We start from the raw sequence: 57,671 nt of genomic DNA, 5'->3' as shown, positions 1-57,671 counted from the left end.
AAGATGCGATTCTTTATTCTTTTTTTCATTGAGAGAGTGACGTTTTGTTTCGATTAAACAACGCGTTGCATTTCCCGTCTCAGCTTTTCATTGTGTATTAGGACAAATAAATGACCCGCTTACCTAGCGACTATTTACACCAAGTTACCCAGTTATTGCCTTCAACCGCTATTATTCAAGACATCAGTCGCCGCCGTGCCTTGGCGGTTGACGCCAGCTTTTATCAACTTATTCCTCAACTGGTGCTCAAGCTAAGTTGTGTCGAACAACTTCAATCCATTCTTGCTCTTAGCCAAGCGCATCAAGTCGCGGTCACGTTTCGTGCAGCAGGTACTAGCCTTTCGGGGCAAGGTGTAACGGATTCGGTGTTAATCGTATTGACCGACGATTGGCGTCAATATGACGTGCTAAATGATGGCCAACAAGTCAAATTACAGCCAGGGATTATAGGTGCCCAGGCCAATCAAATTCTTGCGCCTTATGGGCGCAAGATAGGCCCAGATCCAGCATCTATCAACAGCTGTAAAATTGGTGGCATCGCAGCAAATAATGCCTCTGGCATGTGCTGTGGTGTTGCGCATAACAGCTATTACACCGTGCAACATATGACCATAGTGTTAGCCGATGGCTGTGTGGTCGATACCAGTGACGAGCGCAGTGTGGCAGCGTTTCGCAACACGCATCAGGCACTGTTAAGTGAATTACAAACGTTGGCATTGTCGTGTCAACGTAATCAAGCATTGCGCGAACGAATTGAGCACAAATATCGACTGAAAAATACCTGTGGTTATGCACTTAATGCCCTGATTGATTACCAAGAGCCCTTGCAAATTCTAATGCATTTAATGATTGGCTCAGAAGGCACGTTAGGTTTTATAGCCGATATTACCTATAACACAGTGGTAGAAAACGCGCATAAAGCCAGTGGCTTGTACCTATTCGCCACTGCAGAGCAAGCATGTGGTTTGGTAACGGCCTTAAGTTTACAAAACGTTGATGCAGTTGAGTTAATGGATCAGCGAGCGCTCAATTCGGTCAAAGGTCAGCCAGGGTTACCTGATTCATTTTGTACTGATAACGATAACTATACCGCGCTACTGATTGAAACCAGCGCTGACAGTGCTGCAGCGCTTCAACAAAATATACGCAGCATCGAGACCTGCATTGGTCACGACAGCGCGCTGCACGCCGTACCTTTAAGCGACAATAAAATACTGAATCAGCAATTGTGGGCTATCCGTAAGGGCACGTTCCCCGCCGTTGGCGCTGTTCGTGAAACGGGCACCACAGTGATCATTGAAGATGTATGTTTTCCCATTGCTAATATGGCTGAGGGTATTCAAGGCTTACACACGTTATTTGACGAATACGGGTACAGCGAAGGCATTATCTTCGGACATGCGCTGGCAGGGAACTTACATTTTGTGTTTACACAGGCATTTGATGAGCAGAGTGAAATAGAGCGTTACGACCGATTCATGCAAGCGGTAGCGCACTTAGTCGCGGTGGAGTTTAATGGCTCATTAAAAGCAGAGCACGGGACGGGCAGAAATATGGCACCGTTTGTACAGTTAGAGTGGGGAAGCGATGCCTATGAGGTTATGCGCAGCGTTAAACACATTATCGATCCTAAGGGTATTCTAAACCCTGGCGTTATTTTGAATGACGACCCGCAAAGTCATATTAAAAACTTAAAACTACTGCCTAAAGCCAATGAGATTGTGGATAAATGTATTGAGTGCGGCTTTTGTGAAGCGGTTTGCCCATCTCAGGATTTAAGTTACACCCCAAGGCAACGCATAGCGATATGGCGGCGTATCAAACAACTGCGTGAAGCTGAATCGCTTAATGCACAAAGCAAGGCTTGGGCACTTCAGCACCCAGATCAACAACAAGAACAGCAAAAAGAACAGCAACAAGATCTGCAAAATGAGCTTAAGCAATTAGAACATGATTTTCAGTACATGGGGGTAGATACCTGTGCCGCTACCGGCTTATGCGCTCAGCGATGCCCAGTGGGGATCAATACCGGGGATCTTATTCGGCAATTACGCAGCGAAAACCAGTCTAGATTCGGCAAAACGATAGCAAAGTTCAGTGCTGAGCATTTTTCGCTGGTGAGTAAAGGAGCGGGTATTGGATTGGCGGTATCGAGTACCGCTACAAAACTACTTGGCGCACCTAGAACGGATAAAATAGGTGTTAAAATGCACCAAATGTCGGCGAAAAAGCTGCCTTTATGGCAAAGTAAGTGGCCAGGCAGAGGCAAAGCTATCAAGATTGATGGCTCGATTAACCCCAAAAAAGTCGTTTATTTTGCCAGTTGTGCCAGTCGAAATATGGGGCCAACGCCTTTTGACGAGGAAAAGCGTTCTACCTACGAAGCGGCACGTTCAATTTTTAATAAGGCGGGTTATCAAGTCATATTGCCAGAAGGGCTGGACGAGCTGTGTTGCGGTATGCCTTTTAGTAGTAAAGGCTTTTCAGACTTAGCGATGCAAAAAGGTCATGAGTTAGTCGAGCACCTGCAGGATATTAGCCAAGGGGGGGTAATTCCTATCGTGTTTGACACCAGTCCGTGTAAGCAGCAAATAAATGCACTTAAAAGTACTGAAGGCTTACATATTTATGAAACCAGCGAGTTTATGGTTAGGCATGTGATCGAACAGCTCGAGATAACACGACAAGCTGAGCCTGTTGCACTGCACATTACCTGCAGCAGCCGCAAAATGGGCCTTGCGCCGTATTTACAAGCGTTAGCAAATGCCTGTAGCGAATCTGTGATAGAGCCCCAAGGCATTGAATGTTGCGGCTTTGCGGGTGACAAGGGGATGTTTGTACCTGAACTAAATGCCAGTGCGCTGCGCCATTTAAAAGCGCAAATACCGGATGGGTGTACTGCGGGATACAGTAATAGTCGCACGTGTGAAATCGGTCTAAGTCAACACAGTGGTATACCTTATCACTCGCTACTACTGTTACTTGATGATGTGAGTCAGCAAAAGAATCCACAAGCCATTGCATAAGCTTCTGTTATAAAGGAGAACGTCACATGGATATTAGTCAGAGCCAGCTAGCACAAGCGGTGCAAGAGGGGATCCTAAGCCGTGAACAAGCGGAGCGATTAACTCTGTTCGTTGACGGTTTACCGAGTAGTACTGCAAAGTTTGATTTTACCCATCTGCTTTACTACTTCGGTGGTTTAGTCGCCATAGGAGCAATGACACTTTTTATGACGTTAGGCTGTGAGTCTTTTGGTGGTTGGGGCATTGTTACGCTTTGTGCGGTATACGCCACAGCAGGAATAATGCTAGCCAACCGTTTAGCAAAGAAAGGATTACCTGTTGTTGCAGGCATATCTGCCACCTTTGTTGTATGCCTAACACCGTTAGCCACTTTTGGATTGCAACATGCATTGGGGATATGGCCGAGTGACGACAACTACCGTGATTATCATCGCTATGTTCAGTGGCACTGGCTTTACATGGAGTTGGCTACATTAGCCGTAGGAGCAGCGTTAGCAAGAAGTTATCGCTATCCCTTCTTGCTAATGCCCGTTGCTCTCACGCTGTGGTACTTATCGATGGATCTCGCCGTTATGCTGACAGGAGATTATCCCGAGTTCGAATTACGTGCATTGGTTTCTATGTATATGGGCTTACTCATTTTAGGCCTAGCATTTTGGGTAGATATTCGTTCTCGTCATTCACTCGATTATGCGTTTTGGTTGTACCTATTTGGCGCAACTTCTTTTTGGTGTGGTCTTTCTATGCAGCACTCTGATAGCGAATTATCTAAGTTAGCCTACTGCTGTATCAATCTGATTATGATGGGGTTTGGCATTGTGTTGGTACGCAGAGTCTTGGTTATATTTGGTGCATTGGGCGTCTGTGGTTATGTGGGATACCTGGCTTATGACGTGTTTAAAGACAGCTGGCTTTTTCCTATTATGCTCACGTTATTGGGCGCGTTTATTGTTTATTTGGGGATCCTTTGGCAAAAGCACGAACAAAAACTGACTTATCAGCTACGCAGTCGGTTACCCAAACCATTACAAGAACTGCTGGAAAATAAATAACGTTAAGGTAAGCGTTGCAGATATAGCAAAACCATTGCTCTTTGCGCAGGAGTCTGCGTATATGTATTAATCTCAATATCTGTAACAGGATCAGAAAATGTGAGCCAGGCATTGGCTCTTTAAAGGGCTAGAGCTCAAATCGTGTTCGCGTAGGTGAGTATTGTGCAATCAGCTTTACTCGCAACCCCCTACGGTAGCTTGATGCCTAGGGATATCTTGTAACGCTCAGCATTGTCTATCAATCCTCTGCAAAGGCTTTCAATGCTTGGAGAAATCGAGGCCGAATCGAAACGCCACACCACTGAATAGATGAGGGAAGTGGGGTTGTAGTTTTCTGTTCTGGCGCGTTTATTAATTATATTGATTCTTTGCAAACCACTCATTCACTCGTGTGTCATTAAGCACCCACTGCAACCATACCCTTGCTGTTTGTGTGCTCAAATGCAGAACATATGGCTTTTTATCACTACCTGAGGAAGGGCCATCACTCCTGACACTCTGAATACAACTCAATATCATTACTTTATAAATCCCTGCTTTTTTCGAATTTAACAATGGTTATCTCTGCGTATATCGCTTGCTTATAATATTTATGCTGCACTCACGTATTTTGTTATAACCAAAATTGGCAGAAATGACATTTATCGTCAGTTTTAGTTCAATAAACAGTTGTCACAAACCTTATTACGATGTAAATTGATAATCGTTCTCATTTAGATTGTTGTTAGGGTGTTACTGTGATTGATTTGCTCGTAAATGGTGGGGTAGTGGTGTGGCTTTTGATCAGCCTATCCGTAGTTGCTCTTAGTGTAGGTGCGTTTAAAGCTTGGCAGTTTTATAGCACGCGCCCAACACCTGCTGATGCAATTGAACAAGCATTTGGTTTCTTACAACAAGGTAAACACGCTCAAGCATTGTTGCTAGTGAATGGCCAGCGTAACTATCGCGCAGCACTCATTAGCAGTACGGTTCAGTTAATAGATAAATCTTCTCTGGCATTAGACGACATCAAAGATGAAATCTATCGCCAAGCTCAACTCGCCATAGCACAGCTCAACAGTTACTTACGTGTCTTGGAAGTGATCGCTACATTAGCGCCATTGATGGGGCTTTTTGGTACGGTGATCGGCATGATAGAAGCATTTAAGGCAATGGAATCAGCTGGTGCTCAAGTAAACCCAGCGGTACTTTCAGGGGGTATTTGGCAAGCACTACTGACCACCGCTGTGGGTTTGGCCGTGGCTATTCCTGTTTCCATGTTGAATAGTTATTTTGAACGCAAAGCAGAAGTAGAAGCACAGGCCATTCAAAATGACTTGCAACGTGTTTTTACCATTTACGCCAGTGCTAGTAACAGTCGCCAAGGAGCGAATAGTAAACCCACAAGTGTTACTAAGACATCCACCACGACAAATCAAGGCGCTGAGTAGTCGTTATGTCTACCTTGTTATTGCCGCAACGTCGCAAACAAAGTATTAGCCTCACGGCATTAATCGATGTGGTGTTCATTCTTCTAATGTTCTTTATGTTGACCTCATCATTCACCAAATTTAGTGCGCTAGAGATGCAGTCAAGCTTGGCAGCAAGTACGGCCTCTGACAGCAAGCCTCAGCTGCTTCGTTTAGCACTTGATGGGCAATTATCCAGTGAGCAAACTACAGCATTAACAGACAGTGCTTTGACAAGCGATTTTGATATAAGCATGCCAACTGTGTTGCAGCCAACGCCTGATACCCAAGTGCAGGTGATAGTTGATGCTTTGTCGCGCTTGAAGACGTTGGGTTTTACGCAAGTGACGTTAGGGAAGTCTCGCCCTCAAGCAAATTTGGCTGCGGGGCAACAATGAGTATTTTCAATCAAGCACAGACCCAAAGACGTAAAACAAATAGCGACGATAATTTAATTCCATTGATTAACATTGTTTTCTTGCTGCTGATCTTCTTCATGATTGCAGGAAAAATAGAGCAAATTCAAGACGCTGGTTTAACGTTGCCAGAAAACAGTCAAACAAAGCCCGCGGTAGCTCAGCCAATCACCTTGCAGCTTTCAAAAGATAATGAAATTCATCTGAATAATGAAGTGGTTAATTTTGAGGAATTACCTAACGCGCTAACTCAGTTATTGCAGGAGCACCCAGCCAATATTGCCGTGCGTGCTGATAAGCAAGTGACCTATCAAGACTTAGACAAAGTGCTTGATACACTACGTGCTGCAGGGTTTAGCACCATCAACTTATTCACCCTAACGACAGAGGCAAGTTGATGCGTGCTGCTACACAACAAAACAGTGAACAACAGCGCATAGCCACTCAACCATATGGCAGCACTGGCTTACTTTCTCCGAGTTTTCATAGCGGTGGCTATAAACGCCAGTGGTTGATCGCAATAGCCGTTGCTACTGCCTTACACGCAGGTTTGTTTGCAGCACTTTCGATTAAATCTGAAGAAGTGAGAGGCACTGCCATCGGCGAAGGTCAAGACGGTATCGAAGTGGGCCTTGGTATGCTAGGTGCCTATCAAGATCAAGAATTGGTTGAGTCACAGCAGATGGAAGAAACGGTCGAACCCGTTGTGAAACCTAAGCCTGAACCTAAGCCAGAGTCAAAACCTGAACCTGAGCCAAAGCTCCAACCAGAACCTGAGCCGAAAGTAGAGCCAGTCGTTGAAGAGGTGGCACCTGTTGCAGAATCAATAGCTGTACCCGTTGTTGAACAAGCATCAGCGCAAAACGCGATACAAAAAGTGGAAGAACTGAAAGAGCCGAAAGAACAGTTACCCGAGCCTGAAGTAAAGGAGCCAACACCCACGCAGCCCCCGCCTGAGCAACAGGACGTAGCGGTTAGCAATGATGCGGCAGAAAAGGCGCAGTCTGACGACAGCGCCCCCGCACCTGCTGCGCAAAAGGCCACAACACGGGGTACCGGCAGTGCAAGTTCAAATCGTTCTGGAGGCCGCGCGGGCAACGCAAAAGACTTCTTCGCAGAGCTACAGGCGCATTTGCGCAAATATAAGACCTACCCAAGAGAATTGAAAAAGCAAAAAATTGAAGGCGTGGTGCAGTTGCAATTCACCATCGATCACGATGGCTATGTATTGGCCTCTAGCATCAAAGAAAGCTCAGGCTCAGCTGAACTGGACAAGGCTGCGCTTGATATGTTGCAAAAGGCCAACCCTTTGCCACTTGTACCCGATTCAATCAAACGAGAAAAGATCACGCTAGTGATCCCCATCGAATATTCGTTAATCACCAACTCAGCATTTAAGGATTAGTTACCAATGAGTAGAACAAAAACGTGTCAAATAGCGCCATTGAGCCTTCGCTCACCCAAGGTTAACACTAATAAAACCTTGTTAGCATTAAGCGTACCCGGCATGTTAATGAGCCCATTTGCTATGGCTCAGGAAGACGAGCCAATTGTATTAGATACGATGCAAATTGAAGAGCGGACGGTTGACACCAACCCTTATGCTCAAGCAGGAGCGCCTTATAAAGCGCAAGTTTCTGGTGATTCTCGTCACGTCAAAGAGTTAGCTGATACCCCACAAACTATTAGTGTTCTTACTCAAACTCAAATTCAAGAATCTGGTAAAACAGATCTAAAAGATATCTTGGCAGCTCAGCCAGGTATTACTCTAGGCACAGGTGAAAACGGCAACGCATTTGGAGACCGTTACATTATTCGTGGCCACGAAGCACGTAGTGACGTGTTTGTTGATGGTTTGCGTGATCCAGGCATGACTACCCGCGAAAGCTTTGCAACTGAACAAGTTGAGATCACTAAAGGTCCAAGCTCTACCTTTGCTGGGCGTGGTTCAACAGGTGGTGCGGTTAACAGCATTACGAAGCAAGCGAGCACAGAATATGACTTCTCTAAGCTTGAAGCTGGTTTAGGAACTGACGATTATCGCCGTATTGCGCTTGATAGCAACAAACGTATCAATGATGACCTAGCAGTGCGCGCCAACATCTTGCATTCGTACAAAGAAATTCCAGACCGAGGCCCTGCAGATCAGGAGCGTAATGGTCTTGCCCTTTCTGTTGATTACAAAGCAACAGACAAGTTAAAACTAACCGCTGACTATTACTATTTAAAAGCGGAAGATACCCCTGACTTGGGAACCTATATTGTGGCAGGCGGTGGTAAGCCAGTCGCAGATTTACCTGTGTACAGCCAAGACGGTCAAGACTTTCTAGAGTCTGAAATTAATACCTTCACCTTGCGTGCTCAATATGAAATTGACAGCAACACTCGCGTTGAGAACCTAATGCGTTACGGCACGACCGACAACGGTTATGTAACCACCGGCGCACGCGGTACCAACCGTGATGCCACTGACCCTGACGCACCAGGCGCAGCAACGGTTAGCCTAAGTACGCACCAAGGTTGGCAAGAAGTAGACTACTTTGCAGATCAGCTAAACGTGTATTTAACCCGCGACCTAGGCGGTTTAAAGCACAACTTTGTAGTCAGTGCTGAGTACAGTGCCCTTGACGTAGACAATGGTGTTTATAATGTGACTAATACCGGCGAAACCAACTGTATTACAGCTGGGCGCAGGGGTGCATCTGAAGGTTTCTGCATAGTTGACACAAGTGGAAACTACATTGACAACATTTCAAATGTAATGGGCCGCAGCATTGAAAAAGGTGCTCAGGATTCAGATTATTCAATTGATACTGTGTCTGTATCATTGATGGATACAGTTGATATCAATGAGTTTTGGTCTGTATTCGCCGGTGTACGTGCCGATAGCTTCGATTACGAGAACGTCGTGACCAGTGGTGGCGTTGATACCGCTTATGATTATTCAGATACCCTTTGGAATGGCCACGTTGGCGTGGTGTATAACATCAATGAAGATGCCAATGTTTATCTTACCTACAGCACCTCAAGCAACATCAATGGTGGTGAGTCTGACTTAGGCGGTAACTGTGGTTACGGCGGTATCTGTGGCGACCCTCAGCAGGTGACTGACAGCAAACCTGAAGACACTGAAAACTTCGAACTAGGAACGAAATGGAATGTATTCAACGACAAGCTGTTGCTAACCGCTGCTATCTTCCAAATCACCAAAGATGACGTAATGGAAAGTATCGGTGACGATGACTACGCCAGTTTAGGTACGCTTAATACGGGTAAAAACCGCGTTAAAGGTGCTGAGTTCTCAGTGGTAGGTAACATTACCGAAGATTTAAGCACCCAGTTCGGTGTGACGTTTATGGACGCTGAAGTGCTTGAATCATTCGATACAGATAGCGTCGGTCGTACCTTGAGTAACTTTGCGGATAACAGTGCGTTTTGGCAACTACGTTATCAAGCAAGCGATGCATTCTCATTTGGTGGCACCATGACGTACTCAAGTGAAATGTACGCAGGGCAACCTGATTCAGGTGCTGGCTTTAACACTGAGATCAATGATTATTCGTACAAGGTGCCTAGCTACACGTCATTTGATGTTTTCGCGACTTATGCCTTCAGCGAGCAGCTTAACTTGCGCTTAAACGTTGCTAACGTCACGGATAAAGATTACTACTTAGCGGCTTACCGTAGTGGTGCATTTACCTACATTGGTGCAGCGCGTAACGCTAAGCTAACGTTAACCTACGAGTTTTAATTTTCGTTAAAAACGTTTTATTACAATTTACGTAATGTAATCAAGGGAGCAGGTTGGTTTTCAACGTGCTCCCTTTTTTCTTTTACGTTAAGATTTGCTCATGAAAACAGATCATTATGTGTTACCCAAATTAAGTCAAATTCCCGCCGATGTGATTGCTATTTGTGATTACGAGCGCCTTGCAAAAGAGTATATGCCCCACGGTATTTATGAATATATTGCGGGCGGAGCAGGGGACGACATTACACTCAATCGCAACCGTGCTGCATTTGATGCCATAGGTATGAACAAGCGTGTTTTACGTAAATTTACCAAAGGCACAACAGAAATTACCCTAAGCTCAGACCGTTTCAACTGGCCTATGTTGATTGCTCCCCTTGCTTATCAAAGTTTATTACACCCAGAAGGTGAGCTTGCCACTGCACAAGCCGCCAACGCGGTAAATATGGGCATGATGAGCAGTACCTTGTCCACTGTGAGACTTGAAGAAATTGCGGCTAAGCAGCAAACGCCGAAATGGTTTCAGTTGTACATGCAGCCTGATCCCGAGCATACCCTGGATTTGGTCAGACGCGCCGAAAATGCGGGTTACACTGCCATAGTGGTAACGGTAGACGCGCCGGTGAGCGGCCTAAGAAATCGCCAGCAAAGAGCTGGGTTTAGTTTACCCCCAAGTGTCATGGCAGCCAATTTAGTAAATTACCCTACGTCAAAGACGCAATCGTTATCACCAGGTCAAAGTGTATTGTTAAACGGGCTAATGGCCGATGCACCAGATTGGGACGATATTCAATGGTTACGTGAAAACACGCGTTTACCGGTTTGGATAAAAGGCATCAGTCACCCGCAAGATGCGATATTAGCGGCCGAAAGTGGTTGTGCTGGCATTGTGGTATCGAATCACGGGGGGCGCACATTAGACGGCTTAGCGGCGAGCATTGATTTGTTGCCACCGATTAGAAACGCGGTAGGCGATGATTTCAGTATCTTGCTGGATAGTGGTATACGCCGTGGGACCGATATTTTTAAAGCTATTGCCCTTGGTGCAAATGGCGTATTGATTGGTCGACCTGTTCTAAATGGCCTAGCAGTTGCAGGGGCGTTGGGTGTGGCCCATAGTTTAACCTTGTTACAGCAAGAGTTAGAATTAGCCATGGCACTCACAGGCTGTGAGACGATTGACGACATTACCTTAGATTGTATTTATTGATTTTCATAAAACGCACGAGTGGGCAAGGTTGTTATACTCAATAAACAGCAAGAAAATTCACTCATCTAGGCCTTAAAGAGAGACGCATGTTAACCGTTATTGAAGATTTATTATCCAAACAAGAAGTCGCTAAATTTACCCAGTCACTAGACAAAGGCCAGTGGATAGATGGTAAGCATACGGCTGGCAGTCAGGCGTCAAAAGTGAAATACAATCAACAGCTTGACGATTCAAGTGCATTAGCTACAGAGCTAAGAAACGTGGTGATCCGAAAGTTGTCAGCCAACGCGCTCTTTATGTCGTCTGCCTTGCCAAATAAGATATATCCCCCTAAGTTTAACCGCTATCAAGGCGGCGAACACTACGGGCTGCACGTAGACAGCTCCGTTATGCCAATTCCGAACAGCCATCAAATGTTACGTACCGATCTTTCCGCGACTTTGTTTTTATCAGAGCCAAGTACTTATGACGGCGGGGAGCTTAGCATTGAGACCCAATTTGGTTTACAGCAAATCAAACTTAATGCGGGCAGCGTTATTTTGTATCCAGCTAACAGTTTGCATCAAGTCAACCCCGTTACAAAAGGGCATAGAACAGCCTCATTTTTCTGGGTAGAAAGCTTAGTACGCAGTAACGACCAACGCAGTATGCTGTTCGATTTAGACCAATCAATTCAAGCGCTTACTGTAGAGCTGGGCAGCAATGATGCAGAAGTAAAACGCTTAACTGGGGTGTATCATAACCTTATGCGTAGTTGGGCTAGCTGTTAGTCGTTTGCTGTGGTTAAAACTGCTATTGATAAGAGCGCCGTTAATTCGCTGTAATCAATTGGTTTAACAAGGTGTCGGTCAAATCCCGCGCCTTGGGCCAGTGCCTTATCTTTATCTTGTCCCCAGCCTGTAGCCGCGATAAGAAATATGTCTTTCCCCCAACTTGTTTCTCGTATCTTACCAGCCACTTGGTAGCCGTTTAAATCCGGCAAGCCGATATCTAGTAGCACTACATTCGGGCGAAATTCCTCTGCAGCCGACAAACCTGAGGCACCGTCGTATGCCACACGCGTAGTGTGGCCATTAAACTCGAGTAAAAACGATAAACTTTCGGCCGCATCAACATTATCTTCAATAATTAATATCCGCAGGTGGTTTGCAATATTTGGGTCTTTTTGTCCGTCCTCGGCGCGTTCACCTTTAGGGAGGGCTTCTTGGGGATTCGTTACTATGGGTAAACTTACGATAAATTCGCTGCCTTGGTTTTCCCCATCACTAAGTGCGACTATGTTTCCTCCATGTAACTTGACTAAACCATGCACCAGTGACAGACCAATACCTAAGCCTCCCTGAGCCTTGTCGAGAGCCGGTGTCAGCTGGGAAAACATATTAAATACGTTTGTTAGCTGCTCCGCAGGTATGCCAATCCCAGTGTCTTTTACTGACACGATGGCTTGGTTTTCTTGTTTGAAAACGTTTAATAAAATGTCACCCCCTTTAGGGGTATATTTACCTGCATTGGTTAGCAAGTTAACAATAATCTGGGTGATGCGCGTGGCATCTGCGTCAATGATGATTGGATGTTGCGGTTTATTTACCGTTAGATTGTGCTCGGAGGATTTCATTAGGTCCTGCACAGATTCGACGGCGTTTTGCACCGCATCATCAATATTAATCGGTTCTGTGCGCAGAGATAACCGACCTTGGGATATTCTTGAGGCCTCCAATAAGTCGTCAACCAAATGAGTTAACTGAGAAACATGCCGTTCGATCATGTCTCGAGACCAATGCATAAAGGTATCATCCGTTTCTTTTGCGCGCATTATCTCAAGCACATTGCAAATGGGAGCAAGCGGGTTTCGTAATTCATGCCCTAATGTGGCTAAGAACTCGTCCTTTCGACGATCAGCGATTGATAACTGTTGATTTAGTGCATTGAGTTGTTCTTCTGCGGCTTTGCGGTCAGATATATCCATGATGATGCCGACAATTGACAGTGCTTGGTCTTCATCAGTGTAGGTGGCATGCCCGCGGGTTTCCATGGTTAACCAGCTGTCGTTCTTATGCCGAATTCGAAACTGAACGTTGTAGTCGGACTTGCTCTCTATTGCCTTTTCTATTTCGGCTATGAATTGACTTCGATCATCTGGATGAATGATTTGGTAAAACGCTTGGGATGATTCCCAGTACTCATTGTCGCTATGTCCAATTAACTGCTGTAGTTCTGGGCTCCACCAAATTTGGTCGGCTATTAGATTTTGCGACCACACGCCCATACGCGCACTGCGAAGAGCAATACCCAGCATGTCACGACTTTCTTGCAATTTCTCTTGGGTGGTGCGTAGTGACGCCAGAGATTCTTCCACTGATTTTCTGGCAGTGATCAATTCACGTTCGTAGTTTTTGCGTTCAGTGGCTAAGAAAAAAGCTAATTGGTCAAAACGTATTTCACCCTGCTGGTGGCGACTACCGTTGATTAACATAGGTAAAACGCTGCCGTTTTTGGCTTTGATGTCGATTTGCACCTCAGACACAGAGCCTTGTAGTTGGAGCAAAGGCGCCCAATGTGTGTGATGAAAGAATCGGCCACCTATGGTGAACAGTTCTTGGATTTTGCGTTTATCGACAATCTCATCAAGGCTATAACCCAACCAACCGCAAAACGTCGCATTTGCACGTAAAATGGTGCCATCTGTTTGAGCCGTGACTAGGCCACAAGGGGCATGTTCAAATAAGTATGCTAAATCCAAAGTGCTATTCATTTAGGCTAATAGTTTTTAAGATAATTTTCGATGGCTTGGGTACTAGCATCTGGCGCGCTTAAGTGAGGACAGTGACCCACGTTATCGATGATGCAAATTTCTGCCTTTGGCATGGCGCGTTTCATATACTGACCCACAGTGCACGGCGCGATAAAATCGTCACTGCATTGAAGAATTAAGGTCGGAGTGTGTGACAACACCAATGCATCTCGATGGTCTGAGAGAAATGTAACTCGGGCGAAATGTTTGGCTATTTCAGGGTCTGTCCTGCAAAAACTGTTGGTTAGCTCTTCGCCCAACTCAGGTTTCTCAGGCGACCCCATAATCGCGGGTGCCATCGTACTGGACCATCCTAAATAATTGCTGTCGATTGTATCGCAAAGCTCTTCTATATCGTCTCTTGTAAAGCCGCCAATATATTCACCGTCGTTAATATAACAAGGAGAAGGACCGATCATGATTTGGCACCTAAATTTGTCAGGTGCTGTAACTGATGCAAGAAGGCCAATGGTCGCGCTAACAGAATGACCAATGAAGATAACTGGTTGATCCGATACTGCATCAATGATTTCTATCAAATCTTCAGCGTACCCTTGCAAGGATGCATACTTTTTAAAGTCATAGGCAGACAAATCAGATCTACCGCTGCCGACTAAATCAAACAACACGACTTTAAACCTTTGTTTGAAAGAAGGCGTTAAATAGCGCCACATGTTCTGATCACATCCAAAGCCATGGGCGAAAACAATAGTGACGGGGCCATCACCAATAATTTGAATATTGTTGCGAGTGTAAATGCTGATAAAGTTTCTCTTTTGCGCTCTCCGCTACTCATTGCTTAATGGTTTATTTAAAGCAAATAATGAGTGGAGATGGTTCGTATAGTTTTACAGATGATTAATTTATATTTATACAGGTCTAGAAACACCAGAGCAACGAATTCTGCTGTACCAAATGTAAATCTTATATTTAGAAACTCAGGGCTACTGACCAATAGCCCTTCAAAGAATAAATAGTAGAGGAGTTAAAACGTACGGCGAGAAAATAGCTTTAACGCCTATTGCCGCGACTCTTTAGCGGGTCCTTGGTTAACTATGGTGCTTCCTTTTAAAAATATGGAACTTCCAGTTCCAGTGTAGGGCCCCCATTCTTATAAACACTGTGGTGAAAAGTGAACCTAGTATGCACCACACATAGGGCACGCCCAGTGTAAAGAGCAAAGCGTAAGCTAAACCGCCCGCAATACAGGCTGATGCGTATAGTTCACCGCGCATAACAGAAGGTATTTCACGACAAATCACATCGCGGATTAGGCCACCAAATATGCCCGTAGTGGTACCCATGGTAATGGCGATCACCATACCGGTGCCGCCGATAAGTGATTTTTCTATGCCGATAATATTAAAAATGGCCATACCCACGGCATCAAGCAGTAACAAATAATAGTTTGAGACGTTAGGCAGGTAACGAATAAACAAAATGGTAATTACTATTGCACCGTAGGTTGAATACAAATAATCCGGATCCGCTACCCAAAAAACGGGTTCGTTTAGCAGTAAATCGCGCAAAGAGCCGCCCCCTAAAGCGGTGGCACACGCAACGACAACTACACCAAAACCACCGACTTTTTTTTCATAACCAAGCAAAGTGCCGGACACCGCAAAGAAAGCGACACCGATTATATTTAATAAGTGAAAATAGTCGTCAGACATAGGGCTTATCTACTCAATGTAATAAGGTGTAACTAGGGCGAAATTAGAGTGTAGCTAATGCTTCTCATCGTGCAGTTTCATTATAAGGTGATCGTGTATTTCACTTTTAGGCACAATGCTTAGCTCTCCGTCTGCTTCAAACACGACTGCCATAACGCGACTTGAGTCACCAAAACCTGCTTTTCTAACGCCAGCTTCTACCTCAGTGCAGGTTAGGCGTGCCTCCTTCATGGCCTTATCGATGTAGTGACCATCAAAAAATACCAATTGGGGGGAAACCTTGATGACGTTGTCGAAACGAGAGAAGTGTGCACTGGCCAGCGTGACCAGATACTGTAAAAAGAACAAGAAAGAAGCGGCAATTAGCACCTCTGAAAGTAAGACATCTTTGAGCAATATGGCTAATCCAAAAATTGTGCCCGTGGTCACTGTGATAACCCAATCAAAGTTGTTCATTTTCGCAAACGAGCGCTTACCCACTAAGTGTGTCGCGATCAATAAAAACAAGTAAACAATTAATGTACTAATAACTATCCGTAGGATTTCATCCCAAGATTCAAAAAACATCTGTACCTCCTGTTATGCGAAATGTTGCTTTTTGATCAAAGTAGATACTCGTCTCTGTGCACAATTCATTGATAAAACGACTTTATATTTACCGATTTTTTATCAAGTGATTATCAAGTAATGTGCCAAGCCTCTTTCGATGTGCTGATTAGTATTACGCTAGTTACAACGCTAGGGTTTTAAAGGTGCTTAGGTCTACTTGCTGGTAACGACGCAAATAGTATTTTGATTATGGTCTAGTTGAATTGGGTAAAAATGTGACGCGATCATGTAGGTTTTTCATGGCACGCAAAATACCGTCGCTTGCGGGGCGTGTTGCTTTTACAAGCGTAGTGCTCACTTTATAAACGTTTTAGATAATATTTGGGGTGATAAAGTAAGGAAATAGCGCTTTTCTTAGATTAAATCTCTTATTAAACCGAGTGTAATAAGCGCTAATTCTGGCCTTCATAAAGATTTGCAGCAGTTTTTATGGTAATGTAATTCAACTAACTCGATCACTGCATGTCTATAAATCAAAGACGTTGCGCTTGGGAGAAGCGATCTTACTAAGTCGATCTAAGAGGTCGAGATAAACCGATTTCTGTTCAAGATTTGTTGATAAACATTCATTGTTAATGTTCACCCTTTCACCGAGGGAAAGTCAGCATCGTGACAGTGGTATAAGTAAAAATATAATAATAACGGAGGTAAGGATATGGAACCCGATTATGAACAGGCTCAAGATAAAAAGCTGGAAGTAAATCAAGTATTGCGTAGTTCGTTGATCGAAGTTGGCCTAGAGCCTGATGCAACAGATGAGCTAATAACCACTACGCTTAATCCTGCTATTGCTGTTCGAGCCCCTAAAAAACCTGTTTCCAATGAACAGTTGGAAGCAGAGCCTGAACAGTCAGTAAAACCGGGAAATATCAAACTCAGTATTAACACCTTGATTGAGCACATTGAAAAAAGTCAACCACCTGGTGTTAACCCAAAGCACGAGCCCTGGCTTGGCATATATGCCTTTATTGAACTGTTACGTTTAATCAGTGATATACAGAGCGTTACGATCAGCGAAAATGACGCGATGGTGATTTGGTGCATGTGGTTTGTCAGAGCGAGGCGAACCAATACCATTAGTGGGAAGGATCTGCTAACCAAAATTAATTCTCATTTAATTCGTTATGAGCGTACCGCGTTGTCAGAAAGTGAACTGGAGACAAGTTTGCAAAATCTTGAAGAAATCAGCGCGATCCGTAAATCAAAAAATGCCGCAGACAGTTGGTACTTAGTGGGTTGGGTAAAAAGAACGTACTAATCAATGGTTAACGCGAGCATCACTTAAAAGCGCTTATTCAGGAGAATGACCGTTTTTTAAGTGATGCGGGCGGATTTCATTGTTCTTCATGCTTAATACCGCTTTTCGCTTCTTTTTCGGCGCTTTTAACAGTAAACCAGTAAACATTTTTAAATTAAAAACCATCTACAAGTAGGTTCCTTTGCGTTCGAAAGTTTCACCGTCGTTGACGGATACCCCACCTGAAATTAACTCAATTCATCATAATAAACACACAACACAAACAACATCATTCGTTATTCAACTCAGTTGGTTTGGGCGGATTTTTTCCTATTTGCAGTCTGGATTAATAGTGGATGAGCATAGCCTTGTTTTTCCAGAAGGCTTTGTGCCACCAAAAGCGCTAAAAACGCTTGTGGTTAATGGCCGTTCGAAAGCCCAAGTTAAGCGAAAGAGATACAGTTTGTTATGGCAGCACTTTGATATTCCTCCGGTCTTTGAATGGCGATGGCTGGGGGCAACATTGATCTATCAGGTGAATGGGATGGTGTATGAGTTGCACTTTATCGGTTACCGCGATAGCAGGGCCTTTGCTGGTCAAATCAAAAGTCAGTGGGCACATTATCATCAAAAGCGATTACTGAAATTAGTGAGCAATGTGGAAAACACAACACAGGCGCGATATTTAAGGCACTCTCGCTTAAAGGCGATACAACAACGAGTAGCCCAAGAATACCCACGTTGGCTCCCTTGGGCTCAAAGTACTCATTTAAGTAACTCGATAGGAGATGCAGTCGCAAAGCTTAAGGTGATGCACAATTGGAGCGAAACGGATATCAATGAACTTCGAGAACGCTTTATTCAAAAGCAACTGCGCCTTTACCGCAATTATTTCGATACCGTTGAGTCTAACCCGTTGACAGAAAAGCAGCGCCGAGCGGCTGTTATTGATGATGACAGTAACTTATTACTGGCGGGCGCTGGCACGGGAAAAACCAGTGTAATGGTGGCAAGGGCCGGTTATTTACTAACAAGTGAGCAGGCTCGTCCAGAAGAGATCTTATTGCTTGCCTACGGTAAAAAAGCCGCTACAGAAATGGATGAACGGATAAAAGATAAGCTGGGTATTGATAGCATCAAAACCAGTACTTTTCATAGTTTAGGTTTAACCATTATTAGTCAAGTGGAAGGCAAGCAACCGAGTTTATCTGCTTGGGTAAATGATGAGGAAGCAAAAACGCAATGGGTACAGGCTACGATGGAAAGCCAGTTACTTAACGCGCGCTACCGGCAACAACTGATAAAATACATGAGCGACTTTTACTATCAGCCAAAAAACACATTTGAGTTTACTGCACAAAGTGATGTAGACCGGTACATAACAAGTAACGATATTCGCACCTTAAAAGGTGAGCGTGTCAATGATGTTGCTCATCTGCATATTGCGAACTGGCTGCTCTTACACGGCATTGAATATCACTACAATGCAACGTATGAGTTCGCAGCGCTAGGCAAAGGCAAATGCGCCAGCAGTAATAGCAATCACAAAAGTGGCGCTGATGCCGCTAGCAGTGCGGTTGGCGTGATTAAAGCTGACTTTTATTTGCCGCTATCTAAAGTGTATATCGAGTATTACGCCCTCGATGAAAATGGTAATACACCGGCATATAAAGATAAAAATCACTATCAAAACATGATGCAGCGTAAGCGCGAACTGCATAGCCAACAGGGGAGTCGCTGCATTGAATTGTTTTATCACCAGTATGCCAACGGGAAATTAAACAACGCGCTAAAACGAGGGGTGAATAAAATGCAGCTAAACATTGTCCCCATAGACGATGAAACCGTATTGGACAGGGTGCGAGAGTCTGGGAGGTTGACCAAGTTAGCGGGCTTACTGAGCCAACTCATCACAGTATACAAATCGACTTGTCAAGGTAAGCTAACTCTAGAAAAAATACTACATAGGGTTGCTGGAAACACCACAAACACTGACATTCAACAAATTCGCCTCGTTTTTAGCTTGCTAAGGCCTATCTATCAACAATATCAAAAGTACCTAAGACAACAGGCGCAAATAGACTTTGAAGACATGGTTGGCAAAGCGATTAATTATGTAGAGCAGAAGAAGTTTATTGCTCCGTGGCGATATATCATGGTGGACGAATTTCAGGATATTTCCGAGCCGCGTGCGCGTTTAGTGCGAGCGCTACGTGACAGTACTTGGCCCAAGATCGCTCGGCCAGAAAGTGCCCAGCCAGAAAGAGCCCAGCCGGAAAGTGCAAAGCCAGAAAATGCAAAGCCAGAAAATGCAAAGCGAGAAAATGCAAAGCGAGAAAAAGCACAGCCCGCCTCTTTATTTTGTGTAGGGGATGATTGGCAAGCCATATATCGTTTTAGTGGTGCAGATGTCAGCTTGACGACAGGCTTTAGGCAGTATTTCGGCCCTAGTTCACAAAATGTACTAGACCAAACATTTCGTTTTAATGATCGTATCGGTAATACAGCAACCCAGTTTGTTAGCCAAAACCCTGAGCAGATAAGCAAAGAAATACGCTCTTTGTCCAAGGCGGATAAGCCCAGCGTATCCATTCTACAGTGTGAGGTGAACAGAAAATCGAATGACTTTTTATTACATCAGGCGCTTGCTGATATCGACAGCCAAGTGCACGTTAAGGGCAGGGCCCTGCACACTAAGCGAGTCTCAACTGTGTATATCTTAGGGCGGTTTTGGTTTCAATTGCCCGATAAAGAGACGTTAAAAAAACTCAACCAACAGTACCCGGATCTGCAGATTAGGAGTTTGTCGATACATGCAGCCAAAGGTAAAGAAGCTGACTACGCCATTCTCACTGGGATGACTCAAGGCCAACACGGCTTTCCAGCGAGCAAGGTAACCTCACCTTTATTGGAAGCGCTGTTGCCAGTTGAAGAGACTTATCCAAATGCGGAAGAACGGCGTTTGTTTTATGTGGCGTTAACCCGCGCGAAGCACAAGGTGTATATACTCGCTGATAAAAATCAGCCAAGCCCTTTTGTATCAGAACTTATGGGGCCAGCGTTCGACGTTGAGATCGTAAAATGTGCCTGAAGTAGTACTTATTCTATGATGCATCAGATATCCAGAGCTCAGCCGCGCGCACTCGGCATTTATTCAATTTGGGACGATGCCATGTTAATACGCCATGTAGATATGTCATGTTGAGGTTCAATTATTAAAAGGCTGTTATTAAAAACATTCTGCTTAGAGGCGGTATTTACAGATAAAAAATCACCGCACCTAGACCTAAATTGCTATTATCCGCCACTTCAATTTAACTGAATATTTAGAGGGTACAGTGGCAACAATCGAACGTAAAGAAACCAAACAACGTATGAGCCGAGTGGTTATACACCAAGGCACCGTTTATCTATGCGGGCAAGTAGCAGCGGATGCAAGCAAGGGAATTGAGGAACAAACTCAGACCATGTTAGATAAAGTCGACGCGCTATTGTTAAGTGCCAATAGTGATCGTGAACATATGTTGTCAGCGACTATTTATATCAAAGATATGGCTGATTTCGCTGCAATGAACGCAGTCTGGGATGCATGGGTACCACAAGGGCATGCACCGGCAAGAGCATGTGTGCAAGCCGCCATGGCAAGACCTGAATTACTCGTCGAAATATCAGTGGTTGCCGCGCAAAAATAGTATCTCTTATGATGGTACGGGAGACACTGATACCATCATAGTGCGGTTCATTAACACACATTGTGTTTCATGCTTATCCAGTATTTAGGTTACTTAGCCCAGTAAGAGCCTAAAATGAGAGGGTCAACAGCCATGTCGACCCTTATAGTCTTTTTGTAATTAATGCACAATAATGGATGAATCTCCCTTTGGTTGATGTTAAATTGTTGTTAATTAACAACAAATGAAGCCTAAGCATGCAAAATCAGCCCTTTATTCATGAACCTTGGTATTTATTAACCGTCGCGTTAGGTGCTGTGCTCGCCTTATTGTTTCTGATTGTACGCGTTCGTCTTCACGCCTTTATTGCTCTTTCTTTAGTCAGTTTAGTGACAGCCTTAGTTGCAGGCATTAGCGTGACAGAAGTGGTGCCTACGCTAATGGGCAGCTTTGGCGGTACCTTGGCGTCAGTGGCGTTGCTGGTCGGGCTAGGTGCAATGATAGGCAAGTTGCTGGAAGTGTCGGGCGGGGCGCAGGTTCTGGCGGATAATTTGGTCAATCGTTTTGGTCAAGACAAAGCGCCCCTAGCATTAGGGATCGCGTCATTATGCTTTGGTTTTCCTATCTTTTTTGACGCTGGCTTAATTGTGATGATGCCGATTATCTTTAGCGTTGCCCATCGATTTAACGGCTCGGTATTAACCTATGCCTTGCCTGCTGCGGGAGCTTTCGCAGTGATGCACGCCTTCGTACCACCGCACCCTGGCCCTGTTGCGGCTGCGGAATTTTTAGGGGCTGACATAAGCTTACTACTGCTAATAGGGCTCGTGATCGCCGCCCCAACTTGGTACTTAGGTGCCTATATTTTTGGTCAGTATGCGGGTAAGCGCTTCGATATCCCTTTGCATTCACTGTTCAGTCAGAACGGTTCACAAGCAGAAGGAGATAAACCAAGCAACCTGCCCAGTTTTTCCAGTGTGATGCTTATCTTACTTTTACCCGTGTTCCTGATTTTCATGGACACAGGCCTTAATACACTCATTGCCGCCAATGTTATACAAGGAGACAGTGGGCTGGTGCACACATTGCGCTTATTGGGCAAAACGCCCGTCGCGTTGCTGATTACCCTATTAGTCACTATTACTATATTTAGTCGACGTTTTGGCATGAGTAAAATGGAGCAGTGGTGCGGTGATTCTTTGGCACCTATTTGTGCCGTGATCTTGGTAACTGGCGCTGGTGGAATGTTTGGTGGAGTACTTAGGGCCAGCGGTATAGGTGACGCATTAGCAGGGCTGTTAGCCGATACAGGTATGCCGATTATTGTGGCTGGGTTTATTATTTCCGCTAGTTTGCGTGTGGCGCAGGGTTCAGCAACTGTAGCGCTAACAACAACGGCTGCTTTGTTAACCCCTATGGTGGCTATGAATACTGGATTGTCGGCGGTTGATTTATGCTGTTTGGTTATTGCTATTGCAGGTGGAGCGACCGTATTGTCGCACTTTAATGACTCAGGATTTTGGTTGGTTAGTCGTTTATTAAATATGGATGAAAAAACCACCTTAAATACGTGGACGGTAATGGAAACCTTACTTGGTAGTTTGGCGTTTATTTTTGCCTTGTGTATCAGCCTGATTTTCTAATTCAAGGCTATCTAATTCGGTGCTTAGTCGTTCTACAAAATGCAGGCTAAGTGCACGCTATCGGGTATAGCGTTCGCTTAGGCTGCAGCTAAATTGGCAACCAGTTTTATGACACGGCCATATAATTCAATACACTCTTAATTCAATACACTCTTAATTCATGACGTTCAGGTTATTTCTCATATGATGACCTCGCAATGTGTGTTCAAAACGACATCTACTAACGCACATGCTGACGCCGAGACTAGCGTCTAATCCTAGACATGAATCCTAGAAACCAAACCCGAGACAAGCCCCCGAGACAATTCCCCGAAACAAGTCCCCCGAGACAGAACCTCTAGAGTTACCAGAGAAACAGAATCAGTCGCGTATCTGCTTGTGCTATCAAGCGAGTCTTAGAGGCACTTTAATGTGTTGACAGCATGTCGCAAGGAACGTACATTAAATTAACATGCGGTTCACATGTATCGTATGGTGGTCATTTTGATTACGGTCGCAGCCGCCAGTGCAAGTGGACCAACCGAAATACATGTCAGCTTAACATTGCAGGAGTTAGCGAATGGCAATCAATGAAACAAGCAACCCCACAATTAAATCGTTGCAAGGAGTACACCTCTATCACTTCGGTATGTCGAGCTGTTCTCAGCGCGTACGGTTTGCGTTAGAAGAAAAAGGCATCGAATGGCAGAGCCATCCGGTCAACTTGCATTTAATGGAAAACGCGACGTCAGAATATCAACAAATTCACCCGAAAGGGTACGTACCTGCGTTTATACATGATGGAACACTACTGCTAGAGTCGGTAGATATCATTGCTTATGTTGACGATGTATTCGACGGGCCTGAACTGCACCCTAATAACGAAAAACAAAAGTGTGAGATGCAAAAATGGATAGACCTTTCTAATGCTAATCAGTGGTGCTTAAAGCACCTAACTTATGAATTAATATTTAAAAAGTTAGGCCATTATTCTGATCCTAAGGAGGTTGACTATTACTTGGCCCATCAAAAAAATCCTGAGCTTTTACAGTTTGTAAAAGACTTTGTTGCTGGTTTTTCAGACGAGCTTGTACAAAGCAAAATTAACGAAGCGTATGAATTCTTAAGTGCACTAAATGAAAGACTTTGCGCAGCAGATTATCTTGCAGGGAACGGATTTTCATTGGCCGATATTGCCGCAATCGTTAATGTTCACCGATATAAATTGTGCGGTTTACATGTAGAGCAATACGCAAATTTGGTGCAATGGTATACCAAAGTAGCCGCCCGAGACGGGTTTCAGCGAGCCGTAGTAGCGTGGGAGCCACGCTAGCAGCATAAAGTAAAATGCCTGTAGCAAAATTAAGGGAAACGCATGAGAGATTTAACCCAGGACACAATAACGGACTATATTGCAGCGTCATTTGCCAGCTCTCAGAGTCCTCGACATGTAGAGCTTATGACAGGGCTAGTGAAATGCCTTCATGGGTTCATTCGCGAAGTGGATTTATCCCATAGCGAATGGGCCAAGTTGTTAGCCTTTTTCTACCGTGTGGGTAATAAAACCACAGAGACGCGAGATGAATTTATGTTGTTGTCTGACGTGATGGGGATCACCAGCCTAGTGGACTTACTCGCATCGACTAAAAACCCTGAAGCCACCCCGGCCAGCCCTTTGGGGCCGTTTTATCTTGAAAATGCACCTATCATTCAACAGGGCGGGACTCTGTGTCGAGCTGGTGAGCCCGGTATTCCATTGGTTTTTAAAGGTACGGTGACTAACGAGCACGGTGTCAAAATAGAAAATGCTCTTCTTGATATTTGGCATAACGCGGATTCAGGTTTGTATTCAAATGAAGATGAAACACAAGACGATATGAATAACCGAGGGCGTATATACACTGACGAACAAGGAAGATTTACATTGAATACTATACGACCTAAACCTTATTCAGTGCCTATGGATGGTCCCGTGGGTGATTTACTCAACGCATTTGAGCGCAGCCCATGGCGCAGTGCGCACCTGCACGTGGTGGTGTCAGCTCAAGGGTATGAATCGGTCATCACTGAGCTGTTTTTTTCGGATTGTGAATATATTGATATCGACGCGGTAGGTGGGGTCAGACCAAGTCTTACTCACGAACCCAGCTATATAAACACTGACAGAGGCGAAACATTATTCATTGATCATCACTTTCGCTTACGTCCCCTTAGTCAGGAACCTGCATCATTATGAAATTTCTTCAATATAACGAAAATGGACACATTAAATTAGCAGTAAAACGAGACGATTGTGTCATTCCTTTACAGGCTATAGATGAAAATTTACCTCAAAATATGAAAGGTTTGATACTAAAGGGAAGGGCAGTACTAGATGAATTACGCCAGAAAATATCAGCTTATGACGGCTCAACGCTCGCACTGGATGAAATTGAATTTGCGTTGCCTGTTGGTGACCCCGAACGATTTCTGTGCTTAGGGTTAAACTATGTAGATCATGCGAAAGAAGGTAACAACGCCTTACCTGAGCATCCTGCTATTTTCATGCGTACCCCTACCAGCTTAGCTGCCCATCAACAGCCTTTGCTACTTCCCAAAGTTAACAAAAAACTAGATTACGAAGCCGAGTTACTCGTGGTGATTGGTAAGCAAGCCAAATTCTTAACCAAGGATAATGCACTTGATGCTGTTTGGGGTTATTCCTTGTTTAATGATGGTTCAGTGCGACCCTACCAGCGCTGGAGCACCCAATGGACAATGGGCAAAAACTTTGATCAAACCGGCGGTTTTGGGCCATGGATAGTCACCCCTGACGAACTGCCACCGGGAGCACAGGGCCTAAAAATAGAGATGCGGTTGAATGGTCAGGTTATGCAACACGCCAATACCAATGACATGGTATTTGATGTGGTGACGACCTTAGTACAAATTAGTGAGTGCATGACATTACAGCCTGGCGACTGCATTGCAATGGGAACACCTTCAGGAGTAGGTTACCCTAGAAATCCCCCAGTTTTTTTACAGGCTGATGATATTGCTGAGGTAGAAGTGGAAGGGATTGGTATATTGAAAAACGCTATAGCTTTAGAAGCATAAACACGTAATGAGCGCAGCATAGGGTGCGCTCATTTCACTCAACATGCCCTACAATTTAAAACTTTTCTACTTCGGCTAACATTTGGCTAAAATCAGCTAGTTCTACTTCTAGATACTCACCTCCGTCTCGCCACTCGATGCCAATCACCACGTTATCTTGTGCTAGATCTTCAACCCAAAACTCTAGCCAATCCGAGACCGAGATGGCTTTTGGAACGTAATCTTGCCATTCATCAATGCAATGTTCTTTTGCCAGCTGCGCGTTTGACCATAGGGGCATGACGTCAGTGTTTTCGAAGTTGATAGAATCTAATATTACCCAGCCATCGCTGGTTTTATCTTGCAACGCCCATAATTCTTGAGTGTGTTTAATTTGGGCCATAAAATCCGCTGAATCGATATTTGTATCTGTCATGGTAAGCTCTAGTAGGCTGATTTGTGGCGCCATGATACGGCCTATCGAAACGTCTCACAATATATGATTGCATATAAGCATCAATGGCCGCCTATTTGACGATAAGTGAAAATGTAAGTGACGGATTAAACTGAATTTAATCCGTATTTTACGCTATATGTCTAAAGCACCACTGAACTTTTAAGTGTGATATCAGCGTATTGCCAGGCGTTTAAAAAACGCTCTTTAACCTTGGCGGCTTGCGCTGAATTACCTTGCGCCAAATGCGCTTGATACAACCCGTAAAGTGACCAACCATTTTCCGGAAATACCTGTAGATCTTGTTGGTAAATCTGTTGCGCTTGAGCAAAATCACCTGATGCGAGTAGCACTGCACCAAGAGACTGACGAACAGGGGCATGCCAATCAGATGGCTCGTTATAATTAAGCTCGTCTTCTAGGGCCACCGCTTTTTTCAATGCACGAATAGCATCAATGTCGTTTTTGGATTTGGCTGCCAATTCGCCTTCAAGGACTAAGGCGGCAATATTGATAACACTGTATGCGTCATTTATTTGCCATACGGTGATATCAGCAAGTTTTTGGTTCGTCGCTAGTTGCTGCAACTGCTGTAAATGGATCTTGGCTTGTGCGAGGCTCCCGTTAGCGGCTAACGCACTGCCTCTGGCGTAATGCCACACTGCTAAAGGGTACAAGAGTTCAGCTTTAGGTGCTGGGATACTCATTATTTTGTCCCACTTACCAAAGCGTACATAAGCGTACCAAGGAGTGACCCAGTAGTGTTGAAGCGTTCCTAGTCCTTCTTCGGTCATTAGGTTGGTGTCTATGTGCTTGGCCATGTGCTCTGCGGCGTTGATGGCTTTTTGACTGTTGCCTTGCATACTTGCCATTGCCCACAGAAAGTGACGGTTGTGGGGCACATAAGCTAAGGGATAAACGCCTTGCTGACGACACTGGGCGATATAGTTATTGTCGACCAATATCGCATTTTCGTTACTAATAACACCTTGTTGATAGCGACCGGTGCGAATATAAATATGTGAGGGCATGTGCACAAGATGGCCTGCGCCTGGTACCGCATCTTCTAGCACTTTTGCACTAGCTAGCCCACGCTCAGGCTGCTTCGATGCTTCTACTGCATGAATGTAATAATGATTCAGACCGGCATGTGATGGAGTATTTTGAAGCCCTTGTTCTAATACTGATAATATTTCATGGGTCCATTCTTTTGGCCGCCCATCACTATTCCAATAATCCCAGGCGTGGATCACCATGAGTGACTCTGCTAATAGAGTGCGTAGATTAGGGTCGTCAGGATACTGCACGACTAATGCTCGCATGGCGTTGGCATATTGGGCATCTAAGTTAGCTCTGTCAGACAAAGACTCATCTTGTGAGTAACGCATTTTTAGAGCCTGAATGAGCGCGACCTCTTTTGGCGAAGCATATTGACTCAACGCTTGTGCTTTGGATATCGCCTTGAATGCGGGCTGCACCGCACTTGACTCCATTGGCCCATTGATATTGGGGCCTAGCACTAATGCCTGACCCCAGTAAGCAAGCGCACTTTGAGGTGCGAGTAAAGCGACTTGCTCGAAGGAACGCCTAGCTTCTAGATGATTAAAACCATAAGTCAAAGCAATAGCTTGATTGAAAAACGCTTGCGCTCGTTCATTACCGTTTGAAAGATAGAAACCGTGTTCCCCCATGCCAGACAAACGCGGTGCAATCTGCCCATCAAAAAGGTTTTTTTCAAGGCGTGGTTGGGGCGCATTGGTTTCGCTATTATCGGAAGATGCAGCAGAAATAGAGTGTTCTTGAGTGGATGTGTCACTAGCTAGTGGGCTCGAGCCCGGCGTACTTGATGTACAACTGACCAGACAAAACATGCTGAATAGTAGTGCCATTTGTATCACCGAGATAACAGAGGGCAGGGAGCTGCTGCTCGTACGCAGTGTCGCATTACTGTCTACTTCGACTGATGTGAGAGCTTTATTAGAAGGTGTAATAGTAAGGCACTGGGTAGATAGGTGTTTGAAAGTATTCATGTTTACGTCCTTGTTGGTTGCTATTGAAACGCCAGTACTCCTTGTTAGGCGTGCTTGAGTGGTATTCAGTCTTTTATCGCTTTGCGTTTCACATTCAATGACGCGAACGATTCAGGCGATGCGATGTACCAAATTATAGTGGGGTTATGAGAATTTTCTTATCTGTGGTCGTAGATTTTTTACCTAGCACTGTATTCAAATAGACATATGAGGAGGTGCGGTATATTCTACTTATTACATAAATCGCAATAAATGACGCTTATAGTTCTTTTTTGTTATAAGTTTGTTAGTGCGATGTAGCGCTGGGCTGAATTTAAAGTTTGGATAAGTATAGATGGACTCTGTTTTACTGATAATTTTTATCTCTTTGGCAATAGCAACAGTGCTGAACATAGTGCTGAAGAAGCTTTCTGTGTCACACATTATTGGCTATATCATTACCGGTACTATCATCAGCAATATATTCCATTTTGGCGACAGCGAAAAGTTACATTCGCTAGATCTTATAGGTGAGTTTGGCATCGTATTCCTGATGTTTACCATAGGCTTAGAGCTGTCATTTAATAAGCTTAAAAAAATGAAAGAGCTGGTGTTTCTCAACGGCTTTGTGCAAGTTGTTGGCAGTGCATTGCTAATCTTTGCTATAGCACACTATGTATTTACTCAAACAATTACCGCGTCCGTCATCATTGCCCTTGCGTTTAGCTTGTCTTCAACGGCCATTGTGCTCAGTTACCTGAAAAAATCAAAAGATGTTGTCACGCCTTACGGTGAGAAGTCGGTGGCTATCTTAATTTTTCAAGATCTTGCAGTTATTCCTATCCTATTATTGATCAGCTTCTTAGCTAACAGCGAGCTATCTGTTGGTGACGTACTGTTAAATACTCTGTTATCAGCAACGCTGGTGATTTTGTTTATGTTTACCCTCGGGAAGAAAATCATCGAGTGGTTGTTACACTTTTCAACCAATGCGAAATTAGAAGAGCTGTTTTTGGGCTCGGTACTGACCATCGTCATTGGGGCGTCGATCCTGGCTCACGAAATGGGGTTTACTTATTCCCTTGGTGCGTTCATCGCAGGCATGATTATCGCAGAAACAAACTTTCATGTGAAAGTCGAATCAGATATCGCCTCTTACAAAGATATTTTACTCGGTGCATTTTTCTTTTCTATCGGTACTAAAATCGACATTGGGTATTTCTATCAAGAATTCTTCTGGGTTCTAGGCGTTCTGGCATTGGCCATGTTAGTCAAAGCCCTGTTTCTTTTTGCCCTTATACGGCGCAAATCGAATAAAAGTGACTCAGTTAAAACGGCTATTGCTTTGTGTCAGATAGGTGAATTTTCGTTTGCGATATTTTCGTTAGCGCTAAGTGAAAATATTATTTCCAATGAACTCGGCAGTTTCCTCATTTTAGTGACCGTACTTTCTATGATTGTGACCCCGTTTATGGTCAACAATATCTATAAGTTGGCGTCGCTTTTTGTGGTTGAATTTTTTGAGTCAGACAAAATTACCCCTATTAATGAGCAGCAACATACAGTCATCTGTGGCTTCGCTATCGTGGGGCGAATTGTAGCCAAAGAACTCAGCGCAAAAGGAATACGTTTTGTGATTATCTCTGATAACTTACAACATGTTTTATTAGCGCGCGAACGTGGCTACATGGCTTATTTTGGGCACCTAGATAAACGCCCTGTGCTTGAGTCTTTAAAAGTGGATGAGTCAGCAAGTGTTATTCTGACAGTGACTAATTTACTGAAGAAAAAAATTATTTGCCAAGCAGTATTAGATTTCTCACCTCAGGCGAAAGTGATCGTCAAAATCAATAGTCAGGCAGAGAAAAAAGCACTGGATGGCATGGGCATATGCGCTTTTGTTCACGCTGAACATGAAACAGCGCGCTTATTGGTTAAGAAAAGCTTGGCACATAGGGAGTGTGCAGAGCCTAGCTAAAGCGTTGACCAGCCTAATTTAAGCAATTAAGCGAGTCACATTAGACGTTTTGTCGATTAAAATATAAACAGATGGAATAACACAAAGGTAAGTGCTGAAATTTTGTTCTAGCTTATAAAGGGATTTATCTTTACTTGACTGTCGTAAAATAGTTACCATTGAATGTCGAATTTATTAACCGCTTTCTTTTTTACCTATTGGGCTTCAGGAATATGGATTTACACAGTAGTGAACTGCCTGTTATTTTAAGGAACCTCAGAAAAGAGGCGGGCTATACACAAGGTGAACTTGCACTTAGAGTGGGGTTGAGCCGAGAAACTGTTTCTGCGATTGAAAACAACAAACCCGAATCATTACGTACTTTACAAATTGAAGTCGTTAAAAAATGGTGGTCAGTTTGTCGTACTAAAGCGAAAGAAGAAACCCGAAACAACTTCGTTAATCAAATTGTAGGCTACTTTAAATTTATCACCGATAGACTCTAGTCCGCGTGTTTATTAGCTCTACACGCATTCCAAAATTCGTTGGTTCTGTTCTTTTTGTTTGTGCCGGGTTCTTAACATACGGCGACAGCTTACTGTTTGAAAAAATCTACCTTGCCCTGTTGGGGTTTGTTGCAGTGTTATTTATTCGCGACATCAACTTAGTGAGTATTATTGTTATTTCAGCAGGAGCGAATTTATCCTCTGAACTGCTGTATCCGCTTGTTATTAGTGAGCAATTTCAATTTCCGTTAAAAATACTAACATACCTAGTGGCATGCTGGACCCTACTGAAGGTAAGCGAAGACAGTATGCGCTTGCCGACGGTCTTCGTGGTCGTACTTTGTTTAGTGACAGAGGGCTATTGGTATATCAGTGAGCAGGATGCACCGATGATATTCTGGTATGTATTGCTCCTGACGATAAATCTATGGGTACGGCACTTTTTATTCGCCCGAGTATTTATTATGGCGAAGTACTTCCCCAGCCAATATCGCTCATTAAACTTAGATCACTCTTTGTATCAATTAGTCTTTTTCTATATTTTGCTGCATCAATTTATTTTGCTGGAGTACATATTGCGTCGCGTTTTTGATGTTTCTAGCACATACGTCTACTACGCTGCACCCTACATCTTTCATGGATTGACCACCTATTCTGCACTCTTGGTCTTATTCCAAGGCTACACCCTCATTTCTAAAAACTGGTTTAAAGCATAAGAAACTGTTCAATTAAACATACTATTTGTATGCTCATAATTTAACCTTATATGTGACATTGCCGATAAATATCCTTGATAATCACTTTGGTGGAAATTCGTCCACTTAAGATCATCTATAGGATATTAATCATGAAAAAATTGACACTTACTGCCACTGTTGTTTTATCTGTTCTTGCTTCTAGCTCTGCATTTGCCATAGGCACGGGTGGTAAAATGGTTCCTCCAAGCTTAATTGGTACGGGCGGAAAGATGGTTCCTCCGGCTATTATTGGCACAGGTGGTAAGATGGTTCCTCCTAGTTTGATTGGAACCGGTGGCAAAATGGTACCGCCAGCTATTATCGGCACGGGCGGTAAAATGGTTCCACCTAGTTTGATTGGCACGGGCGGAAAAATGGTGCCTCCAGCTCAACTCTAATATTTATTAGCATGACGGTTATTCAAACCCATGCTCACAAAAACACGCAATGTAAAGAGCGCCTGCATCACAATGATCAGGCGTTTCTCCATTTGTGATAGTTTTAGCTTAAATAATAATAATTCTCATTTAGGGCTTGATTAGTTAAACGATTTTGTTATAGTTGACATTATCAACTATATAGGAGCGATTATGAAACCCCAAGTACGTTTAGTTAAAATTATCCGCATAGAATCGCTTTCACCGCATTTGCGCCGGATCGTATTTAGTTCAGAGCAATTAGCTGGTTTTCCAGAAGGAAAGGAAGGGGCGCATGTTAAAGTACTCGTTCCTCACGAAGGTGAAAAGTATCCTGAATTAGCGCTTGACGCACCGCGTCCTGCGTTTAAACGGTCGTATACGATCCGCAGTTTTAATGCGCAAACATTGGAGCTGGCAATTGATTTTGTAGTAAATCGTCATGATGGGCCGGCGACAAACTGGGCGGTGAACGCCAAAGTAGGCGACTTTGCTGGTATTGCGGGGCCTGGAGCTCCAAAATTAACTGATTTTAGCCAAGAAAATTACTTGTTAATCGGCGATCTAACGTCAGTCAACGCGGTAAATGGGTTTGCTAAGTATATTCCTAAGCATTCAACCTTAAAATCAGTCATAACGGTGCCAACCCGCAGTGACATTATTTCAATGGATGCGGGAGAGCATTTAGCGGTGGATTGGCATATAGAAGACGAAGCGACGCACTCTTTTGAAGATATGGTTGAGGCCGCCGCTAAAACGTTACCCAATGATAAAACCCACGTGTTCTTTGGCCTCGAAGCAAGAAGTGTACGAACCATTAAAGGTATGCTATTACATGATCTTCAGTACGATCGTTTAAATCTGTTTGCAACGGGATATTGGAAAAAAGGCATTGATGCCGACAAGTTTAATCGTCAAAAACAAGCTGCACCGCTTTAATAATTTAGAATGAAAACGTACACAAAACCCCTACTAGGGTAGGGGATGTGATTTTATTCACGATTATTAGCGCCTGCTACTGCATGACGAAAACCCATAGATATCGTTAGAAGCTATAATTGGCCCCAACGTAAATAGCGCGAGGTTGACCACCGAAGTAACGATATGATCCAAAAGCATAATCAGCTCTGCTGGCGTATTTTTGGTCGGTCAAATTTTCTAGCTTTGCCGTCAGGTTTACACGTTCACTGACTTGCCACTGTCCGCGTAAATGAAGTAAATCATGCCCTTGGTATTCGTGTGCATTCGCTGGGTCAAGGTAATAGCTACCGACGTGCTGCCATTCTAATTCAAGCTCGGTTTTAGCAGTTGGTTGCCAGTTCAAACGTGCATTCCCCTGATTGCGCGGGGCAGTGTCAATTTCGTTGCCATTTACCACACCGCTGCTTGGACGATCAAAATCGTATTCGTGTTGCGCATAGGCATAATTTACCGAAATAGTTAGGCTCTCAAGTAACTGGTATATTGCACTTAGCTCAATGCCTTTATGATCCGTCTCACCATCGGTTACATTCAAACCATCGTCATCCCGAAAGAAGAAATGATCTTTTTGCATGCTGTAGACAACGGCTTGAACCTGTAGGTTTTGAAAAGCGCTACGCACCCCAGCTTCAATACTGTTTACTTCTTCTGATTTAATTGTGCCAATGGTTTGTTGATTTTGTAGTCGGTACAGATCGGTGGTTTGAGGAGCGCGAAATCCATTTGTCCAGTTGGCAAACAGTGATACATATTCATTCAACCTATAATTAGTACCTATTTTGGCACTGGTATTATTGAAACTATCATTTCGGTCTGCTGGGCGTTGATAGAGACAACTTACCTCTTCACCATCATTATTGATGCAAAAGGAGCCGTCGGCTTTGGTTGTGCCATCACTGATTAAGTTGTTGTAATCGTAATCAGTATAATCAACACGTAGGCTTGAATTGACGCTTAACGCGTTATTGATTTGCCAATTAACTTGTATGAATGGAGCGAGGGTAGTGGCATTCACTTCATAATCAAAATGCACCCCTTGTTGGCGAGCTTTCCCAAAACTAAACATATCGCCTTGCTCTTGCGTTTCTGTCAGTTCACCATGAGTCCAGTCGGCGTCTAAACCCACTACAAGTGTTACGGCGCTGTTGACCTGCCATTGGTAATCAGAATTCAGCCCAATACTGTAGTGGCTATTTTCCTCGATTGCTCTTGAGGGCAAATAATGCTGCCTGAACTCCATACTATTTGTGCGAAAATAAGGGGTGAAGTTTAACGCTTGATTGGCGTCTAACTGGTAGTTGATGTGACTAGCACCACGCAATGATGACCATTGACGATAGGCGTCTGTATCGCAGTTTTTTTCCATTGCTGAACGGTCTTTGTATAGTTCGCTTGGTGCAAAGGTAGAACTGAAGCAGCCTTCGCCGTTATCACCTGAGGCAATAAAACCGGCAGTGTCTTGGTCAAGATCAAATCCCGATAGAGTGCTTTGAATTGTTAACTTGTCTTGTTGATAATCATGGCGAAGTCCCAACTTCGTGGAAGTAAATCCGCTTTCATCTTGATAACCTCCATCATCGATAACTTGTAGCGTTAGGCCGACACCTTGAGATATGTCAGTGGTGTTGTCAACATGGCCTACAGCACCATTAAATTGAACACGCTCGTTCGGGCCAAATGTGATGCCAGCATTACCGCCGTTTTGCGGCGATAAACTCAGCACGTTAATCACCCCGTGAACTGCATTAGAGCCATACACTGCACTGTTGGGGCCTTGGATCACTTCAATACTATCTGCTTGGGCCAAATTGAGTTCTGCTAGGCCGTTGTTGTTGGCAAAACCTGCTGCGCGAGTTGCTATGCCATCTTGCATAAACAGAAAGGCACCACCGGCTCCAGGGCCGGTAAGGATAGGCGAGCGTAATGAAGGTAGGTTTTCGACACCATTGTTGGCTTGAACATAAACGCCGCTTGCGCGATTTAGAATATCACTGGCTAGAGCAGCATTAACACGCTCTATGTCATCTTGATTGATACGCTCTACGTTGCTATCAAGGGCCATAACATCTGTATTCGAATGAGAGCCACTTACAATAATAACCTCGACAGGGGGCGCTTGCTCAGCAAAAGCATATGAACTGTGTACGACAATGGAAAGCATTGTTAATGGAAAAATTGATTTAGGAGATAGCATGAATACCTTATATAAATCTGAAACATAGGGATTTATGCTAACCAAATCGCAGCTGAGGTTCCAAGGAAAACTGTCGATTTACTATTTTCTTTATGAATTATAGTTAAATGAGAGAGCCCGAATGGCATCGCTCTTTACTTTCTAAGCATGTCTATTTTTGTTGGTCATCAGGTTTGGTGGTAGCGATATTAATATCTATTGGGTCACGCATGTTTATGTGCACATCCTGTTGAGGATACGCTATTTCAATTTCCGCTTGTTTGAATGCTTTTTCAATTTGCATATGAAGTTCGTGCGTCACCATGGCCCGGTCGACAACTGCACGGGCAAATACCCGCAGTTCAAAGAGCAAACTACTGGTACTAAAGGCCAGGAATAACGCTGCAGGAGCAGGGTCGTCGTAAACATTGTGGTTATTATTCGCTTCATTTAATAAAACGGATACGACTTTTTCGGTATCACTGCCGTAAACAACGCCAACGGGGATAACGATACGGGTAACGGGGTCTGACAAGGTCCAGTTGATGAAATCCTGCGTTATAAAGGTTTTGTTAGGAATGATCAGCTCTTTTCTGTCCCAGTCGCTTACCGTGGTGGCGCGGATCCGAATACGGGTAACCGTGCCGCTATGCCCCGCAATTGTGATCGTGTCACCCAAGCGGATCGGACGTTCAAATAAGATCACGATACCCGACACAAAATTAGCCACAATTTCTTGTAACCCGAACCCTAGGCCGACGCCTAATGCTGCAATAAGCCATTGTAACTTTGACCACTGGGCACCGAGTATATTAACTGAAACGATAATGCCGACAATGACTATGGTGTATTTCAACATAGTCGTGATGGCATAACTGGTACCCGGTGACAGATTTAACCGACCGAGCACGGTCATTTCCAGTAAGCCGGGTAGATTTCGCACTCCGATAACACTGATAAATAAAATCCCTAAACTGAGCAGGCAGCTCCAAAGTGTGATGAGTTGCGCGGGAGTGTTCGGGTCGTCACTGCTAATTTCCCACATAACTACATCGTCAAGCGAATAGGCGATGGGGGAAATATCCTGCCATACGATTGAAAGTGCACCTAAGAGAACCAACCAAATTATCAGCCGAATTACCGCTTTGGTTTGGCTAGTTATGGTATGCCTATCTAGCTCTTGTGTATCGATAATATCAGGCACCCCTTCGCCTGATTGTTCAGCCGCTTCTTGTTGCTCATTGGCCAGTAAAGTGGCTGCACGTTTAGCGCGTATTTTTTCAAATGCAATGCGCCGTGCTTTGACAGAGATAGCGCGCTCTGCGGTGTAATACACTAACAAAGCCAAAGTACACAAGACAGCCGTTTCTAACATCAATGCGAGGATGCGCTGAGCACTGTATTGATAGCCAATGGCGGATAAAATGATTAAAAACACCGGTACCAAAATAAGCAGAGAATACACAAAGTAAGAAAAACGCTTAGATGTATAAAGCGAGGTACGGTGGCGATAGTAAGCGTTACGCGTAACTCTTGTTCCCGCAATTGCAAGTGAAGCGCATAAAATAATAAGCGCAAATTGCCCTAAATCTTCACGGATCTCGACACTCGCTTGATTGGTTAGCAATGTCATTATGATGCCCACAGGAATGAAAACAATAATGAGTAATCTATTGTTCTTTCGCAGCAATGCGAGGTTGGATTCACTCCACCTGAAATGCACTTCACCCAATCCATTCTTGCGCACCAGTTGCAGCATGAATTCAAGATAAATCATCATTAATCCACCAACGAAAAATGCATTGCTTAAACTGTTGGAGAAGCCCGTTTGGGTATCGCTAAGCAGTGCTAAGGCAAACAACAATAATGCTGGGGGTAATGCCAAACCTAACGTAATGGCGAGCCCTTCAAGGGTGAATTGAAATGCGTCTGTTTGCACCTTCCCGATATTAGGAGCAATATCTGTTAAGCGTTGTTTTAAGCGCTTTCTTAATATAATGGTAAGAACAAAAGCACAAACTATTGTGAGTAAACTAATTTGTTCCTGTTGCACATTACGCGCGATAGCTTGTACTACGTTTTGCCAATGTTTCGTGCGAAATAGCCACGCCGCAGAGTCACCTGCCGCCGCGATCGTTTGTAGGTTAAATGGCGTAGCGCTTGGGATCCAAAATAAATTACTTTCTAACAGGTCACTGTAGGTTTTACTTCTTTGACTCAAATATCCTAGTTTATCCAGTAAAACTGATAAGGTATCCACGTGCTGTGTATACGCCGAACTTAGCTGAGAAATCAGCTCTCGTCGTTGATTGATGAGATTGTGCGCTTCATCCTTCCAGCGCGTATTGTCTTTGCCTATTTGGGTCATCAAAGGGTTTACTTCTGGTACGTCGTATGGTGCGCGCTTCTGGTTAATGCTAAACATAGCAACTCGGTTATCGACCAATAACATTTCCGTTTGTTTGATCGCTTCACTGCCATTGATAAAGCTCGAAGTTTGCTCCCATTCTTGTCTAAGGGCGTTGCCAAAGACCGCTGATGATTCATAAACCTCTAGCTCGAGTAAGCGGTTGAGCGAGGAGAACTTATTATTCAGCTCATTTATCTGTGTTTGAATCTGACTGAGCTCATTACTGGTATTCTCTTGTTGTTCAGATAAAGAGGCTGCCCGTTGGGCTAACAACTCATTGTGTTTCGCGATATCACGCAAAGATTTGGGAGCGCTAATCAAAGAGGCCGTTACTGCCTGCAGTTGCGAGAGTTTAGAGGCATTTGCTTTGCTATCTAATTGACTCTGTAAGGCGGTGAGTTTATCGCGTAAGTTAATGGCACCATTGAGCTTCTTCTGTTCAAGAGATATTTGCGCTTCAAGTAAAGCGAGATGGTCCGGTCGATAAGTTAGGCGCTGTTTGACCGCATCAATTTTGGACTGCAACATTTTCCGCTGAGCAGTCTGAGCGATATTGTCGGCCAATTGGGAAGGGTTGCTCTTTTCATCAGTGCTAAGGTTGTTGTTGGTCGCATCGATGGCCGTTTGTGTGTCACTGATAATCTGACGAAGTAGCAAACGACGTTCGTCATCGAGGTTGGCTTTTAGCTCAGACGTACTTGCTCGCAAGCTAGTAACCTTGCCCTCCATGTCGTTTAGTAGGGTTAATACCGTTTGGCTATTCAGTGGCTCATTAGGTAACTTCGGCGCGCTATAGCGGGCTTGTTGCTGTTCAATTTTGCTCAGTGCGTCTGGCGCATCTTTAATGGCTTGTCGGTATTTTAGGCTTTGTTGCTCATATTGCTGCGCCGCCCTTATGTCATCAATTGCTTGCTGGTAGGACTTTTCTATCTGTTCTTTTTCTTGCTCAGAAATATCAGCCGCGTCCGCGGAAGCGTTTAATCGTTGCTGTATTTCTTCAACACTTGGTAATAAATCATCGTCACTGTAGCTAGCAGTAGAGAATGCAAGACACAACAAAAGTGAAAAACGGATCCAGAACGTAAAAATAGATGATGTTTGCATAGCTACCCTAAGTGTATCGACGTCACATCATACCTTAGTTAATATCCGCGCGTCTTGTGCTGGGGGCACTGAAAATAGGCGACGATATTCTCGACTAAATTGTGAGGTACTTGTGTAACCCACCTCGTAAGCAGCAGCCGTCGCATTGTATTGTTCAAATAGCATTTTTCGTTTAGCCGCATGTAAGCGTACCGTTTTTATATATTGAATAGGAGTGGTGTTTGTTGCTGCTTTAAAGTGATGATAAAACGAAGATTCACTCATGTTGGCTTTACTCGCCAAGCTAGGTATATCCATATTTAACGCGTAGTGCCTATTTATGTATTGCAGGACATTTGCGATTTGATATTGCTGTCGGTCTTGACAGGCAAAGCTTCGTAGCAATGCGCCATGTTCGTCATTCAGCACATGATAGATGAGTTCTTTAAGGGCGAGTTGCCCTAATACATGGGCTTTTTCCTTGGATTGAGCACAATCTAACAGTCTAGAAAGGGTATTTTGTATGTCAGTGTGTATTGCACTGACGTAAATACCACGGTTAGCTGAGCCTAGTGCATTGGAGGTATGCTCTGAAAGTGGTTGCGGCTTGGGTTCAAGCGGCATTTCAACGATCAACTCATTTATCATTTGAGTATCTAGGCTAATACGCGCAGCAAGGTAGGGGGTATAAGGGCTTGCTTGTAGTATTTGTCCTTCTAACGGCAGAGGCACGCAACTGACCAAATAGTGCATAGGATCGTATAAATAGCGCTCTTTTCCTAAATATGCTGCTTTTGAGCCTTGTAACACCATATAAATACTCGGTTGATAAATCACCGGCATAGGGGAAGGCGTGGGGCTATCTCTACGAAATAAGCTCAAGTGCGGGACACAGGTAGTAAAATCACCTTCATGGTCGGCCATGTCTTGGGCTTTATTAATTAAGGTATTCACAGCGCGTCCCTCTATAAGATGGTCATTTGGTTTAGTCAATTTAAGTATGCCACGTAACAACCAGTTGAAAAGCTGCTCCCGTCACCATTGTAGGATTAGGCAAACTATTTCCAGTATCGCCCACATAAATCAATTTTTACCCGGCGTAGTCTTTAAATGGATTTTGACACTTGGTTTAAATAAGGTGAGGTAATTGTTATGAAAAGCATGCAAACACGATTGTTAGGTGAGCAAGGTCTGGCGGTGTCTGGTGTCGGTTTAGGCTGTATGGGGATGTCGGATTTCTATGGCCCTCATGATCAAGGCAACTCATTTGCAACTTTAGAGCAAGCCATTAGCTGCGGCGTGACGTTTTGGGACACCTCAGATATTTATGGGCCAAAAACAAATGAAGCGTTGTTAGGGCGCTATTTTGCGAAACACGTCTCTGCTCGAAGTAATATTACGCTAGCGACTAAGTTTGGAATATTACGTGATAATAATGGCAATTTTCTAGGATTTAATGGCAGACCTGAGTATGTAAAGCAGGCATGTGACGAAAGTTTGCAGCGTTTGGGAGTCGATTATATAGACTTGTATTACCAGCACAGAATGGATCCCAACGTACCCATCGAAGATACCGTTGGCGCCATGGCTGATTTGGTTAAGGCAGGTAAAGTTCGCTATTTAGGTCTGTCTGAGGCAGGTGTTGATAGTTTAACACGAGCATGCAAAGTACATCCAATTAGTGCGCTACAAAGCGAGTATTCCTTATGGAGTCGCGACATTGAAAGCGATATTTTACCTGCCTGTAAAAGACTCGGCGTAGGGCTCGTTGCCTATAGTCCTTTAGGACGGGGCTTCCTAACAGGTGCATATACCAAACGCCAAGACTTTGAAGAGGGAGACTGGCGACTGAATAATCCTAGGTTTACTGAGCAAAACCTCGCCGCCAATCTTGCACTTGTTGCTGAAATAAAAGCGATTGCCCATGATGTGAAATGCACTCCAGCACAGTTAGCACTGGCTTGGGTGCTTCATCAAAGTCAAAACTATGTGTGTATTCCTGGTACGCGCAGCCCTAAACGGGTGACGGAAAACGCCGGAGCAATGGCTTTTACACTAACGGACTCTCAATGGAAAGAAATCGCTGAGCGCATTGATCAGCATAAAGTCCACGGTCTTCGTTACCCACCAGAAGCAATGAGCGCCTTAGGCCGTTAATCTTTGCTTGGCATTAGATTGAGTGAAATGTGCTGAGCAATGTCTTCAAACTGTTGTTGTTGTTCAGCGCTTAGACCTTGTAGCATTTGGCGTTGAATTTTTTCTTGAGCATGTTGTAACTGCTTCATCAATTTTTTGCCTTGCGCATTCAAGGTTAAAATTTGACTGCGTTTATCTTCTGGATGCGCATTCTTATCGATGAGTTCAATGTTTAGAAGCTCTTTTACTAAACGTGCGACTTGGGCTTTGTCTCTGACCAGTTTAATAACAATGTGATTTGCCGTGCAGTCAGGAGTCTCTGCGATGATCTTAAGGCTGCGAACATGCATAGCGCCTATGCCTAATTCGCTGGCGTTTATTGCGCCTCGAACAGTTAACCTGTAACGCTCAGAAATAGCAAAAATGTGTTCGATAAGTTGCGAATGCATAGGTTTAAACCAGTAAAAAAAGTTGGTTGATTATATCAACATTACGCATGTGCTATCCAGTGAGCTGTAACCATTAATTGATTACGTCGGTAACCGAGGAATGTCGCAAGAGGAGCGCATTGTGCTTTTATCATTAGTCGACGCTGATTTTTCGAGCAGAGCATTGAAATCTTCATATTTTAGCGGTTTAAAGAACAAGTAGCCTTGACCATACTTACAGCCCATTTTTTGTAAAATATAGTGCTGTTCTTCAGTTTCTATGCCCTCAGCGATGACTTCAATTCCCAATTTTTTTGCCATGACGATAATCGCTTCACAAAGCACTTTGTCGTTACTGACCTCGCTCATTGAATGAACAAATGACTTATCAATTTTCAAAAAGTCAGTAGGGTATTTTTTTAAGTAAGAAATAGATGAATACCCGGTACCGAAATCATCTAACGCGATATCTACCCCCGCTTGACGAAATTGAAAGAGCTTGTTGGAAACACTGGCATTTGCATCCATCAATAGGTTTTCAGTTATTTCCAGTGTTATCGCTTGAGGGGGCGTTCGAGATACCAACATACGCTCTAACCACTGCGTGATGCATCTGTCAGGGTCGGTGTAATGAATAGGGGATGTGTTAATACTGAGTTGTAAGTCAGGGCAAAGTGTTTTGCGCCAGAACATGACATCTCGGCACACCCGATCAAACACCCAATTGCTGATATCTATTATTAAGCCTGTCTCTTCAGCGATAGGGATAAAGTCATCTGGGCAAATTACCCCTCGTGTCGGATGCTGCCAGCGAATGAGCGCCTCTGCTTTGTTTATTCTACCGTTTGTCATATTGACTATGGGTTGGTACACAAGAAATAGCTCGTCGTGTTCAATAGCATGTCGTAGGTCGGCGATTAAGGTCATGCGTTTTAACGCAGCATTGCGCATGCTTTTGGTGTAGTAGTGGTAGTTGTTTTTGCCAATATCCTTGGCGCCGTACATGGCTTGATCTGCATTTTTAAGCAGGCTTGCTACATCTTCTGCATCATCTGGGTAGATGGTAATCCCGATACTGGCACTACTATGCACAATTTCACTTTGCAAATGATAAGGCTGCTCAATTGCTTTCAGAATTTTCTGTGCCGTTTTTTCGAGCCCGCTGAACTCGGTTATATCGTTTAGGATAATGACAAATTCATCACCACCTAAACGGGCAACGGTGTCTTTATGACGAACGCAACCGGAAATCCGCTTGGCACAATCAATCAACAGCGCGTCCCCAACCCCGTGCCCTAAGGTGTCATTGATATCCTTAAAATTATCTAAGTCTAAGAACATGACGGCCACTTGTGTTTTGTTTCGCTTCGCCGCTTCGAGCGCTTTTTTGAGATGTTCGCCCATAATGTTGCGATTGGGTAACTGGGTAAGCTCGTCAAAGTTGGCTTGATGCCAAATTAAATCGCTGCTTTTCTGACGCTCAATCGCAATGCTTGCCACATTAGCAAACATTTCTATTCGCGCGAGTTCGTCTTTGGTGGGCGTGGCTGCTTTGGGATGATAAATAGCAAAGGTGCCAAGTACTCTGCCGTTTGCCGCTTTAATGGGCTGTGACCAACAGGCACCTAATTGCGCTTGCGTTGCTAGGTCGACCCAAGCCGCCCAGTAGGGATGGGTGCTGATATCCTCGACTACTGTACGGTTTCCGGTAAAAGCAGCGGTTCCGCAGGAGCCTTGTCCTAGACCGATTTCGACTCCTTCGATGGCTTGGTTATAAAAATCAGGAAGTGAGGGAGCAGCCCCAGAATAAAGGCAATTATCTTTCAGTAATAAAATACTGCATTTTTGATTGTGATATTCGCTCTCTATGGCTTTTACAATGTCCATCAATACCGAATGCAGTGATTCTGCGTTAACTATTTTTTCAAGGATGGTATTGCGTACGCGGGTTAACTTTTGCGTTTTATCTAGTTGTTCTTGGTAGCGCTTCATGGCTTCAGCAGCTTGGGTAAGTACTTCTTTTTGTAACTCACTCTCTACCATGCTGGCTAAGTCTTGCAAAGCGCGCTTGTCTGTTGAACTAAACTGTTTCGGGGCAGTATCAAATACACAGAGCGACCCTACATGGTAGTTATTGATGCTGATCTTTATACCAGCATAAAAACGCAGTAGGGGAGCTTCGGTAACAAACTCACTGTCTTTAAAGTTATCGTCTTTGTGGGTATCGTTAATGACGAAAACATCATTATTAGTAATGGTATAGGCACAAAAAGAAATATCGCGCGACAATTCGGTGGCGTCGAAGTTGAAGACTGATTTATACCACTGGCGTTCACTGTCGATAAACGAAATTGACGAAAACTGACAATCAAACGTATGTGCCGCTAATCGAGTGATGCGGTCAAAGCGTTCTTCGGCTTTGGTATCTAATATATTTAATTGATGTAATGCGTTAACACGCATTGAATCGTTGTCAGGTCTTAGGGCCGGCTTCAAGAAAATACTCCCATACATTACATACCGTACGTTACGCAAACTAATCGTAGGTGTAAATATGGCCTTTAGTATGATGCAACCTCAGGATATTTCGACTTTGAAATCCACTTTTACTAGGTATCGGCCTGGCTCATCTATGATTTGGTATTGCCATTTATGCCGCTGAATAATTCTTTCACTTAGTTGCAAACCTAATCCGTAGCCTAATATGGGCTGTTGTGTTGTCTTTATCTTATTGTTCGAGTGAGAGGCGCTGTCTCTGTGTTCTTCATTAATAATTGTGACTACACTACCTTGCTGAATAATGTGTACATGTCCGCGCTGGGTATGCTGATAAGCGTTGCGAATAAGATTACTCAGCACAATATGACAAGCAGTACCATCCGTATCTAAACTAAATGGTTTACAGTCTATGGTGACTTCCACAGCTTTACTGTTTAGTAAATAGCGTAACTCTGAAGATAATTGATGGATTTTTTCATCCAACTGGATCCGTTTCAACTCGACGGATTGAGCTTCATCATGACTTAACCACAGCAGTGTTTCGGTCAAATCGCTCATTGTAAGGCCCGCCCGTTCAATGCGGGCTAGCGTCAGTTGTTGTTTTTCGTTTAACGTCGCTTGCTCGCACAAGCGTTTAAGTAAATCAACGTTACTGCGAATGACTGATATAGGGGTACGGAGCTCGTGACTGGCATAACTTAAAAAGGTTTTCTCTCGGGCCAGACTTTGATGCACTGAATGCAGACTACTTTGTACTATCGTTGCCAAAGTATTGAGTTCGTTGTAAGTAAAGTCAGGGGGAGGGTGTTGCACATTCTCATGATTGAGTGCTTTGGCCCAATCTCGTAAAGACTCAATGGGTTTGGCAACTTTACGCATCAGTACAATGAGAAAACAGGTGAACATCGCGATGACGAGTACCCCGGTGATAATGATCCAAAGAAACCGTGATATATGGGGTTTATGATGACGCTGAGGGTTAAATTTATCCAGCATAACCTTGGATATGTACCTAAGTTCGCCTTCTTGATTACGGATCATTGCAATAAAATAAAGATTGGTAGGCAACGAAAAAAACGAGTTTTGGTCTTTCGATTTCAGTAATTCGTTTTCTACTGCTGGAGGGGATTCGAAGCGTTCTTGGATTATATCCGGTGTATCTTCCCAACGACTTGCGATCTGAAAATCTGCAAACTTGACTGGTTGCCCGTCGTGTACGTCGGATGTCCTGACCAACTCACGCATGACGCCGTTTAAGCCGCGATCTAACCCATCAATAAAGTAATTAACAGTTAGCATTGACAGACCAATCGTCATGATGGACGCGAGCAAAATCATGGTGATAAAAAAGTAAAGCTTTAAACTCGGCCTGATCTTCATGGCGCTTTTCATTGCGTGGTCTCTTTGATAGCGAAGCCCACGCTGGCTATGGTGTCTAGAGATATTGAGCTTTCATAACGTTCCAACTGCTTACGCAAGTGATAGATATGAACCTTTAAACTGTTACTGTCGGGTTGGTCATCACCCCAGACCGTTTGGATAATGTGTTGACGCGTGACTGTTTGTGGACTGGCGCGCATCAGTACCTCGAGTATCGCTAAAGCCGTGGGTGACAATTTTAATGGCTGTTGGTTAAGTGTCGCTATTCGTTGGGTTAAGTCTAAGGTTAAACCACCGACCATTAAACGTTTGGTTTCACCGCTTCTTCTACGACCTAGCACTTGGATACGCGCAATTAATTCCTGCATAGCGAATGGTTTGACAAGATAATCATCGCTGCCGGCATTAAATCCCTCTAACTTATTATCTAAAGTGTCGCGCGCGGTAAGCATAAGCACAGGCGTATCAATCCCTATTTCACGCATTCGCTTACACAGGGTTATGCCATCCATTTTGGGCATGTTTATGTCCAAAATAATGACCTGATATTCTGCTTTTTCAATGAGGGTGAGACCCATTAAGCCATTACTTGCATGATCACATTCCATTGATTCTAGCTCGAGGTAATCGACGATTGTGGTGGCCAAGTCAATGTCATCTTCAACGAGTAATACATTCATCATTTGCTTATTATCCCTGAGTCGACGGCGTCACTGTGCCTAACCAGTATACCTCGAAGCACTTAGCGAAACAGACGTTAAGTTGGCTTGCTGGTATTGGTGCTGGTTGGCAGTTCACAGCGTGAGGTAAAGAGCCGCTTTCATATAATTCAATAGCACTAGCATAAAGGATCAGGCGTTAAGACAGGGTTAAGGTGATTGGTATAACTTGCAGTCTAGATATTGATTTAAGAGAGGTTTGATTGAAGCAATCGGGAAATTACTATGAATGACGATGCTTTGCCCGCTATTGAGTATGATTTGAATTGCTTCTCGAGTGGTCCCAGCCTTTAGTAGGCGGATACTGTGCATATCTTCAAAATACACCGTTTCATGTACCTTACCGTCTTTAAGGCACAGGCTGTCATCGCGTATTTCTAGCTGGGGGAATTGCGTTTGGCGAAATTGCGAGACCCAATAAAACAGCGAAAATACGGCAAGAGACAATAAACAAAGTGGCCCCACAATAATCAGCGCACTTCTTGCTATAACGACTATTTCCTGCCATGCGAAATGCTCAAGTGTCCATGCGATGTAAGCGCTGGCGAGAGCGAAAAGAGCGAGCGGAATATAAAGGCGCTTGAGGATTTGAATTTTATGTTTACTCTTTTGATAATCAAAGTGTTGCATAGTTTCCTAGTAGTGTGACGTAAGGTTTTAAATAAATAACTGTTCAGCGTAACTTTCTAAGCTGACGATTATAAAGGAATTTTACTTTTGTGGGAGGGTAACTTTATAATCCTGTATTACACGGGTATCTGCTTACACGCATTCTAAAGCTTATGGTAAAATTAAACTGGCTTTTTTCTACGAATAGTCGATAACTTAAATATACTAATCAACATTCTTATTAAAATTGCCGTATTATGTTTGAAGCAGTAACCTCACTTTTTTCTCCTGTCGATGATAACTTACTCATAGTAGGCGATTTCGATCCTCTTCTTGTTGTTATCTCTATCTGTTTGGCTATTTTGGCCTCATTCATGGCCATGCAAGTCTCCACTCAGGCAGCGCAAACCACTGACCCTGTGAAGCGCAATATGCTAACACTAGTCGGTAGCTTAGCGCTTGGCGGTGGTGTTTGGTCTATGCACTTCTTAGGCATGCTTGCCTTTGCGCTCTGCACCCCGGTTGCCTACGACGGGCTAATCACGGCAATCTCTATTATTCCTAGTGTGGGGGCTTCTTGGGTTGCATTAAACACGATTAATAAAAAACAGGTTTCTGTGGTGCGCTTGATTGTGGGTGGCGTATTGATGGGGGCTGGCATTGGTACCATGCATTACGTTGGTATGGCCGCCATGGAAATGGCGCCTATGTTGCGATACGACATCGGCATGTTTTTATTGTCTATCATTGTGGCGGTGTTATTGGCCATATTATCTTTGTGGATCCGTTTCAGCCTTACTTTTTTAGATACCGTTAAGTTTGGTGAGCATTACCGAAATGGCATTTCCGCCGTTATTATGGGGTTGGCCATCTCGGGAATGCACTACACGGGTATGGCGGCTGCACGCTTTGTTCGCCCGCCCGGGTTTGAGTTTTCACAACAAGATAAATATATCTCTCATTATTTAGGTTTCTCAGTCGCTTTTATTACTGTCGGTATTATCGTTTTGGTGCTCGCCATTAATATGGTCATCAAATACAAAGAATCGACACGAAGAGCAAAATTTAATGAAGCGAGGTTGAGGGCCACCATCAATACCTCAGTGGATGGCGTATTAGGATTTGACCGCCACGGCATTATTGAAAGTGCTAATGATGCCCTATGTGAATTACTAGGTTGGGATGACGCTGATCTAATAGGGCAAGATGTACGAGTATTAATGCCCAATGAACATATCTCAGAATTCAATCAGTATTTAGAGATGCGATTAAATGGAATCCACCCAGACAAAACAAGTAATGGGCGCGACACAACCATATGTCAAAAAGACGGTCGATTAATCCCCATTCGACTAGCCATAGGATTTGTTGAATTAGGGCAAGAAAGTAATTTTGTCGCGTTCATATCTGATTTACGTTATCGAGTCGAAATGGAGAGAGCATTGCGTCAAAGCGAGGCACAGTTTCGCTCCCTTATTAGCAATATTCCGGGTATTGCGTATCGGTGCTTAGACAACGAAGAACGTCCAATGGTGTTTATCAGTGATGCCATTGAAAGCATATCTGGCTATCCCGCTTCTGATTATGTTGGCAACCCACCGAAACGCTATTTTCACGAACATGTGCACCCCGATGACATCGAAGAAACCGTAGCAAAAGTCAACGGACAACACTTGTTCAAAGTGGAGTACCGTATTTATAACGCAAAAAGGGAAATCCGCTGGTTACTCGGTTATGGTACACATGCTGAGAATACTGAAACCGGCGAAAAGTGGCTCGACGGTTTTATAATGGATATCACTGAGCGCAAAGAAATGGAGCAGTCGTTACTGATTGCAAAAGACAAGGCAGAACAAGCCGCTTCTTCAAGAGCCGCGTTCTTAGCTAATATGAGCCATGAAATTCGCACGCCGATGAATGCCGTGATCGGCTTTAGCGATATTCTACTCGACGATGTATTTGAAGCAGAACAGCGCAAACATTTGACCACCATAAATCAATCTGCCAAATCATTGTTGCACTTACTAAACGATATTTTGGACAGCGCAAAACTTGACAAGGGCAAGTTTGAATTAGAGATGCGCGATTTCTCGTTGATTGAGGAAATAGACGCAGTTGTGTCGACGCTCTGGTTGCAAGCAAATAAAAAAGAATTGTACTTGAATGTGAGTGTAGCACCTGAAGTTGGCGGTGCGTTTCATGGGGCTCCAGATCGCATACGGCAGGTATTAACTAATCTCATCGGCAATGCCATCAAATTTACTGTGTTGGGTGGGGTCAACATTAAAGTGGGTGTTAAGCCTAGTGGCTGTATCGAGTTTGCCATAATTGATACGGGGATTGGCATGACTAAGGAGCAGCTTGACTTAGTATTTGATGCCTTTGGACAAGCGGATGCGAGCATGAGCAGGCGCTTTGGTGGCACAGGGTTAGGAACAACCATTAGTAAACAGCTTATTGAGCTAATGGGCGGCAAAATATCAGCTACCAGTACTTATGGCGAAGGGAGCTGTTTTTCATTTACGCTGCCCTTAGCACCACCGAAATGTGAAGTGGATACTGTTAAGCAGAAACAAAAATGTACATTACCTCCGCTAGACATATTGATAGTGGATGATATTCAGCAAAATATTGATTTGCTCACCTTGCTGTTGACCAGACAAGGACATAACGTAATAACGGCACGAGATGGTAAACAAGCCTTAGTTAGAATGCGTAATGATAAAATGGATGTCGTGTTAATGGACGTTCAAATGCCGATAATGGACGGATTAACCTCTTCCAGAGAGAGACGAAAAGAAGAGCAAAGCCAACAGCTGACGCATATTCCTATTATTGCTTTAACGGCCAGTGTATTGGCTGAAGATCGCCAAGCGGCCATTGATGCGGGTATGGATGGTTTTGCCAATAAACCAGTGGATATTGATTTGCTCAATGTTGAAATTGCCCAAGCGTTAGGTGTCGATTTAACCTGCGAAATAGAACCCGTAGAAGCTAATGATAACAGCGATTCACATATCGTAAATGAGCGTAAAGGCGTAGCCATGTGGGGCGATAAAGAGACGCTATACAAAGAGATTGCGCTTTTCGTAAAAAATAACGAATCAGTTATTTTTACTTTGAAAAACACCTTAGACAACCCAGATTGGTCTTCAATTCAAACCCAACTACATACACTGAAAGGTTTAAGTGGAAATTTATCTTTGACACAGTTAAGCCAGCGGCTTAATGAAGCAGAACGCTATGCTATGCTTGGCTCAATAGATGATATCGCAGGCGTGTATGCAGATATTGAAGAGACCTTTAGCGTGGTAAGAGACTACATAGAAGCGCAAGGGATAACAGTGGATTCAGCGGCTACCGACACGTCGACCTATGAAAATGACAGTCACTTGTCAGCGGCTAAACTTTTAGAGTTAGTCGAATTGCTGATTAAATCCGCGCAAAACAATGAGTACAATGAGGATGCCGCCGATTCTCTTGTCGCAGGGGCAAGTAAGGCAAATTTAGAGCGCAGTAAACGAATTCAAAGTGCGCTGGATGATTTCGAATTTGAAGACGCCGTGCGTGAATTGCAACTGCTCAAAGAGCAAGCTCTCCAGTAGCCCAACAGCGTGAATAATAACCGATGAATGTATTGCTATGTTAAGTGACCAAAACAACAAACAAAAAGTGCTTATTGTTGATGATGAGCCGGCCAATTTACGTGTTCTGAAAAAGATACTAGGTGATCTATATCGGCTCACGTTTGCTAAAAGTGGTGAAGAAGCGCTGCGCTTGGTGGAGCGTGAATTACCTGACTTAATTTTACTCGACGTTATGATGCCGGGCATGACAGGTTTTGATGTATGCCAAGCGTTAAAACAAAATCCACTGAGCAAAGGGATCCCGGTGATGTTTGTGACGGCCCTAAGCGATGACGTTGATGAAGCGAAGGGATTTGATGTAGGGGCAGTAGATTACATCACAAAACCTGTTTCACCGGCCGTGGTAAAAGCACGTGTTCGTACGCACCTATCTTTAGTGCAAGCAGACGAATTACGACGTACTCGTTTGCAAGTGATTCAACGGCTCGGGCGTGCCTCAGAATATAAAGATAACGAGACCGGTACGCATATTTTGCGTATGAGCCACTATTCTAAAATCATGGCTCTGGCACTCGGTTTAAGCGAGAACGCCGCGGATAATTTACTGCACGCTGCACCTATGCATGACATCGGTAAAATCGGCATTCCAGACAGCATCATGCTAAAGCCAGGTAAACTTACAGATGAAGAGTTTGCTATTATGCAAAAGCACCCAGAAATTGGAGCTGAGATCTTGGGTGAATCAGATTCTGATTTAATCGAGTTAGCAAAAATCGTGTCATTAACACATCATGAAAAGTGGGATGGCTCAGGCTACCCTAACGGCCTTAAAGGCGAAGAAATCCCCTTGGAAGGGCGTATTGTTGCTATAGCTGATGTGTTCGATGCATTAACGAGTAAACGGCCTTATAAAGAAGCTTGGCCAGTAGAAAAAGCAGTTGACCTTATTCAATCGCAAAGCGGCAAACATTTTGATCCCAATATTGTTGCGCTTTTTCAAAGCTGCTTACCGTCTATTTTGGAAATTAAAGAACGCTGGCAAGATGCTTAACCCTTCGGGGCAATGCATTGCCCCGACACCCTCCATATGCTTTAGAACACGACAAGCCCCCGCTATTTTTTAATCTACATAATTTATTTTCGCATATTTATAAATGCGGATTGGTATAACGCTTAAGGTAAGATATTTTCCTAAGTGGTCGATATAAGGATATGCGTCCTAGGGCTTGATGTTAAAGATGTTATGCCTTTCAATATCGGGTAGGTTATTTTCGCGCTTTTGTGCACCGATACCACCATAAAAACACTGAAATACTAAGGAATGATAATGAACAATCCAATTGCAAACGGCAATGAGCGCGAGGTGATGGTTGAAGTTGGCGAAGAGCTTGTTTCTACCACGGATACCCAAGGGATTATTCAGTACGTTAATGACCACTTTTGTCGCGTATCTGGTTTTACACGTGAAGAGTTAATTGGCCAGCACCATAATATTGTGCGCCATCCGGACATGCCCAAAGCTGCTTTTGCTGATATGTGGGGAAAGTTAAAGTCAAACCGAGCATGGCGCGGTGCCGTTAAGAATCGTTGTAATGGCGGTGGATACTATTGGGTCGACGCGTTTGTGACACCGCTTTTTGAAAATGGTCAGTTGGTCGGCTATCAATCTGTTCGTACTCAACTGATAGCACCATACAAATCGAAAGCTGCGCAGCTGTATCCTAGACTAAATAACGGGGGAAGTGCATTTGGCTGGTTTGATCAACACGTAAACGCTAAAGATTTGTTGTTCGTTCTATTTGCCATGCTGTTCGCTGGATTGTCATTTTTATCCGCTTACTTTGCGCTAGTTTTAATCCTGTTACCTTACGTAGTGTTTAAGCAAGAATTGTTCGATGTGCGTCAACATGCTACTCAACTAAAATCACAATATGACAGTGTATCCCGCGCTATATTTGCCGGAGATGGCGTGAAAGGCGTTAACGGCTTTGCCTTGAGAATACAAGAAGGTAAAGTGAAAACCATATTGGGCAGAGTGATTGATAGCACAGCGTCACTTGATAGAGGCGTGACAAGTTTACAACAAGCGGTGACGGAAACTAAGACTGGGGTTGAAGAAGAAACAGCCGAATTGACGCAAGTAGCTACCGCAGTAGAGCAAATGGTAGCGTCTATTAATGAAGTGACTCGCAACATAGGTAATACATCTGAAAAAGTCAGCGGGGCGCATAAAGATTGTCGTCAAGCGACAGACTCCATGTCCAGCACAATGGAGAAAGTAGGTGACCTTGCTACTGAGGTTGCAAAATCCGCTGGTTCAGCAGCTGCACTTGCCGATGAAGCCAACCGCATTAACGACGTTATGCAAGAAATTCAAGGGATTGCCGATCAGACTAACCTTTTAGCGCTAAATGCAGCTATTGAAGCGGCAAGAGCGGGGGAGCACGGTCGTGGGTTCTCTGTGGTTGCTGATGAAGTAAGAGCGCTTTCCAGTCGTACACACAGCGCTACCACACAGATACAATCGTCTGTGTCTGAGATCCAAAGTACTTTGCTAGCATGGTCACAAACACTTGAAGAAGGGAAATCATCGGCAGAATCTTGTGTAGATGAAACCAAGCAAACCCAAGCACTGATCAACAAAGTGTATGACAGCATTAGTGACATTGCCGACTCAGCGACGCAAATCGGTACTGCATCCGATCAGCAAAGTGCGGTGTCAGAAAGTATTAGTCGCAATATTGCAAACATCAGTGATGCTTCAAAACATAACCTGGTGCAAGTAGAAAAAGTCGAACAAGAAGCGAAAGGAATTTCTCAGCGCTCTAAGGCATTGGCCGCAATGGGCCTAACATTTGGTTAATATGCCGTTTGTTACATAACCTGAATACTGGATAAGTCGAGCCTCTCGATAGCGTTATTTTTGTGCCTAGCATTAACGCGCTATTACGTACGACAATCCACCTTACTGCTATCCACGAAGCATTTTGTCACCGATTGAGCATTCAAGTGGGTATTTGGGCGAATGTGACTAAATATTGCTAACATTTAGCGATAGTTGATTATTGATAAGCAATTAGATACGACTCTGAGATAACTAACGTGGCTATTACATTGGCTGGCAAGTTGGATAACGAAGGCTAAGCAAAGGGGGGTTATTCACATTTATCGCTACTTGTTGATTAAAGTGCTTTAGATCCGACTAAATCTCGATTGCCCAATGTTTATAAGTCGAAATATCAGTAAGCCGTTCATGGGTGTTTATGTACCAAACTGGCAGTTTGACTCGTCAAGGGTAACTTTAGGTTTGGCATCAGGCTAGTGTTCAATAGTTTTGCGATTTGGTCTTTGCCCATCGGCTTTGCAAAAGCAAAACCTTGAAAACTAGCGCAACCCATTGCCAACAGGCAATCGACCTCACGCAAATCTTCGACGCCTTCGGCTAATACATCAATTTTAAACACGCGGCACATGGCCACGATGGCTTCAACAACTTGTGCATTTTTGCTGTCGCGTTGAATATTTTTAATGAACTGACGGTCGATTTTGACTCGTTGCACAGGGAAATTGGTCAATTTTGATAGTCCAGAATAGCCAACTCCAAAATCATCCAAGGTAATACAAAAGCCAAAACTGGCTAAATACCGTACCGTCTCAATGGCATCTGGAATATTTTGCGTTTTAGCTGACTCCGTGAGTTCTAGCTCGAGTAACTGGGGTTTAATATCATGCTCCACCACGCAATTAATCAAAAACTTTTTAAAGTCAGTTTGATCAAGATCGGGCCCAGAGATATTAATCGCCACAGGCAGGGCTTGTAGCCCTTGTCCTTGCCATTGTTTTATCTGAGCGCAGACATGGTTGATTAACCAGTGCGTGAGCTTTAGCACTAAACCGGATTGCTCAGCGATAGGAATAAACACCCCAGGTGATACGCGACCTATCACGGGCGAGTTCCAGCGCAATAGCGCCTCCATGCCGATAAGTGTGCCATCGCCCCTGACCTTTGGTTGGTAGTCAACATACAGTTCTTCATTTGTCAGTGCTTCGTTGAGCAAAATACTGATCTCTTGATGCTCTATAAATCGTTGATGGCTTCCGGTTTCATAGTAGTTAATAAGCGCATCATTCACAGTGACAGCGTGTAGTGCATTATTCACCAATTGGTTTACTGAAACGTCAGACTGGTTATTAGCGACCCCCGCCTTACAATCAATATGCATGCTCAGTTGTTGAATTTGTACTACGCGGGGCAGGGAAGCAATAATCTGATGGATAGCACTTTTGGTTTTCTCAGCTTCGACAATGGTCAGAGCAATCCCTAAGGTGTACTTGTCGAGTATGGCTATAAAACCCCGTTCTCCGACATTTTGATTGAGTATCTCGGCTACTTTCTTAAGGATTTTTGGTAAGTACAAAAAACCATATTTTTGTTCAATAAAATGCGCATTATTAATTTTAATCGCACAAACAAACAATGTGCCACTTGCTTGGTCGTCATGCAGGGCTATTTTGTTTTCTAGCCATTGGCGATTTGGTAAACCGGCACTTTCGTCATATAGTTTCTGGCGCTGTCTGACCTGGGTTTGTAGCGCGAGTGTTTTGTGCAGCAAAGCTTTCGCGCTTACATCCTGGATTGTGACAATAGTGTGTTGTTCATCGTTAATCGGTTGAGCGCTGAGCTCAAATACTTTCATTTTTGCCCCTAAGGTACGATTAACAACGAGCTTGCTGCTATTGACCGTGAATTCTGGAAACACACTTTCTATTTCGTTGCCCACACAGGGGGTAGGTAGATTAGACAAAAGTAACGCGTAGGCAGCATCGTTTGCTTCTATGATTTTACGTTTCTGGTCGATAATAATTTTTGCCGTTCGTGCTTCAACGAATAGTGCGTGATAAAGCTGAGCTTGTTTATGCAGAATATTATTTCTTTCAATATTAAATTGGTTTCCTCGTTTGGCGGCTATGTTTGAGCGAGCGATGGCCAGAGGAATACACACATTGAAAAAGACGAACAATATGACATGCAGATAATAGTTTGCGTGCTCTTGTACAGGAAATGGCGTGATGTAATCAGCAAGGGTTAGCTGATTAATCAATACGTACAAAGGGGCAATATTGAGCAAAATACATAATACTCCCACTTTCCATCCTAACAGTATAAAGGCTACAAACGGTGTGGAATACATGACGATAGGCCCAAGCATCGACAGGACTTGGTGCTGATGAGTGGCGTTAAAACAGACCGCGGCAACAATAATTAAGCCAATTAAGCAATACGCGCTAAACGTATAAAAGCGTCGTGAAATCAGTAACAAACTACTTAGCGCAATATAGAACACCAATGCCATAGGGATAACATAAGCCACTCGCTCTATCACGCTACGCCATGCGCTTTGGATCACGAAAATGGCGCACAAAAGAATAATAGACACTAACATGATTCTTAGTGCGCTGATGCGCCATGCCTCAACATTTGTTACCGGCAGATTGTCATCTCTCAGATAGAAATAGTCGGAAAACTGTTGTTTGAGTTTGGCGATAAATATCATCTTCTTCCTAAGTAAATGAAAGTAGTATTGGGCTACAACGTAGAGACCGGCCTATGTTACTGATGAAAAATGACATTTTGTAGCCTTTGGGTAAAAATATGTTTCAAAAATACCGGCTAAGTTGTAACAAATAGGCATTGGCGGGCTGAATAGGATAATTTCAAAATCGGATAACTTTTTTTGAAGTTAGTTTTCTTATCAAGCGCTCAAAAAAGCAGGGCATTCGGTTTTTGCTTACGTTAGCGACACTTATCGTACGATAATTGGCCAGTCAGTGGGTGAATTAAGATTAATACTTGCAATGTACTGCTGACCTCTCTATATTGCGCCACATCGGACGCGGGATGGAGCAGTCTGGTAGCTCGTCGGGCTCATAACCCGAAGGTCGTAGGTTCAAATCCTGCTCCCGCAACCAACCGATATTTCAGTGTTAATTCGTAGAAGTCCAAGAGATTCATAAAAAGAAAATTCGCCTTCGGGCACGCTTTCTTATCTTCGATAAGCCATAAGGTTAACCTTGGTTGAGCAATCAACAGGTTCACTCATTATTATTTAAAAAAGCTAATATGTATTTCTCCCTCGAGTTTGACTTAATGTCCGCATATTTAAGTGTTTAATAGCTCCTCCTAACAACCGAATGTAGTAAGCAAGCTTCCCTTCTTTATATTTTCAGTAGATTGGGGCGTGGGGGTAGTAGTGCGTCTGATGATTGAATCGTTGTTATAAATTGGACGCCGTATCTATTGATAAAGCAACTGAAGAAGGAAAAGTGCACGCGCACTAATATCTATTAAATTAAAAATTAATCTGTGTTCTTTCAAGTTCGAACAACACACAGTAAGTCCTTTTAAAAATCGCCCGAAGGAAATTCCCCAGCGGGTTTTGTATGCGTTCTCGGTATTCGATTCTCGGTATTTGAAAGGGAACAGCCATTAATGCATACCTACGTCTTGTTCTAAAAAACGATGGATGAATCCTTAGACGATAGTTATTTAATGGAATTGACATGAATTTGTCTAAAATAGAACCTAATTGCAGGATTAATCAGCAGTCAGTTTTAATATGTGAAACTTTGCTTGTAATGTGCAGATGCCCTCTATATATTGCACCACATCGGACGCGGGATGGAGCAGTCTGGTAGCTCGTCGGGCTCATAACCCGAAGGTCGTAGGTTCAAATCCTGCTCCCGCAACCAACCGATACTTCAGTGTTAATTCGTAAAAATCCAAGACATTTATCAAAAGCAAATTCGCCCTCGGGCTCGCTCTTAGCGTCTTTGATAGGCAATAGGTTTAAATGCTGTTCCCGCAACTAACCGATACTTCTAGTACAAAATCAAAAACTAAAAGAACGCAAATTTTCCCTTGGGCTTGCATTTAATAATCACAAAAGGTCGTAGATTCAATTTCGGCCGCCGCACCCAGCCAATATGCCAGTCATACCCCGACAGAAAGCACAAAGATATTTGCCGTTGGGCTTATTCCTTATGTTCCAGCAGTAAACACATTTATCAATGTATGGTGAAAACTGTTTCTTGCGATTACACCATTATCTTCAGTTAAGCCAATTGCTAACCTTGAGCCTGAATTTATGTAGGTAAGCAGTCATTAGGAGCAGGTTATGTTAGGTGAAAGTCACGCGTTGTTAGTAGAGTTCCCCGCCCACAAGGCAACCATTGAAGCATTAGGTCAATCCGACCAAGCGTTCACAAGTCAAATGCAAAAATACGACGCATTAGATAAAGAAATTCGTGAGTTAGAGTTAAGTAACTCACCCATCGAAGACAATGAAATGCATCAAATGAAACACCAGCGTTCAATACTGAAAGACCAGCTTTATCAATGCTTATTACACGCAAGTTAATAGCTTTGGTTAGTTGCCTATTATCCACCTTAGCTTCATGATAATAGGCAACCGCCTTTAACAAATACCAATAATAAAGACAACAACAAAGCAATAACAATAACAATAACAATAACAAAAACAAAGACACCCATTATAAAAATGGTTCATTTTCATCCCTGAACTACACTTGATGCGTGTTCCACTTTATTGAGTCGACTGTTATGCCTCAGTCACGAAAAAGCCAAATCAGCTTAATCGATACGCCTTATTATCACTGTGTGTCGCGTTGTGTACGCCAGTCTTTCTTATGCGGTACAAACACGCTGACAGGGCAGAGCTACGAGCATCGTCGTGGTTGGGTAGAGAAGCGTTTGTTGTTTTTATCTACCGTGTTCGCAATCGACATATGCGCTTACGCAGTGATGAGTAATCATACCCATGTGGTGCTTTGCGTGGATAAAGCCTTGGCTGATAAATGGGATACCGAATCGGTACTAAAGCGTTATCACATACTTCATAAAGGCACGTTACTCACTCAAAAATTTATAAACGGTGATACCTTAACCCAAGGAGAGTTAATCACCCTTGATGATACCGTTGAAATTT

42 protein-coding genes and 2 tRNA genes are annotated in these 57,671 nt (G+C 43.7%); 29 read left to right on the top strand and 15 right to left on the bottom strand.

Annotated elements, in window-relative coordinates; translation table 11 throughout:
* Nucleotides 1-110: 110 nt before the first annotated feature.
* The 9 genes from GCHA_RS06435 (at nt 111) to GCHA_RS06395 (ending at nt 11,673) form a co-directional block, all read left to right on the top strand.
* On the top strand, nt 111-3,026 hold the full coding sequence (locus tag GCHA_RS06435) for an FAD-binding and (Fe-S)-binding domain-containing protein (RefSeq protein ID WP_007986336.1): 2,916 nt from the start codon (nt 111-113) through the stop codon (nt 3,024-3,026).
* Nucleotides 3,027-3,052: 26 nt separating this feature from the next.
* The gene (locus GCHA_RS06430) at nt 3,053-4,078 is read left to right on the top strand and encodes a hypothetical protein (RefSeq protein ID WP_007986335.1); all 1,026 of its coding nucleotides are present in this window, start codon (nt 3,053-3,055) and stop codon (nt 4,076-4,078) included.
* A 737-nt stretch (nt 4,079-4,815) separates the two neighbouring features.
* Nucleotides 4,816-5,508 carry a MotA/TolQ/ExbB proton channel family protein gene (locus tag GCHA_RS06425; RefSeq protein ID WP_007986333.1) on the top strand — a complete coding sequence of 231 codons (693 nt, stop codon included), beginning with the start codon at nt 4,816-4,818 and terminating at the stop codon, nt 5,506-5,508.
* Nucleotides 5,509-5,513: 5 nt separating this feature from the next.
* Complete coding sequence (locus tag GCHA_RS06420) at nt 5,514-5,924, top strand: ExbD/TolR family protein (RefSeq protein WP_007986331.1); 411 nt, start codon at nt 5,514-5,516, stop codon at nt 5,922-5,924.
* The gene (locus tag GCHA_RS06415) at nt 5,921-6,340 is read left to right on the top strand and encodes an ExbD/TolR family protein (RefSeq protein ID WP_007986330.1); all 420 of its coding nucleotides are present in this window, start codon (nt 5,921-5,923) and stop codon (nt 6,338-6,340) included. The genes GCHA_RS06420 and GCHA_RS06415 overlap by 4 nt, the downstream gene beginning before the upstream one ends.
* A complete protein-coding gene (locus GCHA_RS06410) occupies nt 6,340-7,347 on the top strand; it encodes an energy transducer TonB (protein ID WP_007986328.1) in 1,008 nt (335 codons plus the stop codon). The genes GCHA_RS06415 and GCHA_RS06410 overlap by 1 nt, the downstream gene beginning before the upstream one ends.
* Nucleotides 7,348-7,353: 6 nt before the next feature.
* A complete protein-coding gene (locus GCHA_RS06405) occupies nt 7,354-9,693 on the top strand; it encodes a TonB-dependent receptor (RefSeq protein WP_007986326.1) in 2,340 nt (779 codons plus the stop codon).
* A 100-nt stretch (nt 9,694-9,793) separates the two neighbouring features.
* Nucleotides 9,794-10,903: an alpha-hydroxy acid oxidase gene (locus tag GCHA_RS06400; RefSeq protein WP_007986324.1), complete on the top strand. Its 1,110-nt coding sequence runs from the start codon at nt 9,794-9,796 to the stop codon at nt 10,901-10,903.
* 86 nt (nt 10,904-10,989) lie between these two features.
* Nucleotides 10,990-11,673: a Fe2+-dependent dioxygenase gene (locus tag GCHA_RS06395; RefSeq protein ID WP_007986322.1), complete on the top strand. Its 684-nt coding sequence runs from the start codon at nt 10,990-10,992 to the stop codon at nt 11,671-11,673.
* Here GCHA_RS06395 and GCHA_RS06390 read toward each other — a convergent pair.
* From GCHA_RS06390 to GCHA_RS06375, 4 genes are all read right to left on the bottom strand, one after another.
* Nucleotides 11,670-13,643, bottom strand: coding sequence for a PAS domain-containing hybrid sensor histidine kinase/response regulator (locus GCHA_RS06390; RefSeq protein ID WP_007986320.1), 1,974 nt, complete (start codon nt 13,641-13,643; stop codon nt 11,670-11,672). The genes GCHA_RS06395 and GCHA_RS06390 overlap by 4 nt on opposite strands.
* A 17-nt stretch (nt 13,644-13,660) precedes the next feature.
* A complete protein-coding gene (locus GCHA_RS06385; RefSeq protein WP_318248952.1) occupies nt 13,661-14,404 on the bottom strand; it encodes an alpha/beta fold hydrolase in 744 nt (247 codons plus the stop codon).
* A 339-nt stretch (nt 14,405-14,743) separates the two neighbouring features.
* On the bottom strand, nt 14,744-15,367 hold the full coding sequence (locus GCHA_RS06380; RefSeq protein WP_007986316.1) for a trimeric intracellular cation channel family protein: 624 nt from the start codon (nt 15,365-15,367) through the stop codon (nt 14,744-14,746).
* Nucleotides 15,368-15,421: 54 nt separating this feature from the next.
* Nucleotides 15,422-15,934 (bottom strand): DUF421 domain-containing protein, encoded by a 513-nt coding sequence (locus GCHA_RS06375; protein ID WP_007986314.1) that lies wholly within the window; start codon nt 15,932-15,934, stop codon nt 15,422-15,424.
* Between the two features lie 697 nt (nt 15,935-16,631).
* Between GCHA_RS06375 and GCHA_RS06370 the strand changes: the two genes are divergently transcribed.
* The 7 genes from GCHA_RS06370 to GCHA_RS06340 all read left to right on the top strand — a co-directional run bounded on the left by GCHA_RS06370 (nt 16,632) and on the right by GCHA_RS06340 (nt 25,602).
* Nucleotides 16,632-17,234, top strand: coding sequence for a hypothetical protein (locus tag GCHA_RS06370; protein WP_007986311.1), 603 nt, complete (start codon nt 16,632-16,634; stop codon nt 17,232-17,234).
* Nucleotides 17,235-17,415: 181 nt separating this feature from the next.
* On the top strand, nt 17,416-20,304 hold the full coding sequence (locus GCHA_RS06365) for a UvrD-helicase domain-containing protein (RefSeq protein WP_039992175.1): 2,889 nt from the start codon (nt 17,416-17,418) through the stop codon (nt 20,302-20,304).
* A gap of 247 nt (nt 20,305-20,551) precedes the next feature.
* Nucleotides 20,552-20,905 (top strand): RidA family protein, encoded by a 354-nt coding sequence (locus tag GCHA_RS06360; RefSeq protein WP_007986306.1) that lies wholly within the window; start codon nt 20,552-20,554, stop codon nt 20,903-20,905.
* A gap of 236 nt (nt 20,906-21,141) precedes the next feature.
* Nucleotides 21,142-22,527 (top strand): GntP family permease, encoded by a 1,386-nt coding sequence (locus GCHA_RS06355; RefSeq protein ID WP_007986304.1) that lies wholly within the window; start codon nt 21,142-21,144, stop codon nt 22,525-22,527.
* 559 nt (nt 22,528-23,086) lie between these two features.
* Nucleotides 23,087-23,839 carry a glutathione S-transferase family protein gene (locus GCHA_RS06350; RefSeq protein WP_007986302.1) on the top strand — a complete coding sequence of 251 codons (753 nt, stop codon included), beginning with the start codon at nt 23,087-23,089 and terminating at the stop codon, nt 23,837-23,839.
* Nucleotides 23,840-23,881: 42 nt separating this feature from the next.
* On the top strand, nt 23,882-24,742 hold the full coding sequence (locus GCHA_RS06345; protein ID WP_083881837.1) for a dioxygenase family protein: 861 nt from the start codon (nt 23,882-23,884) through the stop codon (nt 24,740-24,742).
* Nucleotides 24,739-25,602, top strand: a complete 864-nt coding sequence (locus GCHA_RS06340; protein WP_007986300.1) for a fumarylacetoacetate hydrolase family protein — start codon at nt 24,739-24,741, stop codon at nt 25,600-25,602. Before GCHA_RS06345 ends, GCHA_RS06340 begins: the two co-directional genes overlap by 4 nt.
* A gap of 55 nt (nt 25,603-25,657) precedes the next feature.
* Here the strand turns inward: GCHA_RS06340 and GCHA_RS06335 are convergent, their stop codons facing one another.
* The gene (locus tag GCHA_RS06335; RefSeq protein ID WP_007986299.1) at nt 25,658-26,050 is read right to left on the bottom strand and encodes a DUF2750 domain-containing protein; all 393 of its coding nucleotides are present in this window, start codon (nt 26,048-26,050) and stop codon (nt 25,658-25,660) included.
* 128 nt (nt 26,051-26,178) lie between these two features.
* The gene (locus GCHA_RS06330; protein WP_318248946.1) at nt 26,179-28,065 is read right to left on the bottom strand and encodes a tetratricopeptide repeat protein; all 1,887 of its coding nucleotides are present in this window, start codon (nt 28,063-28,065) and stop codon (nt 26,179-26,181) included.
* Between the two features lie 334 nt (nt 28,066-28,399).
* Here GCHA_RS06330 and GCHA_RS06325 point away from each other — a divergent pair, with 334 nt between their 5' ends.
* The 5 genes from GCHA_RS06325 (at nt 28,400) to GCHA_RS06305 (ending at nt 32,599) form a co-directional block, all read left to right on the top strand.
* Entirely contained in the window at nt 28,400-30,022 is a 1,623-nt protein-coding gene (locus GCHA_RS06325) for a cation:proton antiporter domain-containing protein (RefSeq protein ID WP_007986297.1), read from the top strand.
* Nucleotides 30,023-30,234: 212 nt separating this feature from the next.
* A complete protein-coding gene (locus GCHA_RS06320; RefSeq protein WP_007986295.1) occupies nt 30,235-30,507 on the top strand; it encodes a helix-turn-helix transcriptional regulator in 273 nt (90 codons plus the stop codon).
* A gap of 5 nt (nt 30,508-30,512) precedes the next feature.
* The gene (locus GCHA_RS06315) at nt 30,513-31,223 is read left to right on the top strand and encodes a hypothetical protein (RefSeq protein WP_007986292.1); all 711 of its coding nucleotides are present in this window, start codon (nt 30,513-30,515) and stop codon (nt 31,221-31,223) included.
* A gap of 131 nt (nt 31,224-31,354) precedes the next feature.
* Nucleotides 31,355-31,642, top strand: a complete 288-nt coding sequence (locus tag GCHA_RS06310; protein WP_007986290.1) for a hypothetical protein — start codon at nt 31,355-31,357, stop codon at nt 31,640-31,642.
* A gap of 192 nt (nt 31,643-31,834) precedes the next feature.
* Nucleotides 31,835-32,599: a siderophore-interacting protein gene (locus GCHA_RS06305; protein ID WP_007986288.1), complete on the top strand. Its 765-nt coding sequence runs from the start codon at nt 31,835-31,837 to the stop codon at nt 32,597-32,599.
* A gap of 106 nt (nt 32,600-32,705) precedes the next feature.
* On the opposite strand, the gene GCHA_RS06300 is transcribed toward GCHA_RS06305, so the two are convergent.
* The 3 genes from GCHA_RS06300 to GCHA_RS06290 all read right to left on the bottom strand — a co-directional run bounded on the left by GCHA_RS06300 (nt 32,706) and on the right by GCHA_RS06290 (nt 39,261).
* Nucleotides 32,706-34,835, bottom strand: coding sequence for a TonB-dependent receptor (locus tag GCHA_RS06300; RefSeq protein ID WP_007986286.1), 2,130 nt, complete (start codon nt 34,833-34,835; stop codon nt 32,706-32,708).
* 151 nt (nt 34,836-34,986) lie between these two features.
* Complete coding sequence (locus GCHA_RS06295; RefSeq protein ID WP_007986284.1) at nt 34,987-38,328, bottom strand: mechanosensitive ion channel domain-containing protein; 3,342 nt, start codon at nt 38,326-38,328, stop codon at nt 34,987-34,989.
* A 27-nt stretch (nt 38,329-38,355) separates the two neighbouring features.
* Complete coding sequence (locus tag GCHA_RS06290) at nt 38,356-39,261, bottom strand: AraC family transcriptional regulator (RefSeq protein WP_007986282.1); 906 nt, start codon at nt 39,259-39,261, stop codon at nt 38,356-38,358.
* Nucleotides 39,262-39,459: 198 nt separating this feature from the next.
* On the opposite strand from GCHA_RS06290, the gene GCHA_RS06285 reads away from it, so the two are divergent.
* Entirely contained in the window at nt 39,460-40,464 is a 1,005-nt protein-coding gene (locus GCHA_RS06285; RefSeq protein ID WP_007986280.1) for an aldo/keto reductase, read from the top strand.
* Here the strand turns inward: GCHA_RS06285 and GCHA_RS06280 are convergent.
* The 5 genes from GCHA_RS06280 to GCHA_RS06260 all read right to left on the bottom strand — a co-directional run bounded on the left by GCHA_RS06280 (nt 40,461) and on the right by GCHA_RS06260 (nt 46,099).
* Nucleotides 40,461-40,892: a MarR family winged helix-turn-helix transcriptional regulator gene (locus tag GCHA_RS06280; RefSeq protein WP_007986277.1), complete on the bottom strand. Its 432-nt coding sequence runs from the start codon at nt 40,890-40,892 to the stop codon at nt 40,461-40,463. The genes GCHA_RS06285 and GCHA_RS06280 overlap by 4 nt on opposite strands.
* A gap of 81 nt (nt 40,893-40,973) precedes the next feature.
* Nucleotides 40,974-43,367, bottom strand: a complete 2,394-nt coding sequence (locus GCHA_RS06275) for a sensor domain-containing phosphodiesterase (protein ID WP_039992206.1) — start codon at nt 43,365-43,367, stop codon at nt 40,974-40,976.
* Nucleotides 43,368-43,448: 81 nt separating this feature from the next.
* Nucleotides 43,449-44,762: a sensor histidine kinase gene (locus tag GCHA_RS06270; protein ID WP_007986272.1), complete on the bottom strand. Its 1,314-nt coding sequence runs from the start codon at nt 44,760-44,762 to the stop codon at nt 43,449-43,451.
* On the bottom strand, nt 44,759-45,433 hold the full coding sequence (locus GCHA_RS06265; protein WP_007986270.1) for a response regulator transcription factor: 675 nt from the start codon (nt 45,431-45,433) through the stop codon (nt 44,759-44,761). Before GCHA_RS06265 ends, GCHA_RS06270 begins: the two co-directional genes overlap by 4 nt.
* Nucleotides 45,434-45,619: 186 nt before the next feature.
* Nucleotides 45,620-46,099, bottom strand: coding sequence for a hypothetical protein (locus tag GCHA_RS06260; RefSeq protein ID WP_007986268.1), 480 nt, complete (start codon nt 46,097-46,099; stop codon nt 45,620-45,622).
* Between the two features lie 236 nt (nt 46,100-46,335).
* Here GCHA_RS06260 and GCHA_RS06255 point away from each other — a divergent pair, with 236 nt between their 5' ends.
* The 3 genes from GCHA_RS06255 (at nt 46,336) to GCHA_RS06245 (ending at nt 52,528) form a co-directional block, all read left to right on the top strand.
* Nucleotides 46,336-49,683, top strand: coding sequence for an MHYT domain-containing protein (locus GCHA_RS06255; RefSeq protein WP_007986265.1), 3,348 nt, complete (start codon nt 46,336-46,338; stop codon nt 49,681-49,683).
* 37 nt (nt 49,684-49,720) lie between these two features.
* Complete coding sequence (locus GCHA_RS06250) at nt 49,721-50,716, top strand: response regulator (protein ID WP_007986264.1); 996 nt, start codon at nt 49,721-49,723, stop codon at nt 50,714-50,716.
* Nucleotides 50,717-50,992: 276 nt separating this feature from the next.
* Complete coding sequence (locus GCHA_RS06245) at nt 50,993-52,528, top strand: methyl-accepting chemotaxis protein (RefSeq protein ID WP_007986263.1); 1,536 nt, start codon at nt 50,993-50,995, stop codon at nt 52,526-52,528.
* 388 nt (nt 52,529-52,916) lie between these two features.
* On the opposite strand, the gene GCHA_RS06240 is transcribed toward GCHA_RS06245, so the two are convergent.
* On the bottom strand, nt 52,917-55,220 hold the full coding sequence (locus GCHA_RS06240; RefSeq protein WP_007986262.1) for a sensor domain-containing protein: 2,304 nt from the start codon (nt 55,218-55,220) through the stop codon (nt 52,917-52,919).
* A 338-nt stretch (nt 55,221-55,558) separates the two neighbouring features.
* Between GCHA_RS06240 and GCHA_RS06235 the strand changes: the two genes are divergently transcribed.
* From GCHA_RS06235 to GCHA_RS06220, 4 genes are all read left to right on the top strand, one after another.
* Nucleotides 55,559-55,635: transfer RNA gene (locus tag GCHA_RS06235), tRNA-Met, on the top strand.
* Nucleotides 55,636-56,338: 703 nt separating this feature from the next.
* A tRNA-Met gene (locus GCHA_RS06230) sits at nt 56,339-56,415 on the top strand.
* A 425-nt stretch (nt 56,416-56,840) separates the two neighbouring features.
* On the top strand, nt 56,841-57,083 hold the full coding sequence (locus tag GCHA_RS06225) for an HP1242/YdcH family protein (protein ID WP_007986261.1): 243 nt from the start codon (nt 56,841-56,843) through the stop codon (nt 57,081-57,083).
* Nucleotides 57,084-57,286: 203 nt separating this feature from the next.
* Nucleotides 57,287-57,671, top strand: a 385-nt coding sequence (locus tag GCHA_RS06220; protein WP_039992172.1) for a hypothetical protein, incomplete at its 3' end; no start/stop codon positions are given.

The organism is Paraglaciecola chathamensis S18K6 (genome assembly GCA_000314955.1).
GTDB lineage: Bacteria > Pseudomonadota > Gammaproteobacteria > Enterobacterales > Alteromonadaceae > Paraglaciecola > Paraglaciecola chathamensis.
Note: the sequence above shows the minus strand (reverse complement) of the source record. Positions and strands in the feature narration are given on the sequence as shown.

Coding starts and splice junctions, on each gene's coding strand:
- GCHA_RS06400 (WP_007986324.1), top strand. CDS start 9,794: ATGAAAACAGATCATTATGTGTTACCCAAATTAAGTCAAATTCCCGCC.
- GCHA_RS06405 (WP_007986326.1), top strand. CDS start 7,354: ATGAGTAGAACAAAAACGTGTCAAATAGCGCCATTGAGCCTTCGCTCA.
- GCHA_RS06350 (WP_007986302.1), top strand. CDS start 23,087: ATGGCAATCAATGAAACAAGCAACCCCACAATTAAATCGTTGCAAGGA.
- GCHA_RS06280 (WP_007986277.1), bottom strand. CDS start 40,892: ATGCATTCGCAACTTATCGAACACATTTTTGCTATTTCTGAGCGTTAC.
- GCHA_RS06420 (WP_007986331.1), top strand. CDS start 5,514: ATGTCTACCTTGTTATTGCCGCAACGTCGCAAACAAAGTATTAGCCTC.
- GCHA_RS06225 (WP_007986261.1), top strand. CDS start 56,841: ATGTTAGGTGAAAGTCACGCGTTGTTAGTAGAGTTCCCCGCCCACAAG.
- GCHA_RS06345 (WP_083881837.1), top strand. CDS start 23,882: ATGAGAGATTTAACCCAGGACACAATAACGGACTATATTGCAGCGTCA.
- GCHA_RS06340 (WP_007986300.1), top strand. CDS start 24,739: ATGAAATTTCTTCAATATAACGAAAATGGACACATTAAATTAGCAGTA.
- GCHA_RS06370 (WP_007986311.1), top strand. CDS start 16,632: ATGGAACCCGATTATGAACAGGCTCAAGATAAAAAGCTGGAAGTAAAT.
- GCHA_RS06250 (WP_007986264.1), top strand. CDS start 49,721: ATGTTAAGTGACCAAAACAACAAACAAAAAGTGCTTATTGTTGATGAT.
- GCHA_RS06265 (WP_007986270.1), bottom strand. CDS start 45,433: ATGATGAATGTATTACTCGTTGAAGATGACATTGACTTGGCCACCACA.
- GCHA_RS06295 (WP_007986284.1), bottom strand. CDS start 38,328: ATGCAAACATCATCTATTTTTACGTTCTGGATCCGTTTTTCACTTTTG.
- GCHA_RS06325 (WP_007986297.1), top strand. CDS start 28,400: ATGGACTCTGTTTTACTGATAATTTTTATCTCTTTGGCAATAGCAACA.
- GCHA_RS06395 (WP_007986322.1), top strand. CDS start 10,990: ATGTTAACCGTTATTGAAGATTTATTATCCAAACAAGAAGTCGCTAAA.
- GCHA_RS06270 (WP_007986272.1), bottom strand. CDS start 44,762: ATGAAAAGCGCCATGAAGATCAGGCCGAGTTTAAAGCTTTACTTTTTT.
- GCHA_RS06320 (WP_007986295.1), top strand. CDS start 30,235: ATGGATTTACACAGTAGTGAACTGCCTGTTATTTTAAGGAACCTCAGA.
- GCHA_RS06430 (WP_007986335.1), top strand. CDS start 3,053: ATGGATATTAGTCAGAGCCAGCTAGCACAAGCGGTGCAAGAGGGGATC.
- GCHA_RS06310 (WP_007986290.1), top strand. CDS start 31,355: ATGAAAAAATTGACACTTACTGCCACTGTTGTTTTATCTGTTCTTGCT.
- GCHA_RS06260 (WP_007986268.1), bottom strand. CDS start 46,099: ATGCAACACTTTGATTATCAAAAGAGTAAACATAAAATTCAAATCCTC.
- GCHA_RS06330 (WP_318248946.1), bottom strand. CDS start 28,065: ATGAATACTTTCAAACACCTATCTACCCAGTGCCTTACTATTACACCT.
- GCHA_RS06300 (WP_007986286.1), bottom strand. CDS start 34,835: ATGCTATCTCCTAAATCAATTTTTCCATTAACAATGCTTTCCATTGTC.
- GCHA_RS06415 (WP_007986330.1), top strand. CDS start 5,921: ATGAGTATTTTCAATCAAGCACAGACCCAAAGACGTAAAACAAATAGC.
- GCHA_RS06285 (WP_007986280.1), top strand. CDS start 39,460: ATGAAAAGCATGCAAACACGATTGTTAGGTGAGCAAGGTCTGGCGGTG.
- GCHA_RS06335 (WP_007986299.1), bottom strand. CDS start 26,050: ATGGCGCCACAAATCAGCCTACTAGAGCTTACCATGACAGATACAAAT.
- GCHA_RS06240 (WP_007986262.1), bottom strand. CDS start 55,220: ATGATATTTATCGCCAAACTCAAACAACAGTTTTCCGACTATTTCTAT.
- GCHA_RS06305 (WP_007986288.1), top strand. CDS start 31,835: ATGAAACCCCAAGTACGTTTAGTTAAAATTATCCGCATAGAATCGCTT.
- GCHA_RS06435 (WP_007986336.1), top strand. CDS start 111: ATGACCCGCTTACCTAGCGACTATTTACACCAAGTTACCCAGTTATTG.
- GCHA_RS06375 (WP_007986314.1), bottom strand. CDS start 15,934: ATGTTTTTTGAATCTTGGGATGAAATCCTACGGATAGTTATTAGTACA.
- GCHA_RS06245 (WP_007986263.1), top strand. CDS start 50,993: ATGAACAATCCAATTGCAAACGGCAATGAGCGCGAGGTGATGGTTGAA.
- GCHA_RS06355 (WP_007986304.1), top strand. CDS start 21,142: ATGCAAAATCAGCCCTTTATTCATGAACCTTGGTATTTATTAACCGTC.
- GCHA_RS06380 (WP_007986316.1), bottom strand. CDS start 15,367: ATGTCTGACGACTATTTTCACTTATTAAATATAATCGGTGTCGCTTTC.
- GCHA_RS06255 (WP_007986265.1), top strand. CDS start 46,336: ATGTTTGAAGCAGTAACCTCACTTTTTTCTCCTGTCGATGATAACTTA.
- GCHA_RS06410 (WP_007986328.1), top strand. CDS start 6,340: ATGCGTGCTGCTACACAACAAAACAGTGAACAACAGCGCATAGCCACT.